The organism is Nostoc sp. ChiSLP03a (assembly GCF_034531215.2).
Taxonomy (GTDB): domain Bacteria; phylum Cyanobacteriota; class Cyanobacteriia; order Cyanobacteriales; family Nostocaceae; genus Nostoc.
The window spans coordinates 1-57,671 of record NZ_JAVRBQ020000044.1 but is presented as its reverse complement, the minus strand read 5'-3'; the positions used below and the strand labels follow the sequence as shown (position 1 = coordinate 57,671).

Annotated in this window: 48 protein-coding genes, 1 tRNA gene and 4 pseudogenes; 27 read left to right on the top strand and 26 right to left on the bottom strand. The window is 42.4% G+C overall.

The window, feature by feature from the left end:
- Positions 1 to 118: 118 nt before the first annotated feature.
- The 4 genes from secD to RMY32_RS07135 all read left to right on the top strand — a co-directional run bounded on the left by secD (position 119) and on the right by RMY32_RS07135 (position 3,762).
- Positions 119 to 1,531: a protein translocase subunit SecD gene (gene secD, locus RMY32_RS07150; RefSeq protein WP_322697100.1), complete on the top strand. Its 1,413-nt coding sequence runs from the start codon at positions 119 to 121 to the stop codon at positions 1,529 to 1,531.
- Positions 1,528 to 2,517 carry a protein translocase subunit SecF gene (gene secF / locus RMY32_RS07145; protein ID WP_322711085.1) on the top strand — a complete coding sequence of 330 codons (990 nt, stop codon included), beginning with the start codon at positions 1,528 to 1,530 and terminating at the stop codon, positions 2,515 to 2,517. The genes secD and secF overlap by 4 nt, the downstream gene beginning before the upstream one ends.
- A 73-nt stretch (positions 2,518 to 2,590) precedes the next feature.
- Positions 2,591 to 3,004, top strand: a complete 414-nt coding sequence (locus RMY32_RS07140; RefSeq protein ID WP_322711084.1) for a hypothetical protein — start codon at positions 2,591 to 2,593, stop codon at positions 3,002 to 3,004.
- Between the two features lie 290 nt (positions 3,005 to 3,294).
- Positions 3,295 to 3,762: a GNAT family N-acetyltransferase gene (locus tag RMY32_RS07135; protein ID WP_322711083.1), complete on the top strand. Its 468-nt coding sequence runs from the start codon at positions 3,295 to 3,297 to the stop codon at positions 3,760 to 3,762.
- A 74-nt stretch (positions 3,763 to 3,836) separates the two neighbouring features.
- Here the strand turns inward: RMY32_RS07135 and RMY32_RS07130 are convergent, their stop codons facing one another.
- The 6 genes from RMY32_RS07130 to RMY32_RS07105 all read right to left on the bottom strand — a co-directional run bounded on the left by RMY32_RS07130 (position 3,837) and on the right by RMY32_RS07105 (position 8,900).
- Positions 3,837 to 4,751, bottom strand: coding sequence for a HAMP domain-containing sensor histidine kinase (locus tag RMY32_RS07130; protein WP_322711082.1), 915 nt, complete (start codon positions 4,749 to 4,751; stop codon positions 3,837 to 3,839).
- A 97-nt stretch (positions 4,752 to 4,848) separates the two neighbouring features.
- Positions 4,849 to 5,457: an L-threonylcarbamoyladenylate synthase gene (locus RMY32_RS07125; protein ID WP_322711196.1), complete on the bottom strand. Its 609-nt coding sequence runs from the start codon at positions 5,455 to 5,457 to the stop codon at positions 4,849 to 4,851.
- An 88-nt stretch (positions 5,458 to 5,545) separates the two neighbouring features.
- Complete coding sequence (gene prmC / locus RMY32_RS07120) at positions 5,546 to 6,436, bottom strand: peptide chain release factor N(5)-glutamine methyltransferase (RefSeq protein ID WP_322711081.1); 891 nt, start codon at positions 6,434 to 6,436, stop codon at positions 5,546 to 5,548.
- Positions 6,437 to 6,461: 25 nt separating this feature from the next.
- Positions 6,462 to 7,316: a Tic22 family protein gene (locus tag RMY32_RS07115; RefSeq protein WP_409882434.1), complete on the bottom strand. Its 855-nt coding sequence runs from the start codon at positions 7,314 to 7,316 to the stop codon at positions 6,462 to 6,464.
- 651 nt (positions 7,317 to 7,967) lie between these two features.
- A tRNA-Pro gene (locus tag RMY32_RS07110) sits at positions 7,968 to 8,041 on the bottom strand.
- Between the two features lie 307 nt (positions 8,042 to 8,348).
- A complete protein-coding gene (locus RMY32_RS07105) occupies positions 8,349 to 8,900 on the bottom strand; it encodes a GNAT family N-acetyltransferase (protein ID WP_322671979.1) in 552 nt (183 codons plus the stop codon).
- A 517-nt stretch (positions 8,901 to 9,417) separates the two neighbouring features.
- On the opposite strand from RMY32_RS07105, the gene RMY32_RS07100 reads away from it, so the two are divergent.
- Entirely contained in the window at positions 9,418 to 10,137 is a 720-nt protein-coding gene (locus RMY32_RS07100) for a hypothetical protein (protein ID WP_012410214.1), read from the top strand.
- Between the two features lie 115 nt (positions 10,138 to 10,252).
- Positions 10,253 to 11,170: an alpha/beta hydrolase gene (locus RMY32_RS07095; RefSeq protein WP_322711080.1), complete on the top strand. Its 918-nt coding sequence runs from the start codon at positions 10,253 to 10,255 to the stop codon at positions 11,168 to 11,170.
- Positions 11,171 to 11,226: 56 nt separating this feature from the next.
- On the opposite strand, the gene tsaD is transcribed toward RMY32_RS07095, so the two are convergent.
- Positions 11,227 to 12,276: a tRNA (adenosine(37)-N6)-threonylcarbamoyltransferase complex transferase subunit TsaD gene (gene tsaD, locus RMY32_RS07090; RefSeq protein ID WP_322711079.1), complete on the bottom strand. Its 1,050-nt coding sequence runs from the start codon at positions 12,274 to 12,276 to the stop codon at positions 11,227 to 11,229.
- A 329-nt stretch (positions 12,277 to 12,605) separates the two neighbouring features.
- On the opposite strand from tsaD, the gene RMY32_RS07085 reads away from it, so the two are divergent.
- The 3 genes from RMY32_RS07085 to RMY32_RS07075 all read left to right on the top strand — a co-directional run bounded on the left by RMY32_RS07085 (position 12,606) and on the right by RMY32_RS07075 (position 14,087).
- Positions 12,606 to 13,100: a Photosystem I reaction center subunit III gene (locus tag RMY32_RS07085; RefSeq protein WP_322711078.1), complete on the top strand. Its 495-nt coding sequence runs from the start codon at positions 12,606 to 12,608 to the stop codon at positions 13,098 to 13,100.
- A 39-nt stretch (positions 13,101 to 13,139) separates the two neighbouring features.
- On the top strand, positions 13,140 to 13,289 hold the full coding sequence (psaJ, locus tag RMY32_RS07080) for a photosystem I reaction center subunit IX (RefSeq protein WP_322711077.1): 150 nt from the start codon (positions 13,140 to 13,142) through the stop codon (positions 13,287 to 13,289).
- A gap of 276 nt (positions 13,290 to 13,565) precedes the next feature.
- Positions 13,566 to 14,087, top strand: coding sequence for a photosystem I reaction center protein subunit XI (locus tag RMY32_RS07075; protein ID WP_322711076.1), 522 nt, complete (start codon positions 13,566 to 13,568; stop codon positions 14,085 to 14,087).
- A gap of 66 nt (positions 14,088 to 14,153) precedes the next feature.
- On the opposite strand, the gene gmk is transcribed toward RMY32_RS07075, so the two are convergent.
- The 5 genes from gmk to tyrS form a co-directional block, all read right to left on the bottom strand.
- Positions 14,154 to 14,753 carry a guanylate kinase gene (gmk, locus tag RMY32_RS07070; protein WP_322695601.1) on the bottom strand — a complete coding sequence of 200 codons (600 nt, stop codon included), beginning with the start codon at positions 14,751 to 14,753 and terminating at the stop codon, positions 14,154 to 14,156.
- Positions 14,754 to 14,919: 166 nt separating this feature from the next.
- Positions 14,920 to 15,186, bottom strand: a complete 267-nt coding sequence (gene remA / locus RMY32_RS07065) for an extracellular matrix/biofilm regulator RemA (RefSeq protein WP_041233849.1) — start codon at positions 15,184 to 15,186, stop codon at positions 14,920 to 14,922.
- Between the two features lie 627 nt (positions 15,187 to 15,813).
- A complete protein-coding gene (locus tag RMY32_RS07060; protein WP_322711075.1) occupies positions 15,814 to 16,494 on the bottom strand; it encodes a hypothetical protein in 681 nt (226 codons plus the stop codon).
- Positions 16,491 to 17,207: an orotidine-5'-phosphate decarboxylase gene (gene pyrF, locus RMY32_RS07055; RefSeq protein WP_322711074.1), complete on the bottom strand. Its 717-nt coding sequence runs from the start codon at positions 17,205 to 17,207 to the stop codon at positions 16,491 to 16,493. The genes RMY32_RS07060 and pyrF overlap by 4 nt, the downstream gene beginning before the upstream one ends.
- Positions 17,208 to 17,246: 39 nt before the next feature.
- Positions 17,247 to 18,437, bottom strand: coding sequence for a tyrosine--tRNA ligase (gene tyrS / locus RMY32_RS07050; protein ID WP_322711073.1), 1,191 nt, complete (start codon positions 18,435 to 18,437; stop codon positions 17,247 to 17,249).
- Between the two features lie 173 nt (positions 18,438 to 18,610).
- On the opposite strand from tyrS, the gene RMY32_RS07045 reads away from it, so the two are divergent.
- A complete protein-coding gene (locus RMY32_RS07045; RefSeq protein WP_322711072.1) occupies positions 18,611 to 20,536 on the top strand; it encodes a transglycosylase domain-containing protein in 1,926 nt (641 codons plus the stop codon).
- A gap of 74 nt (positions 20,537 to 20,610) precedes the next feature.
- Here the strand turns inward: RMY32_RS07045 and RMY32_RS07040 are convergent, their stop codons facing one another.
- Both RMY32_RS07040 and RMY32_RS07035 read right to left on the bottom strand, forming a co-directional pair.
- Positions 20,611 to 20,928, bottom strand: a complete 318-nt coding sequence (locus RMY32_RS07040) for a DUF1825 family protein (protein ID WP_322711071.1) — start codon at positions 20,926 to 20,928, stop codon at positions 20,611 to 20,613.
- 126 nt (positions 20,929 to 21,054) lie between these two features.
- Complete coding sequence (locus RMY32_RS07035) at positions 21,055 to 21,987, bottom strand: DnaJ domain-containing protein (protein WP_322711070.1); 933 nt, start codon at positions 21,985 to 21,987, stop codon at positions 21,055 to 21,057.
- A 203-nt stretch (positions 21,988 to 22,190) separates the two neighbouring features.
- Here RMY32_RS07035 and RMY32_RS07030 point away from each other — a divergent pair, with 203 nt between their 5' ends.
- A complete protein-coding gene (locus RMY32_RS07030) occupies positions 22,191 to 22,565 on the top strand; it encodes an NINE protein (protein WP_322711069.1) in 375 nt (124 codons plus the stop codon).
- Between the two features lie 14 nt (positions 22,566 to 22,579).
- Positions 22,580 to 23,113, top strand: coding sequence for a ComEA family DNA-binding protein (locus tag RMY32_RS07025; RefSeq protein WP_322711067.1), 534 nt, complete (start codon positions 22,580 to 22,582; stop codon positions 23,111 to 23,113).
- Between the two features lie 175 nt (positions 23,114 to 23,288).
- Here RMY32_RS07025 and lepB read toward each other — a convergent pair whose 3' ends face one another.
- Positions 23,289 to 23,861 (bottom strand): signal peptidase I, encoded by a 573-nt coding sequence (gene lepB, locus RMY32_RS07020; RefSeq protein WP_322711066.1) that lies wholly within the window; start codon positions 23,859 to 23,861, stop codon positions 23,289 to 23,291.
- A gap of 1,651 nt (positions 23,862 to 25,512) precedes the next feature.
- Between lepB and RMY32_RS07015 the strand changes: the two genes are divergently transcribed.
- On the top strand, positions 25,513 to 26,421 hold the full coding sequence (locus tag RMY32_RS07015; protein WP_322711064.1) for a polysaccharide deacetylase family protein: 909 nt from the start codon (positions 25,513 to 25,515) through the stop codon (positions 26,419 to 26,421).
- An 83-nt stretch (positions 26,422 to 26,504) separates the two neighbouring features.
- Positions 26,505 to 26,948, top strand: coding sequence for a hypothetical protein (locus tag RMY32_RS07010; protein ID WP_322711063.1), 444 nt, complete (start codon positions 26,505 to 26,507; stop codon positions 26,946 to 26,948).
- A 295-nt stretch (positions 26,949 to 27,243) separates the two neighbouring features.
- On the opposite strand, the gene RMY32_RS07005 is transcribed toward RMY32_RS07010, so the two are convergent.
- A complete protein-coding gene (locus RMY32_RS07005) occupies positions 27,244 to 31,929 on the bottom strand; it encodes a glutamate synthase-related protein (RefSeq protein ID WP_322711062.1) in 4,686 nt (1,561 codons plus the stop codon).
- A gap of 1,027 nt (positions 31,930 to 32,956) precedes the next feature.
- Here RMY32_RS07005 and RMY32_RS07000 point away from each other — a divergent pair.
- From RMY32_RS07000 to RMY32_RS06960, 9 genes are all read left to right on the top strand, one after another.
- Positions 32,957 to 35,023, top strand: a complete 2,067-nt coding sequence (locus RMY32_RS07000; RefSeq protein ID WP_322711195.1) for a phosphodiester glycosidase family protein — start codon at positions 32,957 to 32,959, stop codon at positions 35,021 to 35,023.
- Between the two features lie 290 nt (positions 35,024 to 35,313).
- On the top strand, positions 35,314 to 35,733 hold the full coding sequence (locus RMY32_RS06995; protein WP_322711061.1) for a cupin domain-containing protein: 420 nt from the start codon (positions 35,314 to 35,316) through the stop codon (positions 35,731 to 35,733).
- Positions 35,734 to 35,987: 254 nt separating this feature from the next.
- Entirely contained in the window at positions 35,988 to 36,311 is a 324-nt protein-coding gene (locus tag RMY32_RS06990; protein ID WP_322711060.1) for an iron-sulfur cluster assembly accessory protein, read from the top strand.
- 133 nt (positions 36,312 to 36,444) lie between these two features.
- Complete coding sequence (rpsL, locus tag RMY32_RS06985; protein WP_012410236.1) at positions 36,445 to 36,828, top strand: 30S ribosomal protein S12; 384 nt, start codon at positions 36,445 to 36,447, stop codon at positions 36,826 to 36,828.
- 604 nt (positions 36,829 to 37,432) lie between these two features.
- Complete coding sequence (rpsG, locus tag RMY32_RS06980; RefSeq protein ID WP_069070112.1) at positions 37,433 to 37,903, top strand: 30S ribosomal protein S7; 471 nt, start codon at positions 37,433 to 37,435, stop codon at positions 37,901 to 37,903.
- Between the two features lie 137 nt (positions 37,904 to 38,040).
- Positions 38,041 to 40,119 (top strand): elongation factor G, encoded by a 2,079-nt coding sequence (gene fusA, locus RMY32_RS06975; protein WP_322711059.1) that lies wholly within the window; start codon positions 38,041 to 38,043, stop codon positions 40,117 to 40,119.
- A gap of 23 nt (positions 40,120 to 40,142) precedes the next feature.
- Positions 40,143 to 41,372: an elongation factor Tu gene (tuf, locus tag RMY32_RS06970; protein ID WP_069070114.1), complete on the top strand. Its 1,230-nt coding sequence runs from the start codon at positions 40,143 to 40,145 to the stop codon at positions 41,370 to 41,372.
- 183 nt (positions 41,373 to 41,555) lie between these two features.
- Entirely contained in the window at positions 41,556 to 41,873 is a 318-nt protein-coding gene (gene rpsJ / locus RMY32_RS06965) for a 30S ribosomal protein S10 (RefSeq protein ID WP_008232935.1), read from the top strand.
- 191 nt (positions 41,874 to 42,064) lie between these two features.
- Complete coding sequence (locus RMY32_RS06960) at positions 42,065 to 42,712, top strand: LON peptidase substrate-binding domain-containing protein (RefSeq protein ID WP_322711058.1); 648 nt, start codon at positions 42,065 to 42,067, stop codon at positions 42,710 to 42,712.
- 135 nt (positions 42,713 to 42,847) lie between these two features.
- Here RMY32_RS06960 and pheA read toward each other — a convergent pair whose 3' ends face one another.
- Positions 42,848 to 43,723 (bottom strand): prephenate dehydratase, encoded by an 876-nt coding sequence (gene pheA, locus RMY32_RS06955; protein ID WP_322711057.1) that lies wholly within the window; start codon positions 43,721 to 43,723, stop codon positions 42,848 to 42,850.
- A 465-nt stretch (positions 43,724 to 44,188) separates the two neighbouring features.
- On the opposite strand from pheA, the gene RMY32_RS06950 reads away from it, so the two are divergent.
- A complete protein-coding gene (locus RMY32_RS06950) occupies positions 44,189 to 44,731 on the top strand; it encodes a DUF1997 domain-containing protein (protein WP_322711056.1) in 543 nt (180 codons plus the stop codon).
- A 199-nt stretch (positions 44,732 to 44,930) separates the two neighbouring features.
- Here the strand turns inward: RMY32_RS06950 and RMY32_RS06945 are convergent, their stop codons facing one another.
- The 4 genes from RMY32_RS06945 to RMY32_RS06930 all read right to left on the bottom strand — a co-directional run bounded on the left by RMY32_RS06945 (position 44,931) and on the right by RMY32_RS06930 (position 51,865).
- Positions 44,931 to 45,587, bottom strand: coding sequence for a ribonuclease HII (locus RMY32_RS06945; RefSeq protein ID WP_322711055.1), 657 nt, complete (start codon positions 45,585 to 45,587; stop codon positions 44,931 to 44,933).
- Between the two features lie 8 nt (positions 45,588 to 45,595).
- Positions 45,596 to 47,740, bottom strand: a complete 2,145-nt coding sequence (locus RMY32_RS06940) for an Rne/Rng family ribonuclease (protein WP_322711054.1) — start codon at positions 47,738 to 47,740, stop codon at positions 45,596 to 45,598.
- A gap of 937 nt (positions 47,741 to 48,677) precedes the next feature.
- Positions 48,678 to 51,383 (bottom strand): TIGR03936 family radical SAM-associated protein, encoded by a 2,706-nt coding sequence (locus tag RMY32_RS06935; protein WP_322711053.1) that lies wholly within the window; start codon positions 51,381 to 51,383, stop codon positions 48,678 to 48,680.
- A 152-nt stretch (positions 51,384 to 51,535) separates the two neighbouring features.
- A complete protein-coding gene (locus tag RMY32_RS06930) occupies positions 51,536 to 51,865 on the bottom strand; it encodes an STAS domain-containing protein (RefSeq protein WP_322711052.1) in 330 nt (109 codons plus the stop codon).
- A 471-nt stretch (positions 51,866 to 52,336) separates the two neighbouring features.
- Between RMY32_RS06930 and RMY32_RS06925 the strand changes: the two genes are divergently transcribed.
- Positions 52,337 to 52,537 (top strand): hypothetical protein, encoded by a 201-nt coding sequence (locus tag RMY32_RS06925; RefSeq protein ID WP_094349495.1) that lies wholly within the window; start codon positions 52,337 to 52,339, stop codon positions 52,535 to 52,537.
- Positions 52,538 to 52,873: 336 nt separating this feature from the next.
- Here the strand turns inward: RMY32_RS06925 and RMY32_RS06920 are convergent.
- The 4 genes and pseudogenes from RMY32_RS06920 to RMY32_RS06905 all read right to left on the bottom strand — a co-directional run.
- Positions 52,874 to 53,353 (bottom strand): annotated as a pseudogene (locus tag RMY32_RS06920) (IS630 family transposase).
- A 71-nt stretch (positions 53,354 to 53,424) separates the two neighbouring features.
- Complete coding sequence (locus tag RMY32_RS06915) at positions 53,425 to 53,946, bottom strand: helix-turn-helix domain-containing protein (RefSeq protein ID WP_322711051.1); 522 nt, start codon at positions 53,944 to 53,946, stop codon at positions 53,425 to 53,427.
- Between the two features lie 165 nt (positions 53,947 to 54,111).
- A pseudogene (locus tag RMY32_RS06910) lies at positions 54,112 to 54,195 on the bottom strand (type II toxin-antitoxin system ParD family antitoxin); the annotation flags it as partial.
- 12 nt (positions 54,196 to 54,207) lie between these two features.
- Positions 54,208 to 54,363, bottom strand: a pseudogene (locus tag RMY32_RS06905) (type II toxin-antitoxin system ParD family antitoxin); the annotation flags it as partial.
- Between the two features lie 267 nt (positions 54,364 to 54,630).
- Here RMY32_RS06905 and RMY32_RS06900 point away from each other — a divergent pair.
- A complete protein-coding gene (locus tag RMY32_RS06900) occupies positions 54,631 to 57,087 on the top strand; it encodes a HEAT repeat domain-containing protein (protein WP_322711049.1) in 2,457 nt (818 codons plus the stop codon).
- Positions 57,088 to 57,255: 168 nt separating this feature from the next.
- Here RMY32_RS06900 and RMY32_RS06895 read toward each other — a convergent pair.
- Positions 57,256 to 57,471 (bottom strand): annotated as a pseudogene (locus tag RMY32_RS06895) (SnoaL-like polyketide cyclase); the annotation flags it as partial.
- A 79-nt stretch (positions 57,472 to 57,550) separates the two neighbouring features.
- On the opposite strand from RMY32_RS06895, the gene RMY32_RS06890 reads away from it, so the two are divergent.
- Positions 57,551 to 57,671 (top strand): IS630 transposase-related protein (locus tag RMY32_RS06890; RefSeq protein WP_322711194.1); only part of this gene is annotated, 121 nt, incomplete at its 3' end.

Below are 57,671 nucleotides of genomic sequence, written 5' to 3'. Positions count from 1 at the left end.
TGGGGACTAGGAGAATAACTCATGCCCAATCCCCAATGCCCGATCCCCAGTCCCCAATACTTACTCATAACTCCTCAAAAGAACGCTATTATAGCGTTTGTCAGTTGCGAGTTATGGTATGCAAAGACAGCGATCGCTATTAATTTTGATTTTAGTCCTGATAATCGCCGCTATTACGGTGATTGCCACAATTCCGATACCTCTAGGGCTGGACTTGCGCGGAGGTTCACAGCTCACAATTCAGGTGAAACCATCAGCGGATATCCCCAAAATCACCGAACGCGAATTGGAAGGTGTGAAGAAAGTTGTCGAAGGCCGGATTAATGGTTTAGGTGTTTCTGAGCCAGTAATCCAAACAGTCGGTACAGATAAAATATTGGTGCAACTACCAGGAGTCAACGATCCAGAGCAAGCTGAACGGGTGCTAGGGGGTACAGCACAGTTAGAATTTCGGACTCAAAAGGCGAATACAGAAACTCAGCTGCTTGCTTTTCAAGCATCAAGAGCCGAATTGAAATTTAAGCAGGAAGAATTAAGAAAGAGTACCGACAAAGCGGCAATTGTCAAGAATCAAGAAGACTTACAAAAAAATAATCAAGCGATCGCAGAATTGTTTGAAAGCACCGATCCACCGCTCATTGGCAAATACCTCAAGGATGCCTATGGTGAACCCACTCAAGGTAACAACTGGAATGTTGCCATTCGCTTCGACCAAAAGGGTGGCGAACTGTTTGCCAATTTGACGAAAAATCTCGCTGGTACTGGGCGTAGCATTGGTGTTTTTCTAGACAATGAACTAATCAGCGCTCCTACTGTAGGTATAGAATTTGCCGCCACTGGGATTACAGGTGGTTCTGCCGTGATTACAGGACGTTTCACCGCCCAACAAGCCAATGACTTAGGCGTGCAGTTACGCGGTGGTGCATTACCCGTACCAGTAGAAGTTGCAGAAAGGCGGACAGTCGGAGCAACCTTGGGTAAAGATAGTATTCAAAGTAGTATTTATGCTGGAGTCGGTGGTTTGACTTTAGTATTAATATTCATGGTGGTTTACTATCGACTACCAGGATTGATTGCGGATATATCACTAGTGATCTACTCTCTTTTAACTTGGTCAACCTTTGCTTTGTTGGGCGTTACCCTAACTTTGCCAGGAATTGCTGGTTTTATTCTCAGTATTGGGATGGCAGTTGATGCCAATGTGCTAATTTTTGAAAGGACGCGGGAAGAATTGCGGGCGGGTAAATCTCTGTATCGTTCTGTAGAATCGGGTTTTTATCGGGCATTTTCTAGTATTTTAGATAGCAACGTCACTACATGGATTGCTTGCGCTGCCCTGTTTTGGTTGGGGTCTGGTTTAGTTAAAGGTTTTGCTCTAACCTTAGCTTTGGGGGTAGCTGTAAGTATGTTTACTGCAATTACCTGTAGTCGGACATTGCTATTTTTGGCAATTTCAATTCACTCCTTGCGCAAGACAGAACTTTTCTGTCCAAACCTGCCAGCATCGAATAAGGCAGAGGTGACTCAATGAAACTAAGCATTAATAAATCGCGATCGCTTTGGTGGAGTATTTCTGCTGCTATCATCATTGCTGGTATCATTTCAATGGTGATTTCTTGGCAACAACCTAGTATTCGTTCCCCTTTACGCCCCGGTTTAGATTTTATCGGTGGTACGCGGTTGCAGTTTGTCCGAGATTGCAGCAAACCCGGTAACTGCGACAAACCAATTGATATCAACGCTGTCCGGGAAGTAGCAAAAGCACAGGGACTAGGTGATAGCAGTATCCAACTTGTCTCAGAAAATGGTGTAGAAAATGGTGTACTAATTCGGTCAAAAGATTTGAGTGTCGATCAGCGTACCAAATTACAAAACGCTTTGAGCGAAGAAATCGGCGTTTTTGACCCACAAAAGAACCAGATTGACTCTGTTGGCCCCACATTAGGCAGAGAACTGTTTACATCCGGGATGTTAGCTCTGATAGTTTCCTTCATCGGTATTACTATCTACATGGCTTTCCGTTTCCAGTTAGATTATGCTGTGTTTGCGATCGTTGCCCTACTCCACGATATCTTGATTACAGTTGGGTCTTTTGCATTTTTGGGTTTGGTAGCAGGCATCGAAGTAGATAGCCTTTTTATCGTCGCCTTACTTACGATCACAGGTTTCTCAGTCAACGATACAGTGGTAATTTACGATCGCATTCGGGAAACCCTGAAAGTCCATCCCGAACAGCCAATTGCCCAAATTGTAGATGATGCGGTTAACCAAACATTGACAAGATCGATCAATACTACCTTAACCGTATTACTGACATTAGCTGCAATTTTTCTATTTGGCGGGGAAACACTGAAAAACTTTTCCCTAGCTTTGATTATTGGCTTCACAATGGGAGCTTATTCGAGTATTTTCATCGCCGGTACGCTTCTAACTTGGTGGCGAGAGCGAAAAGGAGAATCCCAAATGTTAGACAACGCTGATTCGATTGATACATCTCCCAGTTCCCAAGATAGTTAAAAAGAGTGTATATTTCCCAATTGGGTGAAAGTATTTTGAATTGCTCACCCACGCCTTGCAATCTTATTTCCCTATGGATCAACCGCAAGAACGATTAAATACTGTCCCAGACTTTGAGAAATCTGACCCATCATTTGCTCAACAAGTACAAAGACTACATCAGCTGACAGTATATGGCAGGTGGCTGTTTGTGGGCTGTTTATGGCTGACTGTTGCGCCTGCCTCGTTGTGGGGTCTACGTGCAGAAATTGCTCTGTGGCAACAATATTTTACCTGGGTGGCAGTGAGATTTGGATTGTTCTACCATCCACTGTCTACCTTCGGTCTCGCTTTTTGTCTGGGGATGACTGCTGCTGTTTTAGTTTGGCAAAGTCGGAATATTCTACTCGGACTGCCACCGCAGGAAAAACAACGTTTAGAAAAACAAGTTTATCGGATACGTCAACAGGGAGCAACTCATCCTCTATGGAAGTGGGTTTGTCATTAAATTTTCTTGCTCTACACGTACAGCAATTTATAGCAAAATATGACTTAAATCAAAGTTTAAATTGATGAGTAAGCAAGTTTGTAGTCAGGACTTTAGTTCTTAATTTTCTCAGCACTCAAGTGCTTACTACAAACTTTTCATTACTAGCTAGCTTAGACATTGTACGAGATATCTGCTGAAAAAGAATGTAGAGATTTAGTAGTGCTACATCTCTACAAGACTTTTGAATAATGCATATTTAATTTCATCAAATGTCTGCTCAAAAATACTGCTAAAAGTGGATGCCATACATGAACGATCTTCAGATTAAATTTAGCGATCGCAAGTCTGAAATTGACCTTTATCAACTCCAAGAACTGTTAAACGTTTCCGCTTTCTGGGCAAAGGGACGCAGTATTGAAGACTTAGGTATCGCTATTGCCAATAGTGAGCCAGTGATTTCCGTTTGGAATAGCGATCGGCTCATTGGCTTTGCAAGAGCAACATCTGATGGCATCTATCGCGCCACAATTTGGGATGTTGTGATTCATCCAGAGTATCAACATAATGGATTGGGAAGCAATTTAGTAGAAACCGTTTTAAGACATCCTCGTATGAAATCGGTTGAGCGAGTTTACCTGATGACTACTTACCAACAGGGTTTCTACGAAAAGATTGGTTTTCAAAGCAACACTACTACTACGATGGTGCTACACAATCAAGCTAATCGTACTTTCCTTGCTACTACAGAAATTCAGCTTCAAGAATCATCGAAATAGTTTCCAGCAGTGAGCGCTGAGTATAAGAACTGTAGTAGTAGGGTAGTTAAAAAGCAAAATTTCCTATCTACTACTTAGGACTCAGCATTACTCACTAAAGGGATAGATATTTGTATTCTGGTAAGCTGCAAAAGTGGTTCCTTGACAATGGTCGAGGGCAAGATTTCTAACTTTCCTCCCATAACTTCCACCAAAGTTTGATTGATTAATAGTCTCATTCCTGGGGAAAGAGTAGCGTTTTTTTGGTCAATCTGGGTCAACGGATCTTCAAATTTGAGCAAATCAATCGGCTCGCTCCAGGGTACAGCATGGGTTGGTAAATCTAGCCAAATGTTTACAAAATTGTTTGTAGGTAGGGTGCTACTGGAAATACAAATGCTGCCTTCCTCCATTTGAGTAATGGCAGTGTCTATTAAACTTATCAATACTTGGCGCAGCCAGAGGTAATCTGTCAAAACATAAATTTCTGAGTCGGCGGGTAATAATTGAAAGGGAAAATTGCGATTTGCCGCCAGCATATAAGTTAAGTCATGAACCTCCTCTAAAATTTCGGCTAAGGCTCTGGGCTGAATATCTAATTTATTAGTGCCGTGTTCAGCTCTTGCAACATTGAGAATTTCATCCATTAGCTTCAGCAGTTTCAGCGTTCGCTCGTGAGCTTGGGCAATAAATTCTCGCTCTTCAGCTGGATTTTCACACAAATCTGACAAAATTAATTGATGTAAGCCAATCAAACCATTAAAAGGCGATCGCAATTCATGGGTAGTGCGCGCCAAAAAACCAGCTTTAAACTGGCTCATTTCCTTTGCCATCAGATATGCCAGCTGTGTTTGCTGTAGCTGTTGCGATATTAGTGACATATCCTGTTGAGCTGATGGCGCTACTGGGGATGAGCTAAATGAAACATTAGGCGCTCGCCCAAATAACTTACGGAAAACCATACCTAGTGCTATTCCTACTCCTAGATATATCCAGTTGCTCCAATTCATATCTGGCAATTATTAACTTGCTAATTAAGTACAACAGCGCCAACTAAAGTTTCAGATTTCTCTGTTGTTAACACCACGAAAACAACATTATAGCTACCTATACTTGGTTATCACTCGATAAATCTAACTCGATGGCACCTTGTCGTAAAATCTGCCAATTTATCCCTGTCCATTTAGCAACAGTGGAAGGTATACCCATCCCTGGTATTTCACTCTGGTATTCTGTCGTTGCTAAAGTCAGAATTTGGGGAAACTGAATCTCAATTTCTGTCATTGTTTGCAAAGGCGGCTGACCAGAAAAATTGGCGCTAGTGGTTGCAAGGGGGCCTGTTTGCGCCAAAATAGTTTGAGCGATCGCACTGTTCGGTACTCGAATCCCAATTGTTGTTGGATCGATGGGATTCATAACTTTTGGTAAGCGTTCGCTCGCTGGCAAAACTAATGTCAGCCCTCCTGGCCAATATTTATTTGCTAATTCTTGCCAAACTTTATATTCATTTTTACTACCCTTGACATACGGCCACAAATCTTCAGCACTAGCCGCCATCAAAATCAAAGGTTTGTCTTGACTGCGTTGTTTCTCCGCAAAAATTAATGCTGCTTTCTCTGGTATCGCTGCAAGTGCCGGAACAGTATCAGTCAAAAAGCTCACTAAAAGACCAGCGCGTGCGCCAACTATTAGATTTTCTAAAGAAACTTGGGTCATATTTACAAAGTTAGGAGTAGAGACGCGATTAATCGCGTCTGTGCAGGAGTAAGGAATTTCATAACTCATAACTCATAACTCATCACTCCTAACTTTTGTAGGCCAGGGCAAAACGTTCAATTCCAGCTAAATCAGCGTGAATTTGAATTTTACAATAGCTACCTTGATTTTGTAAAAGTTCTTGCACTGCATCCGCTTGTCCAGCCATCATCTCAATTAGCCACACGCCACCCGATTGCAAATAACTAGGGGAGACTTCGATCAAATGACGAATGCAGTCTAAGCCATCAAGGCCACCATCTAAAGCTAGATGTGGTTCGTGGTTAACGACTTCTGGTTGCAAAGTCAGTAAGGTGCTGGTGGGTATGTAAGGGGGATTTGACACCATACCACTGAACTGACCTTTTAAGAATGTCAGTGGCTCCCACCAGGAACCTTGATAAAATTGAATCCGGTCAGCAAGACCCAAATTATTGGCGTTGGCTTGGGCGATCGCCAGAGCTTCTAAACTGTAATCAACTGCATGAATTGTTGCTTTTGACAAGACATCTGCTAATCCGATGGCGATCGCACCACTCCCAGTCCCTAAATCCGCCCAATGTCCTGAAGTATTGCTAGTAGATGCTTCAGCTAAATCGATTAAACACTCTGTCTCTGGTCTAGGAATCAAAACTGCACTCGACACCGCGATTTTAAACTGACGCCAAGGTGTAACTTTGGCAATGTACTGCACTGGTAAGCGGTCATTTAATCGCCTCTGCCACAGATGCTCTAACTCTTCTAGTGGCAATTGCAGTTGAATTTGCGGCCAGTTTTTAAAAGACTCTAAACGCAGTGCCAAGCGGTCTAATCCAGCAACTTCGAGGAGCAACCAATCTACTTCCATTGGTGGGACATCAGTGGCGATCGCTGCTTTTAAAGCTGCATTCCGCCACTGCCAAAGTTGTAAACCAGAGACTATCAGATGTTTTTCCCCCATACCTCAACCTTGGAGCGCATATCCGTTATTTTTTCGGAGCGGGGGCAGCTGGCTTGGCCGCTGGTGATTGATTTGGCGCCAGGGAGCGAATAAAGTTGATCGACTCCCGTGATGGATACAGAACAATTTTATTGATACTAGGATCGCTGCTGCTATTGAGAGCTTCCATAACACCGTACAAATCCACCACCTGAATTTCAGTATTGGCTCCTTCCTTTGGCACGGCTTTTTTGAATTCCTCTAACAGAGCCACTGCTTGTTCTTTCTCAAAAAAGAAAGGGATGTATCGCTCATTACCTTTAGCAAGGGGAATGGTCAGATAGCTATTATCTTTCTTAAATTTGGGTACAAATAGAGGAATACCATTGAATTGCTCTACCTTTTTACCATTTTGATTGATCATACTTGTTGCCGAAGCTACTTGTTGTTGCGTCGGAACTAAAGTATAAATCACAGAATCTGATTTCTTTTTGCTTTCTTGAACTATTTTATAGTAGTCTGCCAAGGACAAAGGTCTAACCTGTAGAGTGCCTGCTAACTGGGGATTTTCTTTTTTGAGCCGATTGTCAAGGAATTTTTGAGCATCTTGCTTGCTAATAAAAAATCCCACTTGTGAGATCGGCTTGGATGCGTTGTTTCTTGAAAGAACTACAAATTCGCCTTTAGGATTGGTGAGCGTGAATACAGGTACTTCTTGGAGCTTTTTCACGACCTGATCTTGTGGCAGAGCGATCGCCTCTAGATTGCCCATTCCTGGTATATTGCCTATTCCTGAAAGCCCTGTTAAAAATACACTGCCAGCTATACCCAATGTTGCGCCTAAGCGAATAAATGATTTCATGACTGCTCCTCGCATCAATAGTCCAATTAAATTAAACAAATGGAAATGGTTGGATTTGCACAGCACCAACTAGCTTTAGTTATATAGCAATTCATTTTAGTTTTGAAAAATTCATTATGCGCGTTGAGGTTGAGTGTTAAGCGTGAGGCAGCCCGGTCTTGTTGTTCTAACAAAGAGGGACTGCCGTTAGCGCAAGCGGTAGCGACACAGGAGCGTCACCCAAAGCGTCAACGGTCAAAATCCAATGTTCCCTAACTATTTAGAGTTGCTATAGTATCGTTTTCACAAATTGGCTGTGCTAACGTTGTGTTTTTCTAGGTTTCGCTTCGCTATTGACCGCGAAATGCCGTAGATGCTTATTATATGTCTTCTCAAACAGCAAAAAGCCTATCCATCTCTCCAACCTTGGAGATGATAAATGCCATTTTATCGGCTTTTTCTAAAATTAGTTGACGCTATTAGTTAATCAATCGTTCCATCTGTGATTGCTTTAATATCTTCATCAAATCTATACAAAGCTCAGAGTTCAGAATATCTTACTACTTAATGATGTTAATCACGAAATTTGTCTGTTAGGCTTCAACTACAAAACAGCCTAATTGGTCTTCTTCGTAAAAATATCTAATTCAATTGCCTATTTAGCAAAGAAAACCTAACTAATTACCCTAAGTGTTAACTATATTAATTAAATCGGGATGACAGGATTTGAACCTGCGGCATCCTGCTCCCAAAGCAGGCGCGCTACCAAGCTGCGCTACATCCCGTTATACATCTGCTTTTTTGGGTTTGGTTTTTATCTCCCCATCAAAGCGATCGCGCTTTCACAAAAGCGTTAATGCAATCATATCACATAACACTGCTCATGCCTAATATATTTATATCTTCTGCAAATACTAGCTAGATTAGATATTTGGACTGATAAAGGTTAAAGGTTTGTCTGCCGACTTAGTTTTACAAGAGATATTACTTGTGCGTTCGTCGGCTAAACCTTGTCAAACCAAATTTCAATAATAGATTTGTACTACTATACCTGATTTTATTGTGCGAATCGGGTTTTATTTGGATTGAGCATTAGTGAGGATACCAGAACATGCCTTTGATGCCTTCTGGATCGGCCATAAACCCCATAGTTCGGTAGAAATCTACAACATGGGGGTCAGCGAAGAGAGTGACATTACTAATTTCTTCACTCCTAAGTTTTTTGAGAACGTATTTCATTAGCGCCTTCCCCAGTCCTTGACTTTGAAAGTCTGGATGAACCACTACATCCCAGATAGTGGCATTAAAGGCGTGATCTGAGGTAGCACGGGCAAAACCAATGAGCCGCTTTTGGTTTCCTCTCACTTGCCACATTGAAGCAACGAGAAAACTATGCTCAATAGCTTTTTTTACTTTTCTTAGAGGACGACGCGACCAACCAACTGCATCACAGAGTTCTTCTAGCTCATATAGGTCAATATCTCGTTCCGTACTGAAGACGATCCGAGCCTCCTTTGAAGCAGCTTCGCTAATACTACTGGGGCTAGAGTTGCCCGCAGTTTCTGCTGTATGCTCTTCAAAGAGATTTGTCCTAGTTGTCCCTACAGATTCAGGAGTACTAAACCAAGTTTTCCAAAAACCCATGCCAACGCGGTTCGGGTAGTATAACTGAATTGGTTTCCACTCTTAGGAGTGTTGATTCACTTTTAACATCGCTACCCCCATTTATTACCCTATTACACTCAAAGTTTTTCGGTTGTTTTCGGGATTTGCAATGGTAACAGCCAGTTAGAGCGTGTTTCACACCAATCATTTTCAACTTTAGCATTTTGTTGTAAAGGCTAGGAGAAATTCACCAAAAGCGTAAGGATATAACTAATTCAAAATTCAAGTTGCGCTTCTAGCGCACCAAAGGTGCGACTCAAAATTCAAAATGAAAAAACCTAATCATGGCAATTGCTCGTATAGAGCTTAAATGCACGTTAGCTTAGGAGTGTATTGTATATGGGATTTGGGCATGAGGTATGGAACATTGAGAACACTCTTCTCTTGTCCCCCTTGTCCCCCTTGTCCCCTTGTCCTCCCAGTCCCCAATCCTTAACACCCAACCCCCAACACCCAGCCCCCAGCTGACGAAAGCAAACGAGTCTTACCCTTAACAATGGCTTCTGGTTTAAAATCTTCGACACTGGAACTCCTAAAGCGCTTTAACCGAGCGTTTCCCCAGTTTTATGAGCAATTCGTCAGTAGTGAAATTCAACTGCAAAATTTGCGGCTAGCCTACCGTCTCTATAAAACTAGACGTGCTGTTATCGAACTGAAACCGGAAGGTAGCAAAAGTGCTTTGCATTTTGCTTACCGCAACCAGTCTTTTCTCCTCAGCGATATTTTTGGTGTACTAGCAGCTTATGGGTTGACTATCCACGGTTTAAGTCTATACGGTCAAATCCGTCCGCCAATGTTAGTTTTTATCAAACTGTTGGTATCTCGTGGTAGTAAAGCCTTGACCGAGAAAACCGCAGAAAATGTCTGTCGCGCCATTCGCGAGGCTTTAGGAGGTCGGTTTGAGGTAGAAGAGATGCTGGCGGTAGAATTTAATCTTGACACTGGCTTAGAGCAGGTACAAACTGAGTTTTATGTCGATCCGGTATTTCATCTCCCTGCCCTAGTGATTGAAGCTGATAATCAACCAGGATTATTCTACAAAGTCATGTATGCTATCTGGCAGGAAGACCTTCTGGTAGTCAATGCCAATTTACTGGTTTGGCGCGGACGTACACGGCTAATTCTCTACTTGTTAGGGCCGAATGAAAGTCTCATTCCTGAATATCTGGGTCACAAAATTGCTGAAGGAGTGCGACAGAGGTTGCTGGGTAAATAAGAAAAGTGAGAAGTTATGAGTTATGAGTTATGAGTTAAAAATTCTTCACTCCTAACTTCTAACTCTTTCTACTTTAGTATTTAGTCGCACCCGTCCTTAAGGGTACGATACAAGTATGGCAACTATCGAAATCTTGGGCGTTCCACACGCATACGAGCTAACGGCTCCCACTTCCTGCCCCCATGCTTTAGTATTTATCCACGGTTGGCTCAATAGCCGTGGATATTGGCAACCTGTGATTTCCCGTCTATCAGATGATTTGCAGTGCCTGTCCTATGATTTGCGGGGTTTTGGTGAATCCCAATCCCAACTAAAAACCGATTTTAGTCGAGCACAAACGTCTTTGAGTATAACGCCCATCTCCAGTAGTACGGCTGACTCATCTTTTGATTCTCTTTATACTCCTGCTGCGTATACTCAAGATTTAGCAGCTCTTTTGAAACAATTGAATATTAGAAGTGCTTGGCTAATTGGTCACTCATTAGGCGGGACGATCGCTCTTTGGGGAGCAGATCAAATGCCTGAGCGTGTTAAGGGAGTTATCTGTATCAACGCTGGCGGTGGTATTTACCTCAAAGAAGCCTTTGAGCAGTTTCGCTCGGCGGGTCAGAAATTTTTGCAAGTCCGTCCACGCTGGCTGTCCCAAGTGCCTTTGATTGATTTACTGTTTACTAGAGCTAGTGTGGCTCGTCCTTTAGAGCGCTATTGGGCACGTCAGCGAGTAATAGATTTCGTTGTGGCTGACCCAGAAGCCGCTCTGGGAACTTTGTTGGACTCCACAACTGAAGAAGAAATCAATCGTTTACCTGAGCTAGTATCCCAACTGAAGCAGCCAGTTTATTTTTTGGCTGGCGCCCAAGACAAGGTTATGGAACCCAAGTATGTGCGCCATTTAGCTAGCTTTCACAGGCTTTTTCAATATTGTGGTGACAATGTTTTGGAAATTCCTAATTGCGGACACCTGGCTATGTTAGAACAGCCGGATGCAGTGGCCGATCACATTCGGGCGATAGTCAATAGTTATAGGGTATAGGGTATTGGGCATTGGGCATTGGTAGTTACAAATGACAAATGACGAATGACAAATGACTACTCAACAGGCTGATACAACTTCATCACCTGAGTAAGCCCTAATCTAGATTCAACGCCTAGTGTCAGGGGAGATGTATGACCACGGGATAGATGGTCAGCGGCGGCACAGCCAATCATGGCGGCGTTATCGGTACAGAATTTTAAAGGTGGGAAAAGGACGCGTAAATTATGTTTAACGGCGGCAGCTTGGAGATTTTTTCTCAAGCCGCTATTAGCTGCTACACCGCCGCCAATGGCAATTGTGTCTAGACTATAGTCAAGGGCACAGGCGATCGCTCTTTTGGTTAGCGATCGCGCTACCGCATCCTGAAAGCTCGCTGCTATATCTGCCACTGGTACTTGTCCACTATCTTTCTCTAACTGCTGCACTAAACGTAATACAGCCGTTTTTAACCCACTAAAACTTGCATCATAACGATGAAACCCTCCACCAGGTAAAGAAACTTTTCCTTCCGGTAAAGCAAAGGCTTGAGGATTACCCTGCTGTGCCAACTTGTCGATTGCTGGTCCACCTGGATAACCCAACTTTAACAATCGCGCCACTTTATCAAAGGCTTCACCCGCAGCATCATCACGGGTTTGTCCCAGAGTCTCGTATCTACCACAATCTTTGACATAAATCAAGCTTGTATGTCCGCCTGAAACCAGTAAGCTAAGAAAAGGGGGATTTAAAGTTGATTCGCTCAAGTAAGTTGCACAGATGTGACCTTCGAGGTGATGAACTCCCAAAAATGGCTTATTGTGTACCATCGCTAGAGTTTTGGCAGCAGTTAACCCTACCAATAGCGCTCCTACAAGCCCAGGGGCACAAGTGGCGGCAATTGCGTCAATTTGTCCCCAATCTAGTTGGGCTTGCTCTAAGGCTTGTGCGATCGCAACATTTATCATTTCCAAGTGCTGGCGAGACGCTACTTCTGGTACTACCCCGCCATACTGCTGATGGACTGGAATTTGCGAGGCTACGATACTGCTGCAAACTTTACGATTGTTCACAATTGCGACGGCTGTTTCATCACAACTGGTTTCTATTGCTAAAACGGTTGTCATTGAGAGTAATCAGTGCTGAGTGCTGAGTTCCAAATTCAAAGTTCTGAGTCCTGAGTTCTGAGTTCTGAGTCTTGAGTCCTGAGTCCTGAATAGTAGAGAAAAAATCTTGCTTCTTTACTACCCTACAACAACAATTCTTATACTCGGCACTCGGAATTCAGCACTCAGCACTAATTTTGGTTGAGAAGCTTTAACTTTTATTTACTTAAACTTTACTCGGTTCCCACCCAAGAGTATGATGACTTCCTAGTTATGCAAATAAACAACTGTACAAGCCGCTTCGTTTTGTACAAAGAACTTCTTGTTTTGTAATAAAAGGAAACAACTCTATGCGACGATTGTTTGCTTTGATGTTAGCGATTAGTCTTTGGTTCAATTTTGCCCCCCCAGCACAAGCTTTAGGGGCTAATTTGACACCGTGCAAAGACAATCCCGCTTTTCAAGAGCTAGCAGCTAATGCCCGTAATACCACCGCCGATCCCGAATCTGGGAGAAAGCGATTTGAGCGTTATTCTCAAGAACTGTGTGGCCCTGAGGGGTATCCCCACTTGATTGTTGATGGTCGTCTAGATCATGCTGGTGACTTTTTGATCCCTAGCATTTTGTTTCTATATATTGCTGGTTGGATTGGCTGGGTAGGTCGTGCCTATCTGCAAGCAGTCAAAAAAGACCAGAACACTGAACTAAAAGAAATCCAAATCGATTTTGGTTTGGCACTACCTATCATAGCGTCAGGCTTTACTTGGCCAGTAGCAGCAGTCCAAGAATTTCTCTCTGGAAAATTAGCAGCCAAGGATACAGAAATCCCCATTTCTCCACGCTAAATCAGCTTAAATAATTCATTCCTTTTGGAGACTAAATTCATGGCAGACAAAGGCGATCAATCAGTTTATTTGATTAAATTCATTTCCACAGCGCCCGTGGCCGCTACGATATGGCTATTCATCACAGCAGGTATCTTGATTGAATTCAACCGTTTTTTCCCCGACCTACTTTTCCACCCACTACCATAAGTGTCAAATAGGATTTAGGACTGTTGAATCAATGTCTTGTTTTTTGCTTAATATTGTGTAGTTGATTTTTTCAGCTTAGTTAGGCAGAATTATCACTAAAATAGCCGGCAAAAATAGTTTTTTGAAACTCGTGATACTGTTTACAGATCGCGAGTTTCACGGTTTTAAAATCAGCTAAATTAATTTTTCTAAACTTCCTAAACAAAATGCTTCTTGAGCGACAATTATTATTAATATGAAAATGCCACCATTTTAATTTAGAGGCGAACATAAAATATGGCACAAGCAGTAGATGCATCAAAGAATCTTCCCAGCGATCCGAGAAATCGGGAAGTTGTTTTTCCCGCATTTGGCGATCCACAGTTAGGCAACTTAGAAACTCCGGTTAATTCTTCTCCTTTGATCAAGGGGTTTATTAATAATTTACCTGCCTATCGCCCAGGTTTAGCTCCTGCTAGACGCGGTTTGGAAGTTGGTATGGCTCATGGTTACTGGCTATTTGGCCCCTTTGCCAAATTAGGCCCACTGCGGGACACAGATAATGCTAACTTAGCTGGGTTACTGTCAGCCATTGGCTTGGTTGTAGTTCTCACAGGCGCTCTATCGCTGTATGCAAATAGCAATCCACCCAAAGCACTTCCTAGTGTTACCGTACCCAAGCCTCCAGCAGATGCTTTTAACTCTAAAGAAAGCTGGAACAACTTCGGCAGTTCTTTCTTGATTGGTGGTATTGGTGGTGCAGTAGTTGCTTACTTTTTGACTAGTAATTTAGAACTAATTCAAGGTCTATTTGGTTAATTACTAGGAGTTAGGAGTTAGGAGTTAAAAGTTTAAATTCATAACTTCTAACTCTTAACTCCTAACTTATTTAAACAAAACTCCTTCAATATCATTTAAAGCAGTTTCAAAATCGTCATTAACGATTTGAATATCAAATTCATCTGCGGCTTGAATTTCTTCTTGGGCGCGAAGCAGACGACGGGCGATCGCTTCTTCAGAATCTTGGGCACGAGAGCGTATTCGTTTCTCTAATTCATCAAAGGAAGGCGGTAAAATAAAAATGCTGAGGGCACTGGGGAAGGAAGCACGAATTTGTCTTGCCCCTTCTAGTTCAATTTCCAGCACCACCAACTTACCGGAATGAATTTGGTTAAGTACTGCTTCACGGGGTGTGCCGTAATAGTTACCAGCAAATTCTGCCCATTCTAAAAATTCACCTTCAGCAACTAATTGTTCAAACTTACTGCGACTGATAAAGTAATAACTTTTGCCATCGATTTCCCCTGGACGGGGAGAACGAGTTGTCACGGATACAGAATAATAAAGTTCTGGATGACGCTCTAAGAGCGATCGCATTAAAGTGCCTTTACCGACCCCACTGGGGCCAGTTAAAACAATTAACTTGCCTAAATGTAAGCATTCTTCGGTAGTCGCACTACTCTGGATGGGTAAAACTGGCATCATCCCTTCAACCTGTGAATCAATCAATACATATTATTCATTAGTCTTGTATTCCTGGTCTAGTCCACTGGTGACTAAGGAATTTGTAGCAAGAGTAACAGAAAATTTGTCTAATTCACATGGTACTACTGATACGGTGCAAAGAGGAGTAGGAAAAACCCCCTGCTAGTCAATTATCTACAGTTTGATGCTCGCGAGAAATCACAAAGCGATTCGCTACCGTTTCCGGCTGAATCGCTGACAGAATTACGTGGCTGGAATCGGTGATAATTACAGCTCTAGTCCGACGACCGTAAGTTGCATCAATCAGCTGACCTCTGTCTCGTGCATCGGTAATAATCCGCTTAATTGGGGCAGACTCTGGACTGACAATGGCAACTACTCGATTGGCAGAGACGATGTTACCAAACCCGATGTTAATTAACTGAATGTCCATAAAAAAACTGACGCTAAAGGCGGTTTGATAAAGCTTGAAATAAACTTCTTTCCATGTTATCGCCAAAAAACGGGAGTTACAACGCTTAAATTCAAGCCAATCTGCGTTTTTAAATAATGTCTGCTTCTTTTAGTTATTTATTAACTATTTTTCCTAAAAATATTCCTAAAGATACAGGTAAAATCATACTGATACAAGCTAGTTAGGTAATGTATCTTCTATGAAAATAATTAGTACCGCAAAAGGCTAATTCAAAATTCACAATGACGCTTGCGGACTCGCGAACAAAATTAAACACGTATACAGTGTAAGCATTTTACTGATTTGAAATGAGTAATTTATTTATGCCGTGCTGTAGAAAATTAGCTTACCTTTAACAAGGGGCTATGCCGCGCCAGAGCATTTCAAAAAAAGTAAATAACTTTCAAACTTGTGTTATTGTTCATTCTTCAATCTTTGAATCTCCTCATCAAACGATCCTAATCAAGATGTTCTAAATTTTGTTCTTGCAATTATTTTAATGTAGTTTCTAACCACAAGTGATAATCTTGTTTATAGAGAATTTGAGTAAGTATTTTTAGACATTACTTAATAGTCTTCTAATTTACGAAGATTGGGAATTAGGTTTTATTGACGTAAACTTCCAGCTTCACAATCGCGCAACCAAGTTTTAACCCCTTGGGCAACAGTACCGTTACTACTATCTCGTGGTGGAGATAGTGGTTGCTGTTGTGAATAGGAACCAGCTTGAGAAAACATCATCACTAGTTGCCAACCACTTTTAGTTTTAGTCAATAACAGCCAGTGAAATTCTTGCAATTCTACAACTTTCCGATCTATGTACTGCCGCTCTAAGGTAGTAAAGAAAACTTGCTTAACTCCTGATGCAGCACTTTTAGACACATCTGCACTATATTCTTCAAGGTTAAGGGGCAGAGGAGTAAACTCAGGTCTTCCTGCCACTAACATATAACTGTAAACCTGACTGCTTCTACTGAGGCGGCGGGCACGTTGACTAGCCCGATTGGTATAACTAGGTAATTTTTGTAGTAGCTGTATAGTTAATGTTTCTAAATTTTGCTCAGAACACAAAGACTTCGCACCACTGTTCGCATTTTCCCTTTCTGCTAGCGTCGAGGGTTTAGGGATAGGGTTTATCGAGAAGGCTGGGTAAGCAAAGCTATTTGAAACTACAACCCAGAAGCCACAAGCAAACAGGAAACTATAATTTTTCTGACTGAGCGAAGAGGTAAGATTGTTCTTTTCTACACCTTGCACTTTGAGTTTCTCACTGACTCTTAGCTTCATGCCACCGCGATCAACTCCTCAGAAATTCTCTTCCAGGCTAACTCAGGCTCAGTAGCAGTGGTGATGGGACGACCAATCACTAGATAATCTGCACCGGCTTTAATAGCTTGTGCTGGAGTGAGCGATCGCTTTTGATCGCCAATATCAGCCCAAGTTGGTCTAACCCCCGGACAAACTAGCAAAAAGTCATTTCCACAAGTTTGTCGTAGCTGTGCCACCTCTTGAGGCGAACAAACTACCCCATCCAAACCAGATTCTTGAGCGAGTAGGGCCATTTCTAGAGCATATTCTGGCAATTCTAGGGGGATTTTTAAATCAAATGCCAACTGTCTGGCGGAAATGCTTGTTAGCAGAGTAATCGCAATTAACTTTGGTGGTTGTACACCTGCTTTTGCAGCTCCTTCCTGTGCCGCTTCTGTTGCAGCTTTGAGAGCTTCTATACCACACGTAGCATGAATTGTCAATAAATCCACACCATAACGAGCTGCACTACGGCAAGCACCTGCAACAGTGTTGGGGATGTCATCAAACTTTAAATCCAGGAAAATCCGTTTTTGCCGGGATTTTAGCACTTCCAGAATTTTTGGGCCAGTGCTGGTAAACAACTCTAAACCTACTTTGAAGAAAGTAACATCCTCAAGTCGATCTACAAGGGCGATCGCAGCTTGTTCATCTGGCACATCCAAAGCCACAATTATTTTGTCATTGGTCATTGGTCATTTGTCATTAGTTTTTTCATTCTCACTCCCAATTTAGGGTACTAAGCGCACAAACTTATTTTTTCCGACTTGTAAAACTTTACCTTGTAATTGACTAGGAGCATCGAAAGTGGTGTCAGCATCGGTAATGCGATCGCCATCTAAACGCACGCCACCCTCTTGAATTTTCCGCTTTCCTTCCCCGGTACTTTTGCACAAGCCAGTGACATTGAGAATATACGCTAACTTCGTAGGAAATTGCTGTATGCCAGCTAGAGAAAATTCTGGAACAGCACCTTCTTTGCCGCCACTTTGGGCTGCTTCTTTTGCCTCTTGGGCTGCGGTTTCACCGTGGTACTGTTTAACAACTTCCCATGCTAAAAGTGTCTGGCGATCGCGGGGATTTTCTGGCAGTCGATCCAAAGGTAAATCCGTTAACAGTTCAAAATATTGTTCTAGGAGATTATCGGGAACTCCTTGCAACTTTTGATACTTTTGTCCTGGGTGTTCTGACAATCCGATATAATTACCTAAAGACTTAGACATTTTTTGTACGCCATCTGTGCCAATCAAAATTGGCAGCAGCATTCCAAATTGGGGCTTTTGACCAAAATGGCGCTGCAAATCTCTGCCTACAGCTATATTAAATTTCTGATCGGTGCCGCCTAATTCCACATCTGCCTCAACTGCAACCGAATCAAAACCCTGCATTAACGGGTACAGGAACTCATGGATAAAAATCGGATTCTCTTTTTTATAGCGATCAGCAAATCCTTCCTTCGCTAACATCTGCCCCACCGTCATCGTGGAGAGTAACTCCAAAATTTTCTCTAAGTTGAGCTTAGAGAGCCATTCGGAGTTATAGCGCACCTCTAACCTTCCTGGTGTGTCAAAATCCAAGATAGGACGTACTTGATCGAGATAAGTCTGAGCATTTTTAGCTACATCTGCTTCTGTAAGCTGACGACGCACTTCAGATTTACCAGTTGGATCGCCAATACGTGCTGTAAAATCGCCAATAATTAAAACTGCTGTATGACCTGCATCTTGAAATCCTCGCAGTTTTCGTACTGGTATGCTATGACCAAGATGAATATCAGTACCTGTAGGGTCAATTCCCAATTTGACCCTTAAAGGTTTGTCTGTAGTTAGTAAGAGCCTTTCTAGACTTTCGCTGTTAACATCAGTTGATTGTGGGAAAACTTCTACTACACCACGACGCAGCCAAGCAAAATCTTGCGTCATATTAAGAGACTCATTATTAGCTATGTTTTGCACACTAGAAGTTAAGTTGGTTATAAACACTTGCAATTTATCCGCTTTCTCATCTGCCAAACTACTATAATTGCAAAAAACTAACCGCCTTGCTTCACCCAATCAATTACAGTTAAATTTACAAGTGAGGAAGTGAAATAGCCGTGTCGTCGTCTAGGACTTTTGAAGATAAACAGCCACAGCGTCGGGCTTCATCAGGTTTTGAGTTTTTGAAAGGAGTTGGTCAGGTAACTGGCGGTACTCTCCTATCAATCACCATGCTGGCAAGTTCCATTGTAGCCGGAGGACTGGTTGGTTTAGCCATCAGTTTCCGTAATTTGCCAGATGTGAGACAGCTACGTAACTTCTTCCCCTCAGAAACGACTTACATTTATGACGTTAAGGGCAAGCTCTTAACAAGTATTCATGGGGAAGCCAATCGGGAAGTCGTACCCTTAGATAGAATTTCCCCGAATTTAAAACGGGCAGTATTGGCAAGTGAAGATAGCCACTTCTACGATCACCACGGTATCAACCCCACTGGTGTTGGCCGGGCTATAGTAGTTAACGCTGTAGCAGGTGGAGTCAAAGAAGGTGGCTCCACTGTTACTATGCAGTTGGTAAAAAACCTGTTTTTGTCTCAAAAGCGGGCCTTCACCCGGAAGTTAGCAGAGGCTGTGCTAGCAATTCGGTTAGAGCAAATTCTCACTAAAGACCAAATATTAGAAATGTACCTCAATCAAGTTTATTGGGGTCATAACAATTATGGTGTACAAACGGCAGCCCGCAGTTACTTTAATAAATCATCAGAATATTTAAGCTTGGGTGAGTCAGCAATGATGGCGGGTTTGATCCAAGCACCAGAAGAATTTAGCCCGTTTGTGAGCATGAAGCTGGCAAAACAGAAACAAAAAGAAGTGCTGGGACGGATGCTGGAATTGAACTGGATTAACCAGTCAGAATACGATAATGCCCTCAAGCAAGAAATCAAACTTGGGAGAATCAAATCCTTTCAAGGTAGTGCCTTACCTTATGTAACCAATACCGTAGCGCAGGAGTTGGCTAAGAAGTTTGGGCGTGAGACACTACTCAAAGGCGGGATGCGGGTGCAAACTACAGTTGACGCCAACTTCCAAATCATGGCTGAGGAAACTGTCGTTAAGTGGCATAAAACACTTCTGGGGCAAGGATTATATAAGAATCAAATGGCCCTTGTGGCCATCGATCCGCGCACGCATTTTATTAAAGCACTGGTGGGTGGTATAGATCCTAAGACCAGTGAATTCAATCGTGCAACTCAATCTCAGCGCCAGCCCGGATCTTCTTTTAAACCGTTTGTATACTATACTGCTTTTGCTAGTGGTAAATATGGGCCAGACTCAACGGTGGTAGATGCTCCAGTTAGCTATCGAGATGGTAACGGTTGGTACTTTCCCAGAAATTATGATGGCGGTTTTAGTGGAGCTATGCCAATCCGCAGAGCCTTAGCCCAATCGCGCAACATTCCGGTGATCAAGGTTGGTAAGGCTGTAGGAATGAATAGAGTCATAGAAACGTGTCGTACCTTGGGCATTATGAGTCCAATGGAACCTGTGACTTCCTTACCACTTGGTGCAATTGGTGTCACCCCTCTGGAAATGGCTAGTGCATACGCTACCTTTGCTAATTATGGTTGGCAATCTCCACCAACTGTAATTGCTCGTGTCACTGATAGTAGTGGTAATGTGTTGCTAGATAACACCCCTAAACCGCAGCTAGTTCTCGATCCTTGGGCATCAGCTGCAATTCTCGATGTGATGCGATCGGTAATCACTGAAGGTACAGGTAAAAGTGCTGCGATCGGTCGCCCAGCCGCAGGGAAAACCGGAACAACATCATCAGAAAAAGATATTTGGTTTGTTGGTACTGTGCCACAGTTGACAACTGCTGTTTGGGTAGGGAGAGATGACAACAGACAATTAGCTGACCATGCCACAGGTGGTGTCATGGTTGCTCCCATTTGGAAAGATTTTATGGAGAAGGCACTTAAGAACGTACCCGTAGAAAACTTCAAGTCCCCTTCCCAGTTTTCTCGTCCCAAGTCAAATTAAAGTTAGGAGCGATCGGTTATGAGTTATGAGTTTATTGAGAACTCCTAACTCCCAACTCCTAACTTTTGCTAAGGCTATTTTTCTAGCTCGGCTTTCATCCGTTCTAAAGTGACGTGCATTTGGTCAAACATTTGTTGCGGAGTGACACCGAACTGACCTAATTGGGTTTTCAGTTGTTCTACTGTCATTTGTGCCATGAAATCTTCTGATAGCTCGAAGCGCTTCATAAAGATGCGGTACCGTTCCATCATGGTTTCCATTTGCTCAATAAACAGCTTTTTGCCATCGCGGTCAAATTTGCCGTAGCTGTTGCCAAGCTTGATCAGCGCTTGATAATCCTCAAACAGCTGTTTTGCTTCTTGCTGAACTATTTCAGAATCGAAGAATCCCATATTGCTTATATTAAACTGAGCGCCCAGACTCAGTAGCTTAATAGTTTTACTTCTATTTATTATTTTAGTCTAGGGAAGTAATCTAGTCACGAAGCTTCGGTTTTGGTACGGTTTGTTACCGAAATTTCAACACTTGACTTGAGAAGGTTTCCCCTTATTAAATCGACTTAATAAACTCGCAATACTCAGAGCTTTAGCCATTGATTTCGGATTGGTATTTTCACCCGGTTCAATTTTCAGTCTGGTAGCGTATTTCTGAGCTAGTGAATCTTGCGGGTTAAGTTTTAATGCTTGACGGATATAAACCCTAGCCATCCCGATAAATTTCTGTTTTAGATGTACTAAACCTAATAAAGCATAATAGTCGCTGTTATTTGGCTCTAACTTGATGGCATCGCGCAGTTCTTGTACGGCTAGGGCCCAATTGGCTAGCCTGACGTACTCAATCGCTCGTTGGTAGTGACGTTGGGCGTAATTTGTCAAAACTGGTTTGACATTAGTTTCTTGATTAAATGTCAATTCAATTGGCTTGACTTCTACTTCAGGGATGATGCGAACAGCTTTTTGTGGTAGAAACAAGTCAGGTTTATGCAACTGTAAGTAAACTAAATTCAGTATACTAATTTGTTGTGTAACTTGATAAAACTGATGGAGTGATTTGTATTGAGCTTCTGCATAGGAAGCGATCGCTTCTTCATAAAACAATTCTGCTTGGGGTGCAGACATTTCTATAATTTCCTTAACTATGGCACTTTGCTCACACAAAGCTTGCTGCTGTAGTACTCTTGCGTCCGATCGCAGCATGGCTATGGCAATCAAGCGCTTGTGTCGATTTTTGAGTTGTTCGTAAGCTGGATTGATTAAATAGCTAAGTATCGCCGTTGCTAATTCTTGGTCTGGATTGCAGCTTTTAGCATAGCGATCGGGATGTAGCAGCTTTGCTAAAGTATGATAGCGTTTAAAAATCTGGCGATCGTCAGCACTCACAGAAATTCCTAGCACAGCGTAAGGATCGCAAAGCTGTTTAAGCCATTCTGGCGGTAGGAAGGTCTGTGACATCGTAGTAGTCTAGATCGGTTAAAAACTTAAAATTAGCATCAAAGCTGAATGCACAGTCATGTGAAACTTACTCAAATTTCTTCAAATTGGGGATTGGGGACTGGGGATTGGCGACTGGGAAGATTTAGTTAGGGATGAATTGTTTGTGTGCCTTTTGGCTGTCTTATTGTAGGAACTATGGTATTCGTATATTTATTAGAAATATGTTGACTAAGCGCAAAAGTCGAAGTATTGCCGCTGTTTTAGCTTTTTCTGGCACACTGACAATTTCAGGATTACATAAATTCTACCTGGGACAGCCGCTGTGGGGTATTTTGTATATGTTGCTTTCCTGGACGCCGATCCCCAAGGTAGCTAGTGCGATTGAGGGAGTTTGGTATTTAGCCCAAGACGAAGAAGCTTTCGATCGCAATTTTAATCTCGGCAAGTCAGCGGCAAGGACTTCACAAAAGGCGATTAATCAGGTAGGAGCGATCGCTGACGCAATGCGGGAATTAGATGCTCTGCGCCAGGATGGACTAATTTCAGAGTATGAATTTGAGCAAAAGCGCCGCCAATTGCTAGACCAGATTTCTTAAGGTAAGCAACAATCATGAATAACTGGCTACCTTTAAATTCCAGACTGCAAAAACTCCGCGCCAAGCTCCTCAACGATCCCTACTATCGCCTACAATCTGGAGAAGAAATTCAGATTGCAGCTCAATTAGGTATTCGCATTGATGCTAATCAAGCGACTGTAGATGATTGGTTACGCCTACCAGGTTTGTCAATTCACCAAGCGCGATCGCTTGTGGAACTTTCACATTCAGGTGTGAAATTTTACTGTATTGAAGATATCGCTGCGGCTTTAGGTATACCAGCGCCGCGCTTAGAGCCATTAAAGCCTCTGCTGAATTTTATTTACTATGACCACGAATCTTTAGAAAATCCTACCCATTTACTCAACCCGAACACAGCAACCGTTGAAAAATTAGCACAAATTCCATTTATAGATTTGTCTTTGGCGGAAGCAGTGGTGCAAAATCGGCAATCAGCCGGGCCTTACCGTAACCTGGCTGATTTCCAGCGACGGCTGGAGTTAACTGGTGATGCGATCGCTCAACTGATGTATTATTTAAGGTTTTAAGTTAGAAGTTTTAAAATATAGGGAAAATCGTTTGTATGCAATATATTTTGACCTCACTTCCATTCCTCTCCTAAAAGGAGAAAGGCTTTGAATCTTACTCCCCAACCCTTGTAGCGTTGGGGTTTGAGGTTAGGTCTATATAACTCCTAACTCCTAACTCCTAACTCCTAACTATTTAAATAAACCCAATGCGATCGAGAGGCCAAAAGCGAAACGTTGCCCGACCGATGACATTTTTTCTGGGTAAAAAGCCCCAATAGCGAGAGTCATTACTATCGTTGCGATTATCTCCCATAACGAAAAATTCGTCTTCTGGGACTTTTACTGGTTGGTATGGCTGATTTGGAGGTTCAGCGATGTAGTCTTCTGCCAAAGGTTGACCGTTGAGGTAGACTTTGCCAGAAGCAACGCTAATTACCTCACCAGGCTGGCCAATAACTCGCTTGATAAACGCTTGGTCTTTCGGATATCCTCGACGTTGTAGTTCTGCGGGTGGTTGAAAAACAATAATATCGCCAGTTATGGGAGGATGAAAATGGTAGGAGATTTTTTCAACTACCAAGCGATCGCCAGTATGTAAGGTGGGTAGCATCGAGTCAGAAGGTATATAGCGCGGTTCGGCGATAAAAGTCCTGATCAGGAATGCCAAACACAGTGCGATCGCAATTAAAATCAGATTTTCTTGCCAACTACGCCATACTCTTAACGACGCACGCTCTTTTTTTGCATCACTTTCGTGAGGAATCATAAAAGTTTCTAGCCAGTTTCAGAAGTGAGACAAATACCTTGATTATTTTGACTCAAAAGTTATATTAATAGGAAAAGAGGATTTAGGGTCAACCTATAGAGACATTAAATAATACACTTACCCATTTGCTCAAGATAAGCAAAAGTACTGTAAAGAAACTATGACTTGTCTGAGGTAATATAAGCTAATAATTAGGATTGCTAAATAGATTATTAAAAATAAAAATTTTAATTGCTGTAATTATAAGGCAAGTTATGAGATAATTTAGAGTTTTGTTTCTTCCTGCAAAAGAAGCTAGTTACAGACAGCTAAAGCGATACAACCAGTAGGTTTTTTCTTTAAACAGAAAATTGGTTGTAGAGTTGCAAAATAGTCTACCTTACTTTACTGAAAAAAGGTAGATAGCGCCGGCGGCAAGCAAGTCCGCGTACCCTTACAGGGAAGCAAGCTACGCGCAGCGTCTCGCAGAGAGCGTCGGGCAGTCTTGCTGGAGGTTGAGTTACACGAAGAATATACTTTTTAAGTAAAATTACATAAATTTAGCCAAAATTGAAATGTATTTTTAAATGCATGAATTTGGTTCAAAACGGCGTTTTTAGTAAAAAATACTACTTTTAAAGATGAAATATAGGCTTTATTGCTTGAATGGATAAATGCTATTCTATTGTGATTTTAATCACTTGCCTATATATACGAAATTAATTTCCGTAATTACACGGTGACAGTGCATATTAAACTGTACTATTAATTAAGATATAAACATACTTAATTATCGAAAAAAACATCCACAGACAGAAAGCTACTAGCAATTTGAGCTAAAGTATCAGCATCCGAAACAGAAGTAAGCTGCTGATAGAATTATTTTTCTTCAATGAGTCAAAGGTGACTAGATTGAAACAATAAATGCCCCTTGCCAATGAGAAACTATATTGAATCAATTTTCGTCTGGTCTATTTCATAGAAAGTACAAGGTAACATTCTGTCAGTTGAAAATTTAACTTTTTCTTAAAAAAGAAACAATGACAACAGGCAGTAAAATATATCTTATCAAGATAGAACTAATAGTTTACCAGACTTTTATTTTAAAGAGACCCCACCCTTTTAAGTAATTTTGTATGTTAACCAAACAATACACTTAAGTTGTAAACTATACAGTTTTACAGTGAGAAAGTTTGGCTAAAAAAACTTTAGTCTGCTAAAAGTGCAAATTGTAGGTATGACAACTAAGTTCATCTTATTTGAAAAGCTATAAAACTTGAAAGGATAATCTGCCTTAGCGGTGAACTGAAAAACAGCAACTAATTCATAACTCCTATTTAAAAGGATTTTGGGATGTAGTTAATTATTTGATTGTGTTCCTCTCTTTCTTATAGCTAGTGGTAATAATGTGGAAATGCAAAGCTTACCTTTGATGACTGGGTTGAAATTAAACAGTACCAAGTATTGTATATTCAACGCTGTCCAAATCGAGAGCATATAGATTTTAGTTAAAGCAATATAGTTGCTCTTAATCAATTTTGAATTCCCGTTAATACTAATTCCAATTTTCATGATTACCAGAAAGCAACTGGTATCTAAATATCTAATAAAAATGTGCTATAACGTACCGTCATAACTGTGGTGATGGTTCGATCTTTAAAGGAGCGTTGAGGTGGAAAACAATAAGTCATTTCTGTGGCCAGAAGGAATATTAATTGCGCTGCTTGCTTTAGGTGGTGTTTTTAGTCTTGCTTTTATGATGCTTCTAAGACCAAATGCTTCGGATGCTCAAAGTAGACCAAGTATAAATATCAAGGATGTATCTGCAAACGTAGGAACTCAGCAGCGTCTTGAGAAATTAAAGGCGGCGATGCTTACAAGTTGGCAGCAAGAAGCACAAACAAAGGGTCTAGCTTATCCCATACCATCACGTTTTCAAGGGGAAATCATTAAGGCCGCAAAACTTACTCAGGGTGAGAAAGTGATTGCTCTCACCTTTGATGATGGCCCTTGGCCTCAGACTACAGAGCAAGTGCTAAGTATCCTGAAATCAAATAATATCAAAGGGACGTTTTTTGTAGTCGGGCAGAACTTAAAAAATTATCCAGAGTTAGGAAAGCAGATTGTCGCTCAAGGTCACGTCATTGCCAACCATACTTGGCATCACTGGTATCACTTCTTTAATCAACAAGCAGCTGCTTTTGAAATTGAGCGCACAACAGACTTAATTTATCAAGTTACAGGTGTCAAAACAAATCTGTTCCGGCCGCCTGGTGGTATGCTACACAATGGATTATCTGCTTATGCAAAAGGACAAAAGTATGCTGTGGTGATGTGGTCTGCTGACTCCACAGACTACAAGTTACCAACTGTACCAAAATTGATCGATAACGTGATTAAAGATTCTAAACCTGGTGGGATTGTGCTAATGCATGATGGTGGTGGTAATCGTTCTAGAACTGTGCAAGCGTTACCAGAAATTATTAGCAACTTTAAAAAGCAAGGCTATCGCTTTGTAACTATTCCAGAACTTTTGGAAATCGAAGATGCTGACCAAAAGTTGCTTGCTAACAAAAAGTAATAATGATTAATTATAAATAATTGGTCATTAGTCAATAGTAATTGACTAAAAGCTAAAATTTATTATCATGAATAATTTAGGTTATGTGGAAACCAGATGATCTAACATTATCAGTTATGACAATAATATTTGGATCGCCTTTTTTTGAACCACCAAGTACTTTAGAGTTATTAATAATTCTGGCAATAATATTTGGATCACCTTTTTTTGGAGGAGTATTTGCTGGAATAGCTACTCTAATTATCATAAGGAAAACCAATTTTTTTATTAAAATATTTAGACTATTAATTGGGGCTATTGGAGGGTATGAAGGTCTAATAATTGGGTATATTTTTTTAGGTAGACATTCATTTAAAAATCCAAATGAAATACTTAAATCAATTATTGATTTTCATTATGCAATACTTAAAGAAATTACTCATTTTCCTAAAATTGATTTGAGCTTCTTAATTCCGGGTATGTTAGGGGCAATAGGTGCAAGTATAGCTCTATTTATGAGCAGAAAAATATTTCGCTGGCGTTCATAAATTTCTGAACTATAATGCAATACGGTTCAGTTAAAGCCAAAAATTAAAACCAGCGTAGGTTGGGTTTCGCTCCTCAACCCAACCTACAATTTATCGCTAAAATTAAATTTTTATTGAAAATAAATAACGAACAAATAAGGTTTATAAAAAATACGATAACCATTATCACAAAAAATAGGGTTTAGCGTTATTACATGACTATTACGAAAGTTTTTTAGCGCTGAAAACCTTGTTTTATTAAAAGGCAGGCTTTTTGGCCTGCCTTACAAGATTGAATTGATTTGTTAGAAGTCTCTTAATGACTGCTTACTAAACTGAACTCAGTTGTTTTTTCAGGATTGGCTTCTGGACTATCAGCTTCAGAAGGCGGAACTAACTGCCAGAATTTCGGCAAAAATTCTTGCCAGTTTTGCAGAATTTTCTTCGCCTTTGGTGAACCAGTGCGTTCTGCATGATTTTGGATTAACTCTTGCAGTTGCTTTGCACCTACTTCGGTAATCACCCGCTGAATTTTGACAATTTCTGGGTTGACTAATTCACGGAATGAATCGTCTTCATCCAAGAAGTATGCCAGTCCACCAGTCATTCCAGCAGCTATGTTACGTCCTACTTTGCCAAGGACGACAATCACACCACCTGTCATGTATTCACAGCAGTGATCCCCAGCACCTTCAATCACTGCGATGCCTTTGGAGTTTCTCACAGCAAAGCGTTCTCCTGCTAGACCGTTGGCAAATAACATGCCACCAGTAGCACCATAAAGACAAGTATTGCCAACTATCACGTTTTGTGATGCGTTATAGGTAGCATCAGTTGGATGTTTGATGATGATTTCACCACCATGCATTCCTTTACCTACATAGTCATTTGCTTCTCCTTCTAGGCTGAGAATTATGCCTGGGAGGTTGAAAGCACCAAAGCTTTGCCCAACACTACCTGTAAAGTTGAGATTAATTTGTCCTTCAAAGCCACTGTCACCATATTGAGAAGCGATCGCACCCGCTAATCTTGTGCCCACTGTTCTGTCAGTATTGATAATTGGGTAAGTTTTGGTGACAGTAGACTGATCTCTAATAGCAGCCTGAATTTCAGGATCGGCAAGGAACTTGTCATCCAAAACCACGCCATTGCTATGAACTTCTTCATGCACCAACCAGCTACGATTGTCTCTGGTATTTGGTAGCTGAAGTAAACAGTCGAGATTGAGCGATCGCGTTTTGGTGAGATTTACTTCTGGGCGCAGTTTTAATAAATCTGCACGTCCAACGATTTCTGACAAAGAACGGTAGCCAAGTCGAGCTAACAAACTACGCACTTCTTCGGCAATGAAGTAAAAGAAGTTGACAACTTGTTCCGGCATTCCCGTAAACCGCTTGCGGAGTTCTTCTTTTTGAGTAGCAACACCCACAGGACAGGTATTCATGTGGCAAACTCTCGCCATAATACAGCCTTCAGCAATCATGGCGATGGAGCCGAAACCGAATTCTTCACCGCCCATCAATGCACCTATTACCACATCCCAACCACTCTTGAGTCCGCCATCTACGCGTAAAATCACGCGATCGCGCAAGCCATTTTCCATTAAGACGCGATGCACTTCACTTAAACCCAATTCCCACGGCGAACCAGCGTGTTTAATCGAACTGAGTGGCGATGCACCTGTACCACCATCATGACCAGAAATTTGGATAATATCAGCGTTTGCCTTAGCTACACCAGCCGCGATCGTGCCAATGCCAACTTCTGCAACTAGCTTCACCGACACCTTTGCTTTGGGATTAATTTGATGCAGATCGAAAATCAGTTGTGCTAAGTCTTCAATCGAATAAATATCGTGGTGCGGTGGTGGCGATATCAGCGTCACACCTGGTTTGGAGCGCCTTAACATCGCAATGTATTGGCTCACCTTGGGCCCTGGCAGTTGTCCACCTTCCCCAGGCTTGGCACCTTGGGCAATTTTGATTTCAATTTGTTTGGCGTTAACTAGGTACTCTGGGGTGACACCAAAGCGTCCCGATGCAACTTGCTTAATGGCACTATGAGCTATATCGCCATTTCGCAATCCTTTTAAATGAGGTAAGGTTGGCGAGTAACCAGATTCGTCTACATCATCTAGAACTGTGTAGCGCACTGGATCTTCGCCGCCTTCTCCAGAATTTGATTTACCACCAATGCGGTTCATGGCGATCGCTAAAGTTTCGTGGGCTTCTCTTGACAAAGCGCCTAAAGACATGCCACCGGTGCAGAAACGCTTGACTATTTCATATACCGATTCCACTTCTTCTAGAGGAACTGGGGTGCGATCGCCTTGGAAATCCAGCAAGTCCCGCAAAGCTGTTACTGGTCTGCCTTGGAGGTGCTTTTTATAAACTTCGTAGTGGTCGTAGTTTTTGTCATCTAGAGCCTTATGCAGCGCCTTAACCATTTCGGGGCTATTCATGTGGTACTCGCCGCCAGGACGGTACTGCACAAAGCCCAGGTTTTCTAACTTCTTGGTTGTTAGTTCTGGGAAAGCTTTGACGTGGAAGGAAAGCACTTCATCAGCAAGTTCGGTAATGCTCAAACCACCGATGCGGGAAGTCGTTCCACGAAATCCCAGGTCGATTAAATCTCCACCGATGCCAATCGCTTCAAAGATTTGGGCTGCTTGATAGCTGGAGAGCAGAGAAATTCCCATTTTGGAGAGAATTTTGAGCAAACCTGACTCTACTGCTTTGCGATAGTTTCCTAAAGCTTGTTCTAGGGTGAGGGTGGGAATTTTTTGAACGCCCATTAACTTTTGAGTTTTGGGATCGGACCACCAATCACGCACCGTATCTAAAGCCATGTAAGGGCAAACTGCGCCAGCACCATAGCCAATCAGGCAAGCAAAGTGATGGGTACTCCAGCATTGAGCAGTATTCACAATCAGGGATGTTTTCATTCGCAACCCCTCACGAATCAGATGGTGATGCACTGCACCCACTGCTAATAGGGGAGGAATGTATGTATATTCTGTGTTGAGACTGTCATTAGCTCGATCGCTTAATATTAAAATCTTTGCACCTGCCCGGACTGACTCAGCTGCTTGTGCTTGCAAAGATTGTACTGCGGCTTTCAATCCTTCTGGACCGCTAGCGATCGCAAATAGAGTTGACAACTCAGCGGTGGCAAATCCTGACAGCTTAATCGCCTCTAATTCACCATCAGTTAACACTGGCGATTCCAGTTTTAATCTTTGAGCATATTCTGGCTTGGGTTCTAATAAGTTACCCCGTTCGCCTAGTTCAACTTTTAGAGACATCACTAGCTTTTCTCGCAGGGGATCGATCGCTGGGTTCGTCACCTGAGCAAAGCGCTGTTTGAAATAGTCATAAAGCAGGTGAGGCTTTTGTGACAGCACCGCTAAGGGAATATCATCACCCATGCAGAAAGTTGGTTCTGAACCGGCGATCGCCATTGGGTGAATCACCATTTCTACATCTTCTGTGGTGTAGCCAAAGGCAGTTTGACGCTGAAGTAAGTTTTGCTTGTTAATAGTCAATTGTTCTTGGTCATTTGTCAATTGTCCTTTGCCATTGCCATTTGCTAATGACGGATGACTAATGACCAATGACTTTAATTCTTGACGGTGCTGTTGCAGCCATTCTCCATAAGGGTGCTGCTTGGCAATGCGCCCCTTTATATCCCAATTCTTCAGTACTTCATGATTTTCTAAATCCACAGCGATCATTTGCCCTGGCCCAAGTCTACCTTTTTCGACAATATCGGCTTCTGGGAAATCCACCACACCAGCTTCTGAAGCTACAACAATGTAATCATCTTTGGTGATTGCGTAACGAGCTGGTCTTAAACCATTACGATCTAGAGTTGCACCAACTTTTTTGCCATCGCTGAATACTAAAAGTGCTGGCCCGTCCCAAGCTTCTTGCAAACCACTGTAATATTCGTAGAAATCAACAATTTCTGGAGATTCACGTAAAGAAGGCTGATTTTGGTAAGCCTCTGGAACCATAATCATTAAAGCTTCCAGAGGGCTGCGTCCAGAGCAAACCAGCAATTCCACTACGTTGTCTAGAGTAGCTGAGTCGCTATTATCAATATGAACTAATGGCTTGAGTTCCTGAATGCGATCGCCCCATACAGGATGATTCAGGCTCGCTTCTCGTGCCATCATCCAGTTGATGTTACCCAATAAGGTATTGATTTCGCCGTTGTGACCCAAAAGCCTCATTGGTTGCGCTAGGGGCCACTTGGGCATGGTATTGGTACTAAAGCGGCGGTGATAAACAGCAAAGGCGCTTTTATAAGCTGGATTTTTTAAATCGTCATAAAAGCTGCCCAAGACAGCAGAACGCACCATGCCTTTGTAGACAATTGTGCGACTTGACAACGAACAGATATAAAATTCTTCTGAGATGTTAGTTGCAGCTTTACTAATTCGGCGGCGGGTAATGTACAACTGCCTTTCTAATTCATCACCGCTTTTGTCAACAGAGGCTAACAAAACTTGTTCAATCTGGGGCTGATTTTCTCTTGCTTGTACTCCCAGCAAATCAGATTGCACTGGTACTACTCGCCAACCCAATACAATTAATTTCTCTTCAGCAGCTACTTGCTCAACAGTCACCCTAGCTTGTTGTGCAGCTTGCTGGTCTTGTGGTAGAAATATCATCCCCACAGCTATGCGATCGCTAGATGGAAATTCCTTCCCCCTTTGGGCAAAGTCTTGTTGGAACAACTCCCAAGGGATAGCTGTCAAGACTCCAGCACCATCACCAGAGTCGCGATCGGCGCTACAACCTCCCCGGTGTTCTAAACAGGCTAAAGCAGCTAAGGCTTTTTCGACAATTTCGTGGCTGGTATGATTTTGGCGATGAGCAATAAAACCTACACCACAGGCATCTCGTTCCTCTACTAACCACTTTTGCCCCTGATAGGTATCTCTTGAGTTGATATTCGCTGTGATTTTCTGGCCTTGATTCATCGGTTTATTATTCATACCCTGTTCCTAAAGTATTGAGTTACCAATTTTGCCACTACATTGTGGGAAAAAATTTCTAAATTCAGCGATGGAAAAATATATAAGCACCGAAATTTAGGGAAAAAAAATTTTAACTTCGGTTTTACTTTGTTAGTTAACCCGTGTTAAAATAATTGCGTATTTTTTATGTATTTATGCGGTGTTAGACAACTTACCTCCGCCAAGACATCATTTTTGCCCTGACAGTTTCTTTTTTATATTTTGAAGTTAAGTATTTTTTCAATTTTTTTTCCAGATGCACGCTAGCTACTCATGGAGCCTATTTCGGCTCACCTGAAACAAAACTAAAACTGAACGCTGCACTATTTTTTTAAGCCAAAGCCCAGATAATTAGTAATCGATCGTGACAATCAAGAACTCACTCTAAGCAGTCGCCTTGCGTTTCTTAGAGAAGCTATGCTAAAGGCTTTACGCTACGCTACCTTAATTCGTGGTTGCAATCAGTGAGGGGTTCTACCCTCCATTGTTTTGTTAATCATTGAATTAAAAATTGAGTCTGAACTGGTGTACCCTTTTAATTACGAATTACGAATTACGAATTAGTAATTATTTGATTATCCCGATCCAGCAATAAAATCAGCGTATTACAATATATACCCATTTGACAATTCCCAAATATTTTTGTTGTCTAGAATTTTGCCGCTTACCAGTTGCCGCATGTATTACTATTAACTAGACATTACTGAAGTAATAACAGTAGCAACGATCAGCAGGATTAAATATCTTAATCCAGTTTTGATAACCAAAACTACCGTATATAGTGTGGTTAAAATTAGTTGGGAGTTAAAAAACTTGGTTGCAGTGGCTTTAGCGTCTAAATAAATTAATGTGTGTCTAATGTTTGTCTAAAAGAGACAAGTAGCCAATATATAGATTACCATATTTATTCAAAAATAAAGTCATGTTTCCTTGATATTTCCAAATAATTGGTTAGTTTAAACCTTGGGTAATAGTTTTCCAAAGTACCTAGTAAATTATGGTAAAAATGCCGAATTGTTGCCAATCAGAGATTAGTGATGGCTCTGCAAACGCCAAGGGCGATCGCAGATTCTTCCGGGCTACTGTGTCCCCAATACTTTTAACAGTACTGTGCTTAACGACTACTTGTGCTGCTAACGCCCAAGAATCCCCAAAAACCACCAAATCAACACCTAGATTAATTTCTCAGTCAGCTGCACCTCCTTTACCAGGTGTGGCATCCTCTGGTAATCAAATTTCCCTTAATGGTCGTACTTTAGCAGGAACTTGGTTACAGCGACCTGGAAAATCTGGACAGGTGACAACCAATATTAGTGATGGGGCATTCAGGCAATTAATTGGAGTAAATTTCTTAAACAGCAGTAATTCAGCGAAGCAACCAATACAGTGGTTTTCGTCGGTGACAAAGCCATTAGTATTATCTACTAGGCTACTAGGAGCATATCGCTATCTGGATATCACTAATTTTGCTCAAACATCTGGCTGGCAAATTCAAGCTAATGGCAACACTTTGGCGATTGCTACCCCAAAAACACAAATCACAAATATTGTTCAGAGCCAGGAACCACCAGAAGCGAGTACCCCTTTGCAACAGACTCGGATTCTTATCAATTTAGATCGTCCCACTCCCTGGCAAGTTGTACAAGGGTCAGCGATCGCCAAACCACAAATTCCTTCCTCCGATCCAGATACGCCAACTCCCAAATCCACTGTACCGCCAAATCGACAGTGGACAATTACCGTGGATGGAATCGCTGACCCTGTTTTGATAGAACGCTATACTCCCCAGCCACCAGCAGCACCAACAGCACCACCATCATTGTTGCCAAACTTGCTCAAACAATTATTACCAGTTACACCAACACAACCAATACCAGCAACCCCAGCCCCAACCCCTGAACCGCTGATTCAAAAAGTGGAGGTGGTGAAAAACCAAACCATTATTAGTCTGAGCGTTCCCTTTGGTCTATCGCCTCAAGTTAGTACTGTAGATAACCCCAATCGCCTGATTATCGACATTCGACCCGATCCTTTGGAAGAACGAGATATTACTTGGGCCCCAGGATTGCGCTGGCGACAGCATTATGTCAACTTAGGCACAGAACGCTTTCCGGTGGTCTGGTTAGAAGTTAATCCCCGCAAATTTGGGCTAACATTGAAACCTATGTGGGCTAGTCCTGATGGACTTGCGGGTACTGCTCCCTTAATTCAAACAGCACAACGTTACTTAGCAGTAGCTGGAATTAACGGTGGTTATTTTAACCGTAATAATAAATTGCCATTGGGTGCGATTCGTCGGGATAATCAGTGGTTATCAGGCCCGATTCTCAATCGAGGTGCGATCGCTTGGAATGATTCAGGTCAATTTTACTTCGGTCGTCTCACCTTGGAAGAAACTTTAATTACAGCAAATGACCAGCGCTTACCAATTCTATTTCTCAACAGTGGTTACATTCAAAGTGGCATTGCTCGTTACACCTCAGCTTGGGGAGCAACTTACACGCCCTTAACGGATAACGAAATTATCTTAGTGGTACAGAAAGACCAAATTACTAATCAGCTACCAGGCGGCAAAGTTGGTGAGACGCCGATTCCCATTCCCCAGGATGGTTACCTGCTAACTTTACGCGCCAACGCTGCTAGTGCTGCCTCCCAGCTACCTATTGGAACCACAGTAAGCATTTTCAGCACTACTGTTCCTACAGATTTTAGTCGTTATCCCCACATTATCGGTGCTGGACCGCTATTAGTCCAAAATCGTCAAATTGTCCTTGATGCCAAAGGCGAAAAATTCAGCAATGCCTTTATTGCCGAAAAAGCTATTCGTAGCGGTATTTGCACAACAGAAACAGGCACACTGATGATTACTGCCACACATAATCGTGTCGGCGGTTATGGGCCTAATTTGGCAGAACATGCCCAATTGATGCAACTCATGGGCTGTGTAGATGCCCTAAATTTGGACGGTGGCAGTTCTACCAGCCTTTATTTAGGAGGACAACTACTCGATCGATCGCCCAGTACAGCTGCTCGTGTTCACAACGGAATTGGTATTTTCCTGCAACCACGATGATAATCAGGGAATAGAGAAAAAACTCAATTACCAATCCCCAATCCCTAATCCCTAATCCCTAATCCCTAACCACTTTTTAAAGTTTAGAACAAGCTGTAATTTTGCTTGATGAAGACTTAGTGTAGACATCAGAATTTTAGTAGTAATGGTTTACACCATCAGGTTTGATTTTGCTATGTTTATCAAAGTGCGATAAAATTGCTGATTTCCAAGGTTGCAAGATAGCGCCAAATTTTTTTATCAATAATTAAGAGTACCAACGGTTTGTTATGTCTTCAAATGAGGTAACTATGGCTCGATATCAAGAAACTACACAGACTGAAACTCTACACCTCCCTCCAAATATAATTTCCAGGGGCGTTGCTGCAACAGAATTACGTCCTTGGGGTGCTTTTACAGTTTTAGAAGAAGGGCGCGGATACAAAATTAAGCGCATCGAAGTTAAGCCCGGACACCGCCTCAGTCTACAAATGCACCATCACCGCAGCGAACATTGGATTGTCGTCTCTGGTACAGCTAGAGTAGTTTGTGGTGAGAAAGAAGTACTACTGAGCAATAACGAGTCAACATACGTACCCCAATGTACATCTCATCGTTTAGAGAATCCTGGCGTGATCCCCTTGATATTGATTGAAGTCCAAAATGGCGAATACTTGGGAGAAGATGATATTATCCGCTACCAAGATGACTATGCCCGTACCAAAGATTAAAACCAAAAGAACACTATTAAAGCTCTAACCCCAAAGCTGAATACATTTTTGTTTGTGTAAACCGTCTTTGTAAACGAACGACTACACCCCAGAAGTCCCTACCTAGTCAAGGTGGGGACTGAAGCATGTTAGTGTTATAAATGTAGTAATAGCGATCGCGCTCATGCCTTTGGTGATTTGGAATTTTGCACAAGCAAGGGTCAACCTATCTGTAAAATGGAAGATGGGGTATTCAATTGCAAAAAACGAGTTCCATGATTCATCTGAGTCAAGCAGCTGTAAGTGAGATTGGGCGAATAAAGTCCAAGCAGCCAAATGTCTTGTTTCGATTGGCAGTAAAACCAGGTGGTTGTTCTGGATTCTTTTATGATATGTCCTTTGATGAAGCAATAAAAGTTGGCGATCGGGTTTTCGACTTGGATGAGATTCAAGTCGTCATTGATGCCACAAGCTTAAATTACCTCAACGGTTTGAGAGTTGATTATTCAGAAGACTTAATGGGTGGTGGTTTTCGCTTCCACAATCCCCAGGCGATCGCTACCTGTGGTTGTGGCAATTCCTTCTCTTGGAGTCCTTAATGATTGAACAAGTAGTCAAAAAACAGATGTTTGATCGCTAAGGACAAATAGCAATTGACATAAAGCCGTAAAAAAAGATATAATCAGGATTTGTTAAAACTTAGACCATAAGCAGCTTTACGCGCTGTAACTCATGCCAACAATACAGCAGCTAATACGAAATGAGCGCGAACAAGCGCGTCAGAAAACCAAGTCCCCGGCTCTGAAACAATGTCCCCAACGTCGGGGAGTTTGTACCAGAGTATACACGACCACACCAAAAAAGCCTAACTCAGCCCTACGCAAAGTAGCAAGAGTCAGACTTACGTCTGGATTTGAAGTCACAGCTTACATTCCAGGCATTGGTCATAACTTACAAGAACACTCAGTTGTAATGATTCGTGGCGGTCGGGTAAAGGATCTACCAGGCGTGAGATACCACATTATCCGTGGCACCCTAGATACAGCCGGAGTCAAAGACCGCAAGCAAGGCCGTTCCAAGTATGGAACCAAGCGTCCTAAAGAAGCGAAAAAATAGGATTAGGCGGTTAATCGCATCCAACACGATTAATCGTCTATCTTAAAAACGCCCAAGGGGAAAACAAGGAGCGCCGTCTGTGTTCTAACAGTAGTCAAAAAGGCTGCTAAAGTCTGTTTCAAAAATCAAGCAAGCTACATCTACACTAAGCGAGCAAGTGTAGAAGTTCTGAAGAGAATACTGTAATATACAGCAAGTTTCTCATCCGAACATTAAAGTTTATAATCTTGTGCCTTGAGTATTTAGTTGCAGGTAGCAAGTCAATGAATTTTAGATTTTAGGTTTGCGATCGCCTAGCTTTAGCGATTTATCGAGCATCTTTTGGATTGGTCGAACCCACAAAGGAATGAGGCTTATAGATTTTTGATTTGTTCAGATCCTTGTAGTCAGAACATATACCGAAAACTTTTAATCCAAAATTCGGCGTTGCGCTGGAAAGGCAACAAAAGGTGCGACCAAAATCCAAAATTGCCAGTTAACAAGTCAGCCTTGCTGCAACGGTCGAAAAAAATAGAGGAAGTCTGAGGGTTGGGTTCTACCGCTTTTAGTTTCCGGTGTCTGATAGCATATAATTTCGTTGCCAATTCCGAATTAAAGGTGAAGTATGTCTCGTCGTGGTGTTATTCAAAGGCGCCCAGTTCCGTCTGACTCAGTATATAACAGTCGCCTTGTGAGCATGATTATCAGACGGATCATGCGTCATGGCAAAAAATCACTTGCCGCACGCATTGTTTATGATGCATTAAAAACTATTGAAGAACGCACTGGTGCTGGTGCCTTAGAAACCTTTGAAAGAGCAGTGCGAAATGCCACGCCTTTAGTAGAAGTAAAGGCTCGGCGAGTTGGTGGAGCAACCTACCAAGTACCAATGGAAGTGCGTACAGAACGGGGCACTACTTTAGCACTGCGTTGGTTAGTGCAATATTCTCGCTCCAGGCCAGGGCGGACAATGGCCAGCAAATTGGCAAATGAGTTAATGGATGCTGCCAACGAAACTGGCAATGCTATTCGGAAACGTGAGGAAACGCACCGGATGGCGGAAGCTAACAAAGCATTCGCACATTATCGTTATTAAGTAAAAAAGCGATATATCGCTTTGCCGAAGCGGTATATCGTAGATTTACACAAAAAGACGGTTTTCCGTAAAAGTATAGAATCTTAACAAAGAGTAATATACAAGATATCATGAGGCAAAAACTATAGGAGGTAGCTGTGGCACGCACGATCCCGCTAGAGAAAGTACGCAACATTGGTATTGCGGCGCATATAGATGCGGGCAAAACAACAACAACAGAGAGAATATTATTTTACTCTGGCATAATTCATAAAATTGGCGAAGTTCATGAAGGAACTGCCGTCACAGACTGGATGGAGCAAGAGCGGGAACGGGGAATTACCATTACTGCTGCTGCTATCAGTACCAGTTGGAAAGATCATCAAATTAACATTATCGATACTCCGGGTCACGTAGACTTCACAATTGAAGTTGAGCGTTCCATGCGCGTGTTAGATGGTGTAATCGCAGTATTTTGTTCTGTGGGCGGCGTGCAACCGCAGTCTGAGACAGTGTGGCGGCAAGCAGAACGCTACAAAGTTCCTCGGATAGCCTTTATCAACAAGATGGATCGTACCGGAGCGAACTTTTATAAAGTTCACGATCAAATCCGCGATCGCCTGCGGGCGAATGCGATCGCCATTCAACTACCAATCGGCAGTGAAAACGACTTCCAAGGTATTGTTGACCTAGTACGGATGCGTGCGTATATTTACGCAAACGACCAGGGAACTGATATCCAGGAAACTGATATCCCGGAAGCATTGCAAGCGCAGGTAGACGAATTCCGCACCAAGCTAATAGAAGCCGCGGCAGAAACAGATGATGCTCTAATGACTAAGTACTTCGAGGGCGAAGAACTTACAGAACAGGAAGTTCGGACTGCCCTACGTAAAGGCACAATTGCGGGGACAATTGTACCAGTACTTTGCGGTTCGGCATTCAAAAACAAAGGCGTACAGCTGATGCTGGATGCCGTTGTCGATTACCTGCCAGCGCCAAGTGAAGTACCGCCAATTCAAGGCTTACTGCCCAATGGCGATACTGTTGAGCGGCGGGCTGATGACAACGAACCCTTAGCAGCTCTGGCATTCAAGATTATGGCTGACCCTTATGGTCGCCTGACATTTGTTCGTGTTTATTCTGGTGTCCTGAAAAAGGGCAGCTACGTTCTCAACGCTAGTAAAAATAAAAAAGAACGGATTTCTCGCTTAGTTCTAATGAAGGCAGACGATCGGCAAGATGTCGATGAACTGCGAGCGGGTGATTTGGGAGCAGCTTTGGGATTGAAAGACACCTTGACAGGTGACACGCTTTGTGATGATGGATCGCCAGTAATTCTAGAATCCCTATTTATTCCTGAGCCTGTGATCTCGGTGGCGGTTGAACCCAAAACTAAGAACGACATGGACAAGCTGTCCAAGGCTCTGCAATCTCTCTCAGAAGAAGACCCCACCTTCCGTGTCCGCGTCGATCCGGAAACAAATCAAACCGTGATCGCGGGGATGGGAGAGCTGCACCTAGAAATTCTAGTAGACCGGATGTTACGAGAATTCAAGGTGGAAGCAAATGTAGGTGCGCCGCAAGTAGCTTACCGAGAAACAATTCGGAAAGCTGTGAGCAAGATTGAGGGCAAATTTATCCGCCAAAGTGGTGGTAAAGGCCAATACGGTCACGTTGTGATCAATTTGGAACCTGGAGACCCCGGTACTGGCTTTGAATTCGTCTCCAAAATTGCCGGCGGTTCAGTACCGAAAGAGTACGTTGGCCCCGCAGAACAAGGAATGAAAGAAAGCTGCGAATCCGGTGTTCTAGCTGGATATCCATTGATTGACGTTAAAGCAACGCTAATTGATGGGTCATACCACGATGTAGACTCTTCGGAAATGGCTTTCAAAATCGCTGGTTCAATGGCGATGAAAGAGGCTGTGCTGAAAGCTTCACCCGTCCTCTTAGAGCCTATGATGAAAGTTGAGGTTGAAGTTCCTGAAGACTACATCGGGAACGTCATTGGCGACCTGATCGCCCGCCGAGGGCAGATTGAAAGTCAAAGTACCGAACAGGGACTTGCTAAGGTGGCATCTAAAGTTCCACTGGCAACCATGTTTGGCTACGCCACTGATATTCGGTCAAAAACGCAAGGTCGGGGTATCTTCACGATGGAGTTCAGCCACTACGATGAGGTGCCTCGCAGCGTAGCTGAAACTATCATTGCAAAAAGCAAAGGGAACGCTTAATTAAAATAAGGAAATGAGTATTCATGGCACGCGCAAAGTTTGAAAGGAATAAACCCCACATCAATATCGGTACAGTTGGCCACGTTGACCACGGTAAAACTACCTTGACAGCAGCCATCACCATGACCTTGGCAGCTATGGGTCAAGCAGTAGCTAAGGGCTACGACCAAATTGATAATGCCCCAGAAGAAAAGGCACGAGGTATTACCATCAATACCGCTCACGTAGAGTATGAAACTGCAAATCGACACTATGCTCACGTAGACTGTCCAGGACACGCTGACTATGTGAAGAACATGATCACCGGTGCTGCACAGATGGACGGAGGTATCCTTGTAGTTGCTGCTACCGATGGTCCTATGCCTCAAACCCGCGAACACATTCTGTTGGCAAAACAGGTTGGCGTTCCTAGTCTGGTTGTCTTCTTGAACAAAGAAGACTTGATGGATGACCCAGAACTCTTAGAACTAGTGGAACTAGAACTGAGAGAATTGTTAAGCAGCTATGATTTTCCTGGCGATGATATCCCTATTATCAAAGGCTCTGGTCTGCAAGCTCTGGAAGCAATGACCAAAAATCCCAAGACCCAACGAGGAGAAAATCCTTGGGTAGACAAAATCTATGAACTGATGGATGCTGTAGATTCTTACATCCCCACACCTGAGCGGGATGTTGATAAACCCTTCCTAATGGCTGTAGAAGACGTGTTCTCAATCACAGGTCGTGGTACTGTAGCCACTGGTCGGATTGAACGCGGTGTAGTCAAAGTTGGCGATAACGTTGAACTAGTAGGTATCAGAGATACTCGCGCTACTACAGTAACTGGAATTGAAATGTTCAAAAAGAGTCTTGAGCAAGGTATGGCTGGAGATAACGCTGGCGTACTACTCCGGGGTATCCAGAAGGCTGATATTGAACGGGGTATGGTAATTGCCAAACCAGGTTCAATTAAACCTCATAATGAATTTGAAGGTGAAGTGTACGTCCTCACAGAAAAAGAAGGTGGTCGCAAGACTCCATTTTTCGCTGGCTACCGTCCCCAGTTCTACGTGCGGACAACCGATGTAACTGGTACTATCAAAGCCTACACCTCCGATGAAGGCAAAGAAGTAGAAATGGTGATGCCAGGCGATCGCATCAAGATGACAGTAGAGTTGATCAACGCGATCGCAATTGAACAAGGAATGCGCTTCGCTATCCGCGAAGGTGGTCGCACCATCGGTGCTGGTGTCGTCTCCAAAATTATCAAGTAGCACCTTTTTGCTCATAACAAAGGAGCAGAGATGGTATGTATTTTGCCTCTCTGCTCCTTTCTCTTCCCTCTATATATAAGGTAATAGGTTACAGGCGACAGGTAATAGTTTTCTGTAACCTTTACCCTGTAACCTTTAACCTGTAAATACTCCCCTAATTACGCAGAACCTGGAAAATTAAAGATGGCAACTCTACAGCAGCAGAAGATTAGAATTCGCTTACAAGCCTTTGATAGGCGGTTATTAGATACATCTTGCGAGAAGATTGTAGACACGGCTAACCGCACCAATGCTACAGCCATAGGCCCTATTCCTTTACCAACAAAACGCCGGATCTATTGTGTGCTGCGATCGCCTCACGTAGATAAAGATTCACGAGAACACTTTGAAACCCGTACTCATCGCCGGATTATTGATATTTACCAGCCCTCTTCTAAGACTATTGATGCTCTGATGAAATTGGATCTACCATCGGGTGTAGATATCGAAGTCAAACTTTAATTTAGTCATTAGTCATTAGCAAAGGACAAATGACAAAAGACAAAGGACATTAGTATAAATTTTTACATAGCCCTGAAGAAATATATCTCAGGGCTTTTATTTAGCTAGGAAACAAATGATAGAATGTAGATAAAGTACGGGAAAAGCAGAGAAAAAGAAATTTTAAAGATTAAGTTTATCCCAAAGTAACAATGACATCATCTTCTAAAATTGCAGTTCGTGAACTACCTCTGTTCCCGTTACCGGAAGTAGTTCTGTTTCCTACTAGACCATTGCCTCTGCACATCTTTGAATTTCGCTACCGAATCATGATGAACACGATTTTGGAGAGTGATCGCAGGTTCGGTGTTTTGATGTTCGATCCAGTCAAAGGTACAATTGCAAACACTGGTTGCTGTGCCGAAATCATTCATCACCAACGGCTGCCAGATGATCGGATCAAGATGATGACTTTAGGGCAGCAAAGATTTCGTGTATTAGAGTATGTTCGTGAAAAGCCATATCGTGTTGGCTTAGTTGAGTGGATTGAAGACCAAACACCGACTAAAGATTTGCGACCTTTATCAACTGAAGTAGAACAACTATTGCGAGATGTTGTGCGTCTGTCAGCCAAATTAACCGAACAAAACATTGAATTACCAGAAGATTTGCCCGATCTACCAACAGAATTATCTTATTGGGTAGCCAGTAATCTTTATGGTGTCGCCGCAGAGCAGCAATTATTGTTAGAAATGCAAGATACTGTAACTCGTCTAGAGCGGGAAGCAGAAATTTTAACTTCTACTCGGAATCACTTGGCAGCTCGCGCTGTTCTCAAAGATACATTTAGTCAAAAGTGAGGAGTAGGGACGCGATTAACCCTTGTCTGTACAGTGAGGAGTTAGGAAGAAAAAACAAAAATAAAAGATTGACAACTTATAAATTATATTTCCTAGCTGATAACTGGTAAATCCTAAATGATAACTCTTAACTTCTTAAGTAATGGCGTTGATCGGTAAAACATTGTAAGCCCCAAGAATTTTTAAAATCTCTGTGTGGATAGTTAATTCGCCTAAAGCAGATTGCATTTGTGCTTCCTTCGCATCTGCTTCTAAATCCATGAAAAACAAGTATTCGCCTAGCGATCGCTTTGTCGGACGAGATTCAATCCGGCTGAGGTTAATCCCTCGTTGAGCAAATATTTGCAAAGGTTTGACCAATGCTCCGGGTGTGTTGGCAGGCATACTAAAAGCTAGCGATGTGTGACTGGCGCGTGTTGTTGATGCCCGGTATCTAGCTTCCGCTTCACCCTGACTTACTACCCAAAAACGAGTAAAGTTTTCTGGATTGTCGTTGATACCACTAGCAAGTATCGGCAGGTTGTAGAGTTGAGCTGCTCTACTAGAAGCGATCGCTGCCGTTGTTGTATCTTGCTGCAATCGCTGTAGTGCTTCGGTTGTAGAATTGCTGGGAATAATCTGTACAGTCGGGAGAAACCGCTCTAACCATCCCTGACATTGTGCCAAAGCTTGCGGGTGAGAGTAAACAGTTTTAATCCTATCTAAATTAGACGCACAGGAAATTAAGGTATGGGCAATGGGTAATACCAAAGCTAACTGAATACGCAAACTGTCTAACTGCCATAGTGTATCCATTGTTGTAGTCACACTCCCTTCAATAGAATTTTCCGCTGGCACAACAGCCAAGTGGACTTGACCATTAACAACCGCGTGCAGTGATTGGGAAATGCTGGGATAGGGGCATAATCTAGCTTCAGTTCCTGTACTTTTGCTCAACCAGTTGACATAAAAAACAGCTGCTTGTTCTGTGTAAGTGCCGGGAGGCCCTAAATGTGCGATCGATAAAGTCATACTTTTAGCCTTGAGTTGCGAGTTTAATGCCTAAACAAAGATTATGATATTTTGGTTTGGCAAATATATCCAACATTTACTCTTACTAAACACTGTTATCTCTAAAATTTACGCACTAAAGGGCTAGAAGGAAATATGTATCCAAGAAAACAAGTTATGGAAATCAGTCTTCTAGCAGATAGATTTCCTAGTAGTTTTTTTACTAAATCCCTCGGAAGATTTAAGAGCAATGATATTGTTTTCTACCCAAAATTACATGCACATTATTATTTTTGTGTCAATAGTTAAATCCTAATCTATATTTATTGAACTCAAGATAGAATGAGCGTAACAACTTTGTGTTAATGACGTATAGCTGATAAGCAACAATCGTTTTTATAATCAATAAATTTTGTACTTTTCTAATAATCAGAACTAAGTTGTTAAAAAATATTAAAATTAAGAAACAGATATTTTTATTAGCTCATGGCTACCCGGTTTACTGCCTCGCAATCGGTTGAAATCGCTGTTCCAGAGCAGCCAATTCCCATTCAGCACTACTTGCGTCAGCCTCAGCGTCTGGTTAAGGCTTTGGTTGACAATAGCCGGATTCAGCAACTTTCTGAGGAAGTATTTCGTTTGAAAATGCGTCCGCTGACTTTTATGTCACTAAGTATTCAACCTACTGTGGATATGAGAGTCTGGGCAGAATCAAATGGAACAATTTATTTGCGATCGCTAAACTGTGAAATTTTAGGTTTCGAGTATATTAACCAGCGCTTTGCTCTCAATTTAAAAGGCTATTTGTCTCCCAAAGAGTTTAGCACTGGCACACGCCTGCAAGGAAAAGCTGATTTAGAAGTAGTGGTGGATTTTCCACCGCCATTTTCCTTTACTCCTAAGCCGATTTTAGAAGCTACTGGCAATGGTTTGCTCAAAAGCGTGCTGTTGTCGGTCAAGCAACGGTTATTGAATCAACTTTTGACGGATTATTGCTACTGGGTGATATCACAAACCAAAGATAGATAACTTGACAGTGATAGTACTGAATTACCAATCTTGAATGCTGAGTAATTTGTATAACAAACAGTATTCAGGAGTCACTAGCCAGAATACCCTTTCAGGGTAGCAAGCTACAGAATTGAATTCTGTAATTAGTAGAAGGTCTGTAGCTTGCTTCCCACAGCTTATCCCCTACTAAACTAATTGATTCTGAATTCTTCTTCAATCACTCAACACTCAGACCTTTGATTTGGCAAGGACGAAAAGACTGACGATGCAGGGGAGAGGGTCCGTATTGTTGCAAAGCCAGCAAATGCCGCTGGCTACCATAACCCTTGTTACACTCCAGGTTGTACATAGGGTATTTTAATGCTAGACGCATTATCAAATCGTCACGCCAAACCTTAGCGACAATACTAGCAGAGGCAATAGCGAGCGATCGCTCGTCCCCTTTAACTATTGTTTGTTGCGGCAATAGCAAATCTTTGATTGACTGATTGCCGTCAATTAAGCAGAGCGCAGGCTGTACCTTTAACTTCAGCACAGCCCGCTTCATTGCTAACAACGTCGCTTGCAAAATATTTATCTTGTCAATTTCGTTAGTAGAAGCAAACCCAATTTTCCAATCTATAGCCAGCGCACAAATTTGCTGCGCTAGCTGAGTTCTCCGAGAAATAGACAACTTTTTACTGTCTTTGATTTTAGCTGCCATCAGTATTGGCAAAGCGGGATCTGGTAGGAGCACTGCTGCCGCCACCACAGGACCAAACAGAGCGCCTCGCCCTACTTCATCCACACCTGCAACCAACCCTGGAATATCTGACAAGGTAGAAAATTCTAGCCAAGTGGATTGTTCCAAAGGCGTTGGCGATGTTTCTACCATAAATTAAATTAATTATCCTCGGTCGCTGAAGAACGACGGCGGCGGCGACGGCTGGCTGTGGCGCTACTATTAGCTTCACTTTCATCTGCGATCTCTTTGGCCGCAGCAGCTTTTGCAGACAAGCGTCCCGAAGGATTCACAGTTAACTCCGATGGTAGTTCAGTTGTCTCTTCGATCAAAGATTTTTGTTCTGGCTCAATAACTTTTGGTGTCGGTATTTTGCTTGCAGTTATTTCAGGTGTTGCCTTTTGGGCAATAGTGATTATTTCAGGTGTTGATTTTTGGACAATAGTTGATTCTGAGGTTGATTCAATTGGGGTCGTTGGTTTTTGACCAGGCTGAATCACATTAATAATCACAGACTTGGTATTTTTAACCTCTTGCTCTAACTTCACTAAGGGAGATATTCCCATCAAGGCAAATATATCCTGTTCTTGGAGGCTCATTTCCACAGTTCTAATCTCCGGTGGTTCGACCACTGGTTTAACTGGTTCTGCCTTGATAATTTTAGTGCGCTCTACTCTTTCACTCCAGCCTGGTTTACCAAGGGTGGGTGAGGGAATTTCTGGCGCAACTCCTAGTTCTGGTTCTATATCCAGGTCTAAATCTGGCTCGTTAACAAAAGTCAGGGGACTGGGAACAATCCGAGCTTCATCTTTCCCGTTTAACCCATTAACACCAATTCGACTGCGGCGAGTCCGGGTACGGCGCTTATCATTAAGTTCTTGATAACTAGGATGATTGATTAGATTTAGGTTACTCAATTCCGAGTCGCCGTCAAATCCTTCCCCAAATCCATCGTATGTTTCTCGTGGTTCCGGGATACGGGCAGATGGCTGACGTGGTTCTCGGTGAGGCAAGGATACAAAACGTTCGCGCTCTGGTGTCTCTGTCGGTATCGGTAATCGGTTTTCGAGTTCTCCAGGTAGACGCACGGTATGTCCTAAACCGCCACAGGTGGGACAAGTTTCACCAAACAATTCATAAATATTTTGACCCTGACGTTTGCGGGTCAATTCTACTAAACCTAGTTCGGTAAGTTGGGCAATCTGGGGACGAGCTTTGTCTGCTTTGAGTGTTTTATTAAAGTGTTCGAGAACTTGTAGTTGGTCGCGTCGCGATTCCATATCGATAAAATCAACGACGATCACCCCAGCGATATTTCGCAGACGCAACTGGCGAGCGATTTCTGTTGCTGCTTCGCAGTTTGTCCACAAAACTGTTTCTCTAGCTGTTGCCGATCGCGTAAACGAACCTGAGTTAACATCGATTACGGTTAATGCTTCCGTCGGCTCAATGATAATGTAACCGCCAGAAGGTAGGTCTACCCTTGGTTTCAGGGCTTCTCTAATCGCAGCAGTGATGCGGAAGTACTCTAAAATTGGGGAGCGATCGCGATGATGGTCAATCAACAATCCCTGCGGTGTTTGACCGCCACTCCAATTCTGCAAGTACTGTTTGACGCGCTTCAAACCAGTACTGGAATCTACCACAATCCGATTGACATCCGCGCCGTACATATCCCGCAATACGCGCTGGATAAAGTCATCGTCTCGGTTGAGCAGCGCTGGAGCACGGGTGGAATGAGCTTCCTGCTGAATGGCCTCCCATTGCTTTTGCAGCAACTCCAAATCTTCCATAATCGCTTCTTCGGGTTTACCTTCTGCTTCTGTACGCACAAGCAAACCCATTCCCGCCGGCTTAACCAAAATCGCCAGCGCTCGTAAGCGATTGCGCTCACTTTCACTTTTAATCCGTCGGGATAAATTTACGCCCCTCCCGTATGGCATCAGTACTACGTAGCGTCCGGGTAAGGTAATGTTACCCGTGAGCCTGGGACCTTTTGTCCCCGTTGGCTCTTTCATTACTTGCACCAAAACTTTCTGTTGTGGTGCAAGTAGTTCTGTAATTGCCGCTGCGGTACGCTTGAGCTTCAATGGCCCCAAGTCAGTAACATGAATAAAACCGTTGCGCTCTGGGTCGCCAATATTGACAAAAGCCGCATCTATCCCAGGCAATACGTTTTCTACCACTCCTAAGTAGATATCACCTATTTGATGATGACCCGTAGCAACAACGAGTTCCTGTATTTGATCTTCAGAAAAAACCGCAGCAATTTGGTGCTGCTCCGCGATGATAATTTGTTTCGGCATTCAATTTCCTCAAAAATTGGCAGCACTTACAGGTTTGAGGTTTGTTGTATCAAGTCCGGTTAATTACTTAATAATTCCAAACTAATTGCGTCTTTGCATCAGTTTGAATTACCAGTGTTTTCTCGGTTTGATATTATACTTTCGCTGCACTCGCAACCCTCAAAAGGCGCTACTGATAATAAAAATCGCAAATCTGAGCTTCTAAGTTAAATAGCTATTGGCGCTCTTAAGAGCGTTTTTACGGCTGATTATTCCAGAACTGCTGCATATCGTTTAAGCTATTAAATCAACCACGAACGGTTGATTTGTGATGCAATACTCTCAAATCTTGAGAGTTCTGAGTTGAAGTTCTAAATCCTAAGTGAGCATTGTAACTCAGGATGTTTTCTTTGAGAGTAACCTACTGAATTCGTTAAGAAAAAGAAGCTATTTCTATTTTCCATTCCCTGGATTTATCTTAGGGTTATACTCAGCAGCCACAGTTGCTATCCTACCTTGAGCCGCTCTAAACTAAGACAAGCACCGCTTTGCGTGTCTCGCGAACGTCTACAAGTAGGCAGAACCGACAGCAGTTGTTTTAACTCTAAAAAAGTAATGCACTAGCTCTTGGGCACTACGTGGATTAGACATTCAGCAGTTGTTTAAAAAGCATGAATTTAGAGAAGCTGACCGAGCCTGCTGTTAGTTACTGATTCACAAGGTAGCTATATAGAGAGTGTGCATTCTTTAATCTGCTTTTTGTTTGTCTAGGATAAAATCCTAGAAGTTGCACTCTAATATCTTTGCTTTCGCCCCCTGAATACCAGGGTAGTGAACCAGCTAATTCAATGCAGCGCCAGAAAATTTCTCTTCACCCTATTCTAACGCAACCTTGCTAAAAATCAATTCCTGCGAGCTGCCATCTTAGGACAACTACTAGCAAGTTGCCATACAGGGATTATACCCCTAAAATTAGCCGATTGCGGTGGATGTGCAGGAGTTGAAATTCTACACCAGCCACTGTCTCTAGCATAAACAGGATTTGTTCGGGACGCAACAGCAAACCGTCTTGGCGATAGCTACCTAAATAACGGATTACAGATGACATAGATTCTGCAATGCTATTGTGGGTTTCTACTAATTCCAGTTCAAATAAGCGATCGCGCAGATTTATTAACTGGCTCTTGCCTGATTTAGTTGTTTGCTCGTACCAAAGTTCCTCTTTTGCTTTGATTGTATCAATCCAGGTTTGCCATTGTATAGGTGTTGTTTCTGCTAGTGTTGCTACAGTAATTAAATACTCTGCGGACTCTAGCAGTTGGGTAGCGGCACTAGCTTTTAAATCTATTTGCTCCACATTATATATAGGTATGTCTGTGGGCATTTCACGAGCCAACTTTCTGAAGAAAGTATCAACTTCCACTGGCACAGTTAACTCAAAATCTGCAATTTCACCGCTGCTAGTAGCCCCTAGAGCCAAAGCAGTTGCTAGAGAAATCCGTGGCATTGGGTGAAACCCACCAGTAAAAGCAATTGGTAAGCCGGATCGCCGCACAATTCGGTCAAACAGACGGATTAAATCAAGATGGCTCATTAAAGCCATATTACCTTGTTTCCCAAACCAAACTCGCAGTCTTTGCGCCTTAGTTGTGTTGGGGACAAATTCGCCAGCAAATTTTGGGATAACAGGTGATTGAATCACCACGTTATGCCCAAAATCAGTGCCACAGACGCCACAATGAGAACAACCTTCAAAAGAGCAGTCTGGTACAATTGCAGCTTCTAGAGCGCGTTGCAAGTCTTCTTGGAGCCACTTTTTGTCAATCCCGGTATCAATATGATCCCAAGGTAGGGGAATATCGAGGGAGTGGGGAGTGCTGAGTGAGATGTTCTCCTCTGCTTCTTTGCTCTTTTGCGCCTCTATATGAAACAAATTCCATTCGCCATTTTCTACTTGGCGGTATTTCCAATCTAAATCGGCTTGGGCGATCGCAGATCCCCAAGCGCTAAAAGCTCGATCTAAATTTTCATACCAGGAATCCATACCTGCACCCAATTCCCACGCCAGGCGGACTACTTTGCTCAAATTGCGATCGCCTCGTCCCACAAAATCTTCCATTGCCGAAATGCGGACATCGGTAAAATTTACCTTCACTGCCTTGATTCGGCGGAATTCTTGCCGCAACAGGTTTTGTTTGCGCTTAAATTCAGCGGTAGAAACTGAGTGCCACTGGAATGGTGTATGGGGCTTGGGCGTAAAGTTAGAAATCGTCAGGTTAAAGTTTAGGGGTTTTCTACCCTTACCTCGACATTCTCGCTGTAGCCAGCTTACCGTTTCGGCAATGCCTACAACGTCAGCATCGGTCTCACCTGGCAAGCCAATCATAAAATACAACTTGATTTTATCCCAGCCTTGCTCCCAAGCGGTTTTTACTCCCCGCAACAATTCTTCATTCGTCAACCCCTTATTCACAATGTCCCGCATCCGCTGAGTACCAGCTTCTGGAGCAAAAGTCAGTCCACCTTGGCGCGTACCTCCCAGAATATTGGCAATATTCTCATCAAATCTATCTACCCGTTGGCTTGGTAGAGTCAGAGAAATATTTTCATTTTTTAAGCGATTTTTGATTTCCATCCCCACTGCTGGTAGGGACAAATAATCAGAACAACTCAGAGATAGGAGAGAAAACTCATTGTAACCAGTTGCCCGCATACCCTGTTCAATTGCTTCTACAACCTTATCGGGTTCTACATCCCGTGCTGGTCGAGTCAGCATTCCTGGTTGACAGAAGCGACAGCCACGAGTGCAACCACGCCGAATCTCAATGGTCAAGCGGTCATGCACCGTTTCTACATAAGGAACTAACCCAATGGAATATGCTGGTATGGGAGTCGCAACCCGTCGCAGAATTCGCTTCGGCACATCTGGACGAAGAGGGTGAACTGAGCCATTCTCTGCCATATCGTAAAACCGAGGCACATATACGCCTGGTATCTGTGCCAAATCCAGTAACAGCTGTTCCCGACTTAATCCTGCTTGTTTGCCTTCTTCTAAAACCAAACTAATTTCTGGCAGCAGTTCTTCTCCATCTCCAAGGGCGATAAAGTCGAAGAAGTCAGCATAAGGCTCAGGATTTGATGTCGCTGTTTGCCCACCAGCAAAAATCAACGGAAAGTAAGACTGGGTATCGGTAGATTCCCTATTCCCCTGCCCCTCTGCTCCTCGGTCACTGAGCGTAGCCGAAGTGCTGCTCCCTTGCCTCTCTCGCCACGTCAAGGGAATTCCAGCCAAATCCAACATTTCGAGGATATTAGTTGCACCCAGCTCGTAACTGAGGCTAAAGCCTAAAATGTCGAATTCTCTTAGCGAGCGCTTTGACTCTACCGCAAACAATGGCGTATTAGTTTCGCGTAGTTTGGCTGCCAGGTCTTTTCCTGGGAGGTAGGCGCGATCGCACAATTGACGCGGTTGGGCATTCAAGATGTTATAAAGGATGATGTGCCCTAAATTAGATGCACCGACTTCATATACTTCTGGGTAGGTTAAAACCCAACGTATTGCTGTCGTATCCCAATCTTTGTGTACCGCTAACAGCTCGTTACCTAAGTAACGTGCTGGTTTTAAAATATCCGACGTTATTAATCTTTCAACTGCAACAACCACTGTGCTATCTTCTAGCTACCTTAATTACAGCTACCTAAACCCAACATTAGCATTGAATTAGGTCTTCTAACAGATTTTATCGTTGCAACTTACAACTCCTTTACATAAAGTCCACTTAATTATTGCCCGAACCTTTGTGCTTTTACATAAAGTTATATTTGAGCCGATTTGGTTTCAGCGTCTAATATTTCAAACACCCTATCGAGTTGCGTCAGTTCAAAAATCATTCTAATTTGTGGGCCAACAGCGCTAAGTTGGCAACTTCTTCCTAAAGTAAGAGCCAGCTTGTGTGTAGATAACAATGCCATCAACCCCGCGCTGTCTAACGATTCTACTGCTGCGAGGTCTACTACCAAGGTGGAAATACCATTTTGCGCCAACGCTGTAGCCATATCTCGTTCAAATTCCAAGGCGTTTGCAGCATTTAAGCACCCTTGGGGGCGAATGACTGCAATCTTGGGATAGTTAAGCACTGCCTGCATAGTTACATCCTATTAAGAATTTTGAAGCGTCAAACTAAGGATTATTTGAACATAAACTCTATTTTGTTGCATCGACCATACGTCTTAGCTCTCTTTGCTGAATCTTTATTGCTTTAGTATGTCTGTTTAAAGATTGTTATAATTCCAGGTTAAAATGTGTTTATATATACTTTTTTTTTATGTCACTTCAAAAAGAATCAACTATAGACGGCCATAAAGCAGACAAATTATCAGTAACTATGCTGAGAAACCTTGCTTAGTCTATCACTAAAGCTAATTTAACCAAGTTTTAACGTTAGGTTAAATCTGCAACTTTAGCGTTGCTGATGGTATACGGCAAAGTCATAGTGAATTATCTCTCTAACTAATTAAATTGTGATATATATCACTACTAAGTTAGTATTTGGATCGCTCTTTATACTGGGGTTAATCTGGGATTATTAGTGTCATATTACAGTTGGGTTATTACTTATGAGAACTCAGTACGCTATTCGTAAGTTGGTAGAAAAAGCTCTTGACATTAAAAAACTAACTCCTGAGATAGAGAATGAAATCAACTCAGAACTGACGGAACTAGGTTACATTTCTGATGTTGATTACGAAGCCTTAGAATTATTAATGGCAGAGATGGATGCTGGACGAATCCAGTTGGTTCCTAGCCTGGGATTTTAAAATAATTCATAATGACGCTTTCTAAGAACGCGAACAGCGTGTCGCAGACAGAAGTTCTGTGTAGCTTGCTTCTGTGTAAAGATACGAGGACTGCCTGAGGTAGTTCGTAATTAAATCTAGTAGGGGGATAAAAGGGCGGTATGATTAGCTAGTATTTTTCTATGAGATCGATTATTTAAATATTTAAAGTGGCGTAAACTGTGCTAAAAAACCTCTACATTGTGCATTCTATCGAAAATCGCCATACAGTTCGCTAAACGCCTAATAAAAATTCCTCCCAATCTGTTTGCTGAATTTGTCCACAAGCGGAATGAACTCGTTGCTAATACCAATTCTCTATGAAGATGCATAGAATAAAGCTTCATGGAACAGAGCTTCAAGGATAAAATCATAACAAGTCAAACAGGAGATTAACTCGGAAGACATTTGAGCTAACTCATGTTTAATCCGTTGGCGCAATTCCTCTAAATTTGAGAAATTCTCGCCCTTGAACTGACGTTTGATAAACTGCCATAATCTCTCAATCGGGTTGAGTTGAGGACTATGAGATGGTTGAAAAATAGGGATGATATTTTTAGGTCAAGACAACCCCAAGGCTTGATATGCAGAAGCTTGATCCATTTGCATGATTGCCATATCATCGCCTAGTTCTTGGGATAGGACATCAAGGAATTTCTGAAAATTCTCACTGTCCAGATGAGGATATGCTTGACAAAAATGCCATCCTGTCAATGGTTCAACTACTCCATACAGCCAGAATGCCTCTCTTGGCCACTGCACGCTGACTATTGGCTTGGTGCCACGAGCAGTAATCACTCGCCCAGTTTCGGTTTTCAACCCTAGCCTAGTCTCATCCTGGCACAGATAACGCAGTCTCTTTCCTTGACCTAAGAGGTTTTGCAAGGCGACAAAGGCGTGGGGAATGTTTTTTTAAACAGGTTCACAGCCTGTTCATCCTGTTGTTTGCTTACGGGTCGAGGTATTTTCAGTTTCGCCTGGAGTTGATAGCGTACCAGACGATAGACCGTCTTATATTTGACTTCTACGTTCCATTCCTGCTTGAGCCACTCTACAATTTCCCCATAGCTACCGAACCCTTGGGGAGATTTCAGTTTTTCCTCCAAGCGCGATCGCATTTCTAGTGTAATCTTGGGAACCGCTCCAGGTGATGTTTTCACCTCTAATAATTTCCCTAGTCCCCCCTGCCGATACTTTTGTAACCACCGTGTTACGGTTGAGCCATCTCTACCTAGTCTCTGGCTCAATTCTTGATGCTGTGTAACTTGTCCTGTTTTGATCCACCACAGAAGAAGCAATCGTTCTTTTTCTGCAGATGTCCGAGTCTTGCTAAGACTTTTGGACAAATACTCAGCACTCTCCGATATTTCTAGATTGAAAGGACGTGCCATTGTTTACTTCTAGTTTTGATTCTTTCCCGCCCTTTATTCTACAGTTCTATGCAGCCTCACATAGAATTGGTATTACTAGCTGCTTTTGGGCTACTCCGAGCAATATATTCACAAATTTCATCTAAATCTCGAATTGCTGATCTGAAAATGAATAATTACTCATTCAGCAGACTCCTCAGCAATTAGACGAATTTTTTCTTGTAATCTAGCAAATACAACTTCGCCGTCAGTTACTTGCCCTTTAGCAATTTGTTCAGTTCCCACAGCAATTTTCTGCTGTAATTCTTCAAGTCGCTGCTCTCTTTCTTGTAACAGTTTAAAGGCTTCATTGATGACCTCATCTGCATTAGTAAATCTACCAATTGCAAGCTGTGCTTGAATAAATTTATCTAGTTCTGGTTTAATTTGGATGTACATATTTTCTAGCTCTATATAATTAATATTCTTATCTAGATTCTAACAGCATTGCTTTCTCAACCGGTAACTAACCATCCCACAAATGCCGTAAGCGTTCAGGCGTAATAGCCTTTCCTGGCGACGACTACCGATGTGGTAAACCGCAATTGCATTTTGTAATTGCTACACATAACTATCGATATCGCTAACCCGCATTGACAGTTAGATTACAATCTAGGTATAGTTTCTCTGACTGGAGTTGTTCATCGGGTGATTCAATCCGATTCAATGACAAAGCATACCAGACAAGTATTACTTAGTGCGCTTAAGGTGGTTGTCTTATGCCTGACACTGTTACTACTATGCACAAGTAATAGTTGGGCGCAAATCACTGCTGACAGCAAAATTTCTCCTCTGATTGAGAAGCTGATAGATAACGATGCTCACATCAGAAGCCTTGCGGCAGATGCATTAGTTAATATCGGTTCCCCAGCAGTACCATCTCTGATTGAAGCTTTGAAAAATCAAGATAGTAATCTTCGCTGGCACGCCGCTTCGGTTTTAGGAGATTTGGGTGCAGAAGCAGCACCAGCAGTTCCATCGTTGATGGCGGCATTGCAAGATGAGGATGGACAAGTCCGTTTGTACGCCACCTTAGCTTTAGGAAATATTGGTACAGCAGCCAAAGCAGCAGTTCCATCGTTGATGGCGGCATTACAAGACAAGGAGCAATTCGTTCGCATTTATGTTCCTTCTGCACTCAGAAAAATTGGTGTAGAAGCGAAAGTAGCTGTCCCAGTATTAACTGCTGCCTTAAAAGATAAGAACCCCACTGTACGTTACAATTCTGCCTACGCTCTGGGTGCAATGGGTACAGAAGCAGTATCTTCTGTCCCTAATTTAATTGCCCTGTTGAATGATAACCAGTTTTACGTGCGTTTAGGTGCTATCAAAGGTTTAGGAGGAATAGCGGCAGGTTTCCAGGACAAAGCAAATGCTTTACCTACCTCCAAGTTGCAGAAAGTCATCTCAGACTTTGAAGAGGTATTGGCAACTATACAAAAATACAAAGATAAATTCACAGAGACGGACATTAGGCTGATACGTCGCCCTCTCAATGCCCTGAAAGCAGAAAAAGAAACTCGCCTCTTTGATAGAGTTCTGGAATCGCTATTTAAGCATAAATTACTCTTGGGAATTGCCGCCTACCTTATCTTATTGCCTTCTATTTGGTTAATTCTCTTGCGGGTAGCCCCTTTATGGTTGTTGAAAATTAACAACGCCCTCAAACCCTACACAGATTTTTCTCTCCCATTTATCAGTGTTAATGTACCTCTACGATATGTGCTATTTGTTGGCTGGTTTCATTACCATCCCAGAGTATTAGATGCGTGGGTAGCTAAATATATCAAAGCAGCCCGCGAACAATTTCCCAAAAAGGATACAGTTAGCAGTCGCGCCTGTTACATTCCCATTCCCGTTGTTCTGGATGGTACAACAGTTCCCCAACTGATGAATGAGAATTTGCGCTCAACTTTCGAGAAACAACGTAGCTGTCTAGTAATTGGTGGGGAAGGAGGTGTAGGTAAAACCAGTTTAGCGTGTCGAATCGCTGGATGGGCAATGGCTGAGGATGAAGACCAACAACTCTGCAAACATTTGATGTTACCTGTGCTGTTAGAAGAAGAATTTCGGGTAACTGAAGGTAAGTCGCCGCTTTTAGAAGCCATCAGAGGACAGTTGCAAGCTTTAATTGATGAGCCAGAGCCGATTTGTCAAGAATTAGTGTTACGTTTGTTAAGAAAGAAACGCATTCTAGTGATTGTAGACCGATTCTCAGAAATGAATGCCACTACACGAGAAGCAATTGAGCCGGAGTCGCCAGAGTTTCCGGTGAATGCGTTGGTGATTACTTCTAGAATTGAGGAAAAGCTAGGGCGGGTTAATAAGACGATAATTAAACCCTTGCGGATTGAGGCTAATAAACTATCGTCCTTTATGGAAGCTTATCTCATGCAGCGAGGTAAACGCGATCGCTTTACTGACCAGGAATTTTTTGACGCTTGTAACCGTCTTTCTCTGATGGTCGGTCAAAATAATATCACTGTTTTGCTAGCTAAACTTTATGCTGAACAGTTAATCGCTAGTAAAGACGTAACATCTAATATTTCTGCGTTGCCAGAGAATATTCCTAATTTGATGCTGGGTTATATCAATGAACTCAATCGTGATGTTACAGACGAACAATTCGATGACCGCACTGTTCATCAAATCGCCAAAACCATCGCCTGGGAATGCTTGCAGCAAAGTTATCAACCAGGAACCGCCAAGCGTGCAGATGCGGTTGCTGCATTAGCAAATTTGGGTATTGATGACCCGGAAGCACACCTCAATTATCTGGAAAAGCGCCTACACTTGATTCAAACTATCGGTTCTGCTAAAGACAGAATCCGTTTCTGTCTCGATCCTTTAGCTGAGTATCTTGCAGGTTGGTATTTAATAGAATTGTATGGGAATAACGATGGTAAATGGCGATCGCATTTTTTCAAAAAAGCAGACGATTTAGTTAAAACAGGCGCACCAGATGCCATCAAAGGCTTGTTGTTAGCAGTACGAGATTGCTACTTATCTGAGGTTCAAGGTAGTAAAGAAACGGACTTTGTACCCCAAAAATCGGGTAAACTAGCTGGGTTTACACCTTCAGTCAAAACACCAACTACTACTGTGCAAACACGAATACCATGAACGGCATTTTTCAATTTATTAAAATTTATCTGCATTCCCTCATCAGCCTTAATAATAAATCTTCAATTGCAGATTTTCGATGATTATAATTACTCGATCGGCACTCACTACTGTTTGCTAAGAGCGCCGATCGAGCGTACTATTCGATAGACTATAACTAAATCAAAATTAGTGATTGTTTTGATTTTGGGAATGGAAAGGACAACCACCTGTCGTTAATTTTTGAAGAAAGACATTATTATCAAAATAATGCTCTAAAGACTCAATCTTCAAATCATCAGTGACGCGAGCAATACTAACTCCGACGATTTCGATTGTTTCACCTGTGGGTGCATAGTCCTTATAAGAACCATTAAATGTTCCCCAATGTCGCCACTTAAAGGTATAGCAACCGCCAAGGCGGTTAAGCCATAAACTGGAAGTAGACCTTGATGAAAGCTCCAGTAGAACCTCTGGGAAACTGATACCCAAACCTTATAGTTATGACCTCCGGCAAAAAGTGATCCAAGCAATCTTGCTTGATGGCTTAAAAATTACTGAAGCAAGCCGTATATTTAACATTAGTCGTAACACTATTCGATTAT

What these genes read in the sequence shown, in the direction of transcription:
- secD (WP_322697100.1), top strand. Translation starts at nt 119, where the DNA reads ATGCAAAGACAGCGATCGCTATTAATTTTGATTTTAGTCCTGATAATC.
- secF (WP_322711085.1), top strand. Translation starts at nt 1,528, where the DNA reads ATGAAACTAAGCATTAATAAATCGCGATCGCTTTGGTGGAGTATTTCT.
- RMY32_RS07140 (WP_322711084.1), top strand. Translation starts at nt 2,591, where the DNA reads ATGGATCAACCGCAAGAACGATTAAATACTGTCCCAGACTTTGAGAAA.
- RMY32_RS07135 (WP_322711083.1), top strand. Translation starts at nt 3,295, where the DNA reads ATGAACGATCTTCAGATTAAATTTAGCGATCGCAAGTCTGAAATTGAC.
- RMY32_RS07130 (WP_322711082.1), bottom strand. Translation starts at nt 4,751, where the DNA reads ATGAATTGGAGCAACTGGATATATCTAGGAGTAGGAATAGCACTAGGT.
- RMY32_RS07125 (WP_322711196.1), bottom strand. Translation starts at nt 5,457, where the DNA reads ATGACCCAAGTTTCTTTAGAAAATCTAATAGTTGGCGCACGCGCTGGT.
- prmC (WP_322711081.1), bottom strand. Translation starts at nt 6,436, where the DNA reads ATGGGGGAAAAACATCTGATAGTCTCTGGTTTACAACTTTGGCAGTGG.
- RMY32_RS07105 (WP_322671979.1), bottom strand. Translation starts at nt 8,900, where the DNA reads ATGGGTTTTTGGAAAACTTGGTTTAGTACTCCTGAATCTGTAGGGACA.
- RMY32_RS07100 (WP_012410214.1), top strand. Translation starts at nt 9,418, where the DNA reads ATGGCTTCTGGTTTAAAATCTTCGACACTGGAACTCCTAAAGCGCTTT.
- RMY32_RS07095 (WP_322711080.1), top strand. Translation starts at nt 10,253, where the DNA reads ATGGCAACTATCGAAATCTTGGGCGTTCCACACGCATACGAGCTAACG.
- tsaD (WP_322711079.1), bottom strand. Translation starts at nt 12,276, where the DNA reads ATGACAACCGTTTTAGCAATAGAAACCAGTTGTGATGAAACAGCCGTC.
- RMY32_RS07085 (WP_322711078.1), top strand. Translation starts at nt 12,606, where the DNA reads ATGCGACGATTGTTTGCTTTGATGTTAGCGATTAGTCTTTGGTTCAAT.
- psaJ (WP_322711077.1), top strand. Translation starts at nt 13,140, where the DNA reads ATGGCAGACAAAGGCGATCAATCAGTTTATTTGATTAAATTCATTTCC.
- RMY32_RS07075 (WP_322711076.1), top strand. Translation starts at nt 13,566, where the DNA reads ATGGCACAAGCAGTAGATGCATCAAAGAATCTTCCCAGCGATCCGAGA.
- gmk (WP_322695601.1), bottom strand. Translation starts at nt 14,753, where the DNA reads ATGATGCCAGTTTTACCCATCCAGAGTAGTGCGACTACCGAAGAATGC.
- remA (WP_041233849.1), bottom strand. Translation starts at nt 15,186, where the DNA reads ATGGACATTCAGTTAATTAACATCGGGTTTGGTAACATCGTCTCTGCC.
- RMY32_RS07060 (WP_322711075.1), bottom strand. Translation starts at nt 16,494, where the DNA reads ATGAAGCTAAGAGTCAGTGAGAAACTCAAAGTGCAAGGTGTAGAAAAG.
- pyrF (WP_322711074.1), bottom strand. Translation starts at nt 17,207, where the DNA reads ATGACCAATGACAAAATAATTGTGGCTTTGGATGTGCCAGATGAACAA.
- tyrS (WP_322711073.1), bottom strand. Translation starts at nt 18,437, where the DNA reads ATGACGCAAGATTTTGCTTGGCTGCGTCGTGGTGTAGTAGAAGTTTTC.
- RMY32_RS07040 (WP_322711071.1), bottom strand. Translation starts at nt 20,928, where the DNA reads ATGGGATTCTTCGATTCTGAAATAGTTCAGCAAGAAGCAAAACAGCTG.
- RMY32_RS07035 (WP_322711070.1), bottom strand. Translation starts at nt 21,987, where the DNA reads ATGTCACAGACCTTCCTACCGCCAGAATGGCTTAAACAGCTTTGCGAT.
- RMY32_RS07030 (WP_322711069.1), top strand. Translation starts at nt 22,191, where the DNA reads ATGTTGACTAAGCGCAAAAGTCGAAGTATTGCCGCTGTTTTAGCTTTT.
- RMY32_RS07025 (WP_322711067.1), top strand. Translation starts at nt 22,580, where the DNA reads ATGAATAACTGGCTACCTTTAAATTCCAGACTGCAAAAACTCCGCGCC.
- lepB (WP_322711066.1), bottom strand. Translation starts at nt 23,861, where the DNA reads ATGATTCCTCACGAAAGTGATGCAAAAAAAGAGCGTGCGTCGTTAAGA.
- RMY32_RS07010 (WP_322711063.1), top strand. Translation starts at nt 26,505, where the DNA reads ATGTGGAAACCAGATGATCTAACATTATCAGTTATGACAATAATATTT.
- RMY32_RS07005 (WP_322711062.1), bottom strand. Translation starts at nt 31,929, where the DNA reads ATGAATAATAAACCGATGAATCAAGGCCAGAAAATCACAGCGAATATC.
- RMY32_RS07000 (WP_322711195.1), top strand. Translation starts at nt 32,957, where the DNA reads ATGCCGAATTGTTGCCAATCAGAGATTAGTGATGGCTCTGCAAACGCC.
- RMY32_RS06995 (WP_322711061.1), top strand. Translation starts at nt 35,314, where the DNA reads ATGGCTCGATATCAAGAAACTACACAGACTGAAACTCTACACCTCCCT.
- RMY32_RS06990 (WP_322711060.1), top strand. Translation starts at nt 35,988, where the DNA reads ATGATTCATCTGAGTCAAGCAGCTGTAAGTGAGATTGGGCGAATAAAG.
- rpsL (WP_012410236.1), top strand. Translation starts at nt 36,445, where the DNA reads ATGCCAACAATACAGCAGCTAATACGAAATGAGCGCGAACAAGCGCGT.
- rpsG (WP_069070112.1), top strand. Translation starts at nt 37,433, where the DNA reads ATGTCTCGTCGTGGTGTTATTCAAAGGCGCCCAGTTCCGTCTGACTCA.
- tuf (WP_069070114.1), top strand. Translation starts at nt 40,143, where the DNA reads ATGGCACGCGCAAAGTTTGAAAGGAATAAACCCCACATCAATATCGGT.
- rpsJ (WP_008232935.1), top strand. Translation starts at nt 41,556, where the DNA reads ATGGCAACTCTACAGCAGCAGAAGATTAGAATTCGCTTACAAGCCTTT.
- RMY32_RS06960 (WP_322711058.1), top strand. Translation starts at nt 42,065, where the DNA reads ATGACATCATCTTCTAAAATTGCAGTTCGTGAACTACCTCTGTTCCCG.
- pheA (WP_322711057.1), bottom strand. Translation starts at nt 43,723, where the DNA reads ATGACTTTATCGATCGCACATTTAGGGCCTCCCGGCACTTACACAGAA.
- RMY32_RS06950 (WP_322711056.1), top strand. Translation starts at nt 44,189, where the DNA reads ATGGCTACCCGGTTTACTGCCTCGCAATCGGTTGAAATCGCTGTTCCA.
- RMY32_RS06945 (WP_322711055.1), bottom strand. Translation starts at nt 45,587, where the DNA reads ATGGTAGAAACATCGCCAACGCCTTTGGAACAATCCACTTGGCTAGAA.
- RMY32_RS06940 (WP_322711054.1), bottom strand. Translation starts at nt 47,740, where the DNA reads ATGCCGAAACAAATTATCATCGCGGAGCAGCACCAAATTGCTGCGGTT.
- RMY32_RS06930 (WP_322711052.1), bottom strand. Translation starts at nt 51,865, where the DNA reads ATGCAGGCAGTGCTTAACTATCCCAAGATTGCAGTCATTCGCCCCCAA.
- RMY32_RS06925 (WP_094349495.1), top strand. Translation starts at nt 52,337, where the DNA reads ATGAGAACTCAGTACGCTATTCGTAAGTTGGTAGAAAAAGCTCTTGAC.
- RMY32_RS06915 (WP_322711051.1), bottom strand. Translation starts at nt 53,946, where the DNA reads ATGGCACGTCCTTTCAATCTAGAAATATCGGAGAGTGCTGAGTATTTG.
- RMY32_RS06900 (WP_322711049.1), top strand. Translation starts at nt 54,631, where the DNA reads ATGACAAAGCATACCAGACAAGTATTACTTAGTGCGCTTAAGGTGGTT.